The 45,878-nt window shown below is 42.5% G+C and carries 43 protein-coding genes, 1 pseudogene and 1 riboswitch (1 of these 45 only partly in view); of the genes and pseudogenes, 32 read left to right on the top strand and 12 right to left on the bottom strand.

The genetic code is table 11. The annotated features are described in order from the left end of the window. Positions 1–451 precede the first annotated feature (451 nt). Positions 452–2,029 carry a glutamate--cysteine ligase gene (gshA, locus tag HX743_RS07850; RefSeq protein WP_178318908.1) on the top strand — a complete coding sequence of 526 codons (1,578 nt, stop codon included), beginning with the start codon at positions 452–454 and terminating at the stop codon, positions 2,027–2,029. A gap of 18 nt (positions 2,030–2,047) precedes the next feature. After that, on the top strand, positions 2,048–2,581 hold the full coding sequence (locus HX743_RS07845; protein ID WP_004974176.1) for a disulfide bond formation protein B: 534 nt from the start codon (positions 2,048–2,050) through the stop codon (positions 2,579–2,581). A gap of 138 nt (positions 2,582–2,719) precedes the next feature. On the opposite strand, the gene HX743_RS07840 is transcribed toward HX743_RS07845, so the two are convergent. Further along, entirely contained in the window at positions 2,720–4,051 is a 1,332-nt protein-coding gene (locus HX743_RS07840) for an alpha/beta fold hydrolase (protein ID WP_178318907.1), read from the bottom strand. A gap of 308 nt (positions 4,052–4,359) precedes the next feature. Between HX743_RS07840 and HX743_RS07835 the strand changes: the two genes are divergently transcribed. Both HX743_RS07835 and parE read left to right on the top strand, forming a co-directional pair. Further along, entirely contained in the window at positions 4,360–4,944 is a 585-nt protein-coding gene (locus HX743_RS07835) for a YqiA/YcfP family alpha/beta fold hydrolase (RefSeq protein ID WP_178318912.1), read from the top strand. Between the two features lie 14 nt (positions 4,945–4,958). Further along, positions 4,959–6,839 (top strand): DNA topoisomerase IV subunit B, encoded by a 1,881-nt coding sequence (parE, locus tag HX743_RS07830; RefSeq protein ID WP_004974183.1) that lies wholly within the window; start codon positions 4,959–4,961, stop codon positions 6,837–6,839. Between the two features lie 76 nt (positions 6,840–6,915). Here the strand turns inward: parE and HX743_RS07825 are convergent, their stop codons facing one another. The 5 genes from HX743_RS07825 to HX743_RS07805 form a co-directional block, all read right to left on the bottom strand. Continuing rightward, on the bottom strand, positions 6,916–7,617 hold the full coding sequence (locus HX743_RS07825) for a phospholipase D family protein (protein WP_004974184.1): 702 nt from the start codon (positions 7,615–7,617) through the stop codon (positions 6,916–6,918). Positions 7,618–7,754: 137 nt separating this feature from the next. Then, complete coding sequence (locus tag HX743_RS07820) at positions 7,755–9,170, bottom strand: DASS family sodium-coupled anion symporter (RefSeq protein WP_104852733.1); 1,416 nt, start codon at positions 9,168–9,170, stop codon at positions 7,755–7,757. Positions 9,171–9,346: 176 nt separating this feature from the next. After that, the gene (locus tag HX743_RS07815) at positions 9,347–10,129 is read right to left on the bottom strand and encodes a sulfite exporter TauE/SafE family protein (protein WP_178318906.1); all 783 of its coding nucleotides are present in this window, start codon (positions 10,127–10,129) and stop codon (positions 9,347–9,349) included. 172 nt (positions 10,130–10,301) lie between these two features. Then, entirely contained in the window at positions 10,302–11,033 is a 732-nt protein-coding gene (locus HX743_RS07810) for an outer membrane protein OmpK (protein ID WP_136144365.1), read from the bottom strand. A gap of 67 nt (positions 11,034–11,100) precedes the next feature. Beyond that, positions 11,101–11,274 (bottom strand): hypothetical protein, encoded by a 174-nt coding sequence (locus tag HX743_RS07805; RefSeq protein ID WP_168417680.1) that lies wholly within the window; start codon positions 11,272–11,274, stop codon positions 11,101–11,103. Between the two features lie 296 nt (positions 11,275–11,570). Between HX743_RS07805 and HX743_RS07800 the strand changes: the two genes are divergently transcribed. From HX743_RS07800 to HX743_RS07775, 6 genes and pseudogenes are all read left to right on the top strand, one after another. Continuing rightward, positions 11,571–11,936: an HPF/RaiA family ribosome-associated protein gene (locus HX743_RS07800; RefSeq protein WP_004974190.1), complete on the top strand. Its 366-nt coding sequence runs from the start codon at positions 11,571–11,573 to the stop codon at positions 11,934–11,936. A 164-nt stretch (positions 11,937–12,100) separates the two neighbouring features. Continuing rightward, on the top strand, positions 12,101–12,643 hold the full coding sequence (locus tag HX743_RS07795; protein ID WP_004974192.1) for an ankyrin repeat domain-containing protein: 543 nt from the start codon (positions 12,101–12,103) through the stop codon (positions 12,641–12,643). Positions 12,644–12,659: 16 nt separating this feature from the next. Then, complete coding sequence (locus HX743_RS07790) at positions 12,660–13,430, top strand: transporter (protein WP_178318905.1); 771 nt, start codon at positions 12,660–12,662, stop codon at positions 13,428–13,430. Between the two features lie 172 nt (positions 13,431–13,602). Continuing rightward, complete coding sequence (dsbD, locus tag HX743_RS07785; protein WP_178318911.1) at positions 13,603–15,435, top strand: protein-disulfide reductase DsbD; 1,833 nt, start codon at positions 13,603–13,605, stop codon at positions 15,433–15,435. Continuing rightward, positions 15,432–16,112, top strand: a complete 681-nt coding sequence (locus HX743_RS07780; protein WP_178318904.1) for a glutathione S-transferase family protein — start codon at positions 15,432–15,434, stop codon at positions 16,110–16,112. The genes dsbD and HX743_RS07780 overlap by 4 nt, the downstream gene beginning before the upstream one ends. Before the next feature lie 166 nt (positions 16,113–16,278). Next, positions 16,279–16,760: pseudogene (locus HX743_RS07775) on the top strand (FMN-dependent NADH-azoreductase). Positions 16,761–16,866: 106 nt separating this feature from the next. Here the strand turns inward: HX743_RS07775 and HX743_RS07770 are convergent. Next, on the bottom strand, positions 16,867–17,778 hold the full coding sequence (locus HX743_RS07770; protein ID WP_178318903.1) for an alpha/beta hydrolase: 912 nt from the start codon (positions 17,776–17,778) through the stop codon (positions 16,867–16,869). A gap of 154 nt (positions 17,779–17,932) precedes the next feature. On the opposite strand from HX743_RS07770, the gene HX743_RS07765 reads away from it, so the two are divergent. After that, positions 17,933–18,370, top strand: a complete 438-nt coding sequence (locus HX743_RS07765) for a DUF2147 domain-containing protein (RefSeq protein WP_004974208.1) — start codon at positions 17,933–17,935, stop codon at positions 18,368–18,370. Between the two features lie 95 nt (positions 18,371–18,465). Here HX743_RS07765 and HX743_RS07760 read toward each other — a convergent pair whose 3' ends face one another. Continuing rightward, positions 18,466–18,813: a Spx/MgsR family RNA polymerase-binding regulatory protein gene (locus HX743_RS07760; protein ID WP_026438350.1), complete on the bottom strand. Its 348-nt coding sequence runs from the start codon at positions 18,811–18,813 to the stop codon at positions 18,466–18,468. A gap of 853 nt (positions 18,814–19,666) precedes the next feature. Continuing rightward, positions 19,667–20,485 carry an exodeoxyribonuclease III gene (locus HX743_RS07755; RefSeq protein WP_096901635.1) on the bottom strand — a complete coding sequence of 273 codons (819 nt, stop codon included), beginning with the start codon at positions 20,483–20,485 and terminating at the stop codon, positions 19,667–19,669. 39 nt (positions 20,486–20,524) lie between these two features. Between HX743_RS07755 and pyrE the strand changes: the two genes are divergently transcribed. From pyrE to HX743_RS07740, 3 genes are read left to right on the top strand one after another with little or no spacing between them, the layout of a single operon-like run. Next, a complete protein-coding gene (gene pyrE / locus HX743_RS07750) occupies positions 20,525–21,175 on the top strand; it encodes an orotate phosphoribosyltransferase (RefSeq protein WP_096901637.1) in 651 nt (216 codons plus the stop codon). 55 nt (positions 21,176–21,230) lie between these two features. After that, a complete protein-coding gene (locus tag HX743_RS07745; protein WP_178318902.1) occupies positions 21,231–21,683 on the top strand; it encodes a hypothetical protein in 453 nt (150 codons plus the stop codon). Further along, entirely contained in the window at positions 21,652–21,972 is a 321-nt protein-coding gene (locus tag HX743_RS07740) for a hypothetical protein (RefSeq protein ID WP_236094185.1), read from the top strand. The genes HX743_RS07745 and HX743_RS07740 overlap by 32 nt, the downstream gene beginning before the upstream one ends. On the opposite strand, the gene HX743_RS07735 is transcribed toward HX743_RS07740, so the two are convergent. Together HX743_RS07735 and HX743_RS07730 are read right to left on the bottom strand one after the other, a co-directional pair. Further along, positions 21,947–22,825, bottom strand: coding sequence for a viperin family antiviral radical SAM protein (locus HX743_RS07735; protein WP_178318901.1), 879 nt, complete (start codon positions 22,823–22,825; stop codon positions 21,947–21,949). The genes HX743_RS07740 and HX743_RS07735 overlap by 26 nt on opposite strands. Positions 22,826–22,910: 85 nt before the next feature. Further along, complete coding sequence (locus HX743_RS07730; protein ID WP_178318900.1) at positions 22,911–23,108, bottom strand: DUF3565 domain-containing protein; 198 nt, start codon at positions 23,106–23,108, stop codon at positions 22,911–22,913. Positions 23,109–23,224: 116 nt separating this feature from the next. Between HX743_RS07730 and gshB the strand changes: the two genes are divergently transcribed. The 8 genes from gshB to lpxC all read left to right on the top strand — a co-directional run bounded on the left by gshB (position 23,225) and on the right by lpxC (position 32,584). After that, positions 23,225–24,169 (top strand): glutathione synthase, encoded by a 945-nt coding sequence (gene gshB, locus HX743_RS07725; protein WP_004974228.1) that lies wholly within the window; start codon positions 23,225–23,227, stop codon positions 24,167–24,169. Between the two features lie 319 nt (positions 24,170–24,488). Then, the gene (murG, locus tag HX743_RS07720) at positions 24,489–25,592 is read left to right on the top strand and encodes an undecaprenyldiphospho-muramoylpentapeptide beta-N-acetylglucosaminyltransferase (RefSeq protein WP_004974229.1); all 1,104 of its coding nucleotides are present in this window, start codon (positions 24,489–24,491) and stop codon (positions 25,590–25,592) included. Positions 25,593–25,595: 3 nt separating this feature from the next. Continuing rightward, on the top strand, positions 25,596–27,044 hold the full coding sequence (gene murC, locus HX743_RS07715) for a UDP-N-acetylmuramate--L-alanine ligase (RefSeq protein WP_096901645.1): 1,449 nt from the start codon (positions 25,596–25,598) through the stop codon (positions 27,042–27,044). 56 nt (positions 27,045–27,100) lie between these two features. Then, the gene (locus HX743_RS07710; protein WP_004974232.1) at positions 27,101–28,030 is read left to right on the top strand and encodes a D-alanine--D-alanine ligase; all 930 of its coding nucleotides are present in this window, start codon (positions 27,101–27,103) and stop codon (positions 28,028–28,030) included. 2 nt (positions 28,031–28,032) lie between these two features. Continuing rightward, positions 28,033–28,887 carry a cell division protein FtsQ/DivIB gene (locus tag HX743_RS07705; protein ID WP_004974235.1) on the top strand — a complete coding sequence of 285 codons (855 nt, stop codon included), beginning with the start codon at positions 28,033–28,035 and terminating at the stop codon, positions 28,885–28,887. Between the two features lie 67 nt (positions 28,888–28,954). Next, positions 28,955–30,217 carry a cell division protein FtsA gene (gene ftsA, locus HX743_RS07700; RefSeq protein ID WP_178318899.1) on the top strand — a complete coding sequence of 421 codons (1,263 nt, stop codon included), beginning with the start codon at positions 28,955–28,957 and terminating at the stop codon, positions 30,215–30,217. Positions 30,218–30,376: 159 nt separating this feature from the next. Further along, positions 30,377–31,558: a cell division protein FtsZ gene (ftsZ, locus tag HX743_RS07695; RefSeq protein WP_004974238.1), complete on the top strand. Its 1,182-nt coding sequence runs from the start codon at positions 30,377–30,379 to the stop codon at positions 31,556–31,558. 123 nt (positions 31,559–31,681) lie between these two features. Next, entirely contained in the window at positions 31,682–32,584 is a 903-nt protein-coding gene (gene lpxC, locus HX743_RS07690; RefSeq protein ID WP_004974240.1) for a UDP-3-O-acyl-N-acetylglucosamine deacetylase, read from the top strand. A 97-nt stretch (positions 32,585–32,681) separates the two neighbouring features. Here the strand turns inward: lpxC and HX743_RS07685 are convergent, their stop codons facing one another. Next, positions 32,682–33,122 (bottom strand): DciA family protein, encoded by a 441-nt coding sequence (locus HX743_RS07685; RefSeq protein ID WP_004974242.1) that lies wholly within the window; start codon positions 33,120–33,122, stop codon positions 32,682–32,684. A 106-nt stretch (positions 33,123–33,228) separates the two neighbouring features. Here HX743_RS07685 and HX743_RS07680 point away from each other — a divergent pair, with 106 nt between their 5' ends. The 10 genes from HX743_RS07680 to recJ all read left to right on the top strand — a co-directional run. Further along, entirely contained in the window at positions 33,229–33,912 is a 684-nt protein-coding gene (locus HX743_RS07680) for a M23 family metallopeptidase (protein ID WP_096901653.1), read from the top strand. A gap of 368 nt (positions 33,913–34,280) precedes the next feature. Then, a complete protein-coding gene (gene aceE / locus HX743_RS07675) occupies positions 34,281–36,983 on the top strand; it encodes a pyruvate dehydrogenase (acetyl-transferring), homodimeric type (protein WP_178318898.1) in 2,703 nt (900 codons plus the stop codon). Between the two features lie 2 nt (positions 36,984–36,985). Further along, a complete protein-coding gene (locus HX743_RS07670) occupies positions 36,986–38,965 on the top strand; it encodes a 2-oxo acid dehydrogenase subunit E2 (protein WP_178318897.1) in 1,980 nt (659 codons plus the stop codon). Positions 38,966–39,081: 116 nt separating this feature from the next. Further along, a riboswitch (yybP-ykoY riboswitch) is annotated at positions 39,082–39,240 on the top strand. A gap of 72 nt (positions 39,241–39,312) precedes the next feature. Continuing rightward, positions 39,313–39,888 carry a TMEM165/GDT1 family protein gene (locus HX743_RS07665; RefSeq protein ID WP_136144497.1) on the top strand — a complete coding sequence of 192 codons (576 nt, stop codon included), beginning with the start codon at positions 39,313–39,315 and terminating at the stop codon, positions 39,886–39,888. A 185-nt stretch (positions 39,889–40,073) separates the two neighbouring features. Next, positions 40,074–40,871 carry an MBL fold metallo-hydrolase gene (locus HX743_RS07660; protein WP_178318896.1) on the top strand — a complete coding sequence of 266 codons (798 nt, stop codon included), beginning with the start codon at positions 40,074–40,076 and terminating at the stop codon, positions 40,869–40,871. A gap of 107 nt (positions 40,872–40,978) precedes the next feature. Further along, complete coding sequence (locus HX743_RS07655) at positions 40,979–41,344, top strand: YkgJ family cysteine cluster protein (RefSeq protein WP_004974255.1); 366 nt, start codon at positions 40,979–40,981, stop codon at positions 41,342–41,344. A gap of 329 nt (positions 41,345–41,673) precedes the next feature. After that, on the top strand, positions 41,674–43,140 hold the full coding sequence (gene guaB / locus HX743_RS07650; RefSeq protein ID WP_004974257.1) for an IMP dehydrogenase: 1,467 nt from the start codon (positions 41,674–41,676) through the stop codon (positions 43,138–43,140). Positions 43,141–43,260: 120 nt separating this feature from the next. Next, positions 43,261–44,592, top strand: a complete 1,332-nt coding sequence (gene glmM, locus HX743_RS07645; RefSeq protein ID WP_131261207.1) for a phosphoglucosamine mutase — start codon at positions 43,261–43,263, stop codon at positions 44,590–44,592. A 12-nt stretch (positions 44,593–44,604) separates the two neighbouring features. Beyond that, the gene (gene pdxH / locus HX743_RS07640; RefSeq protein ID WP_096901662.1) at positions 44,605–45,261 is read left to right on the top strand and encodes a pyridoxamine 5'-phosphate oxidase; all 657 of its coding nucleotides are present in this window, start codon (positions 44,605–44,607) and stop codon (positions 45,259–45,261) included. Positions 45,262–45,274: 13 nt separating this feature from the next. After that, positions 45,275–45,878, top strand: the start of a protein-coding gene (gene recJ, locus HX743_RS07635; RefSeq protein ID WP_178318895.1) for a single-stranded-DNA-specific exonuclease RecJ. The gene runs 1,100 nt beyond the window's last position; the window shows 604 of its 1,704 coding nt (coding positions 1–604); it begins with the start codon at positions 45,275–45,277; its stop codon lies off the right edge, out of view.

The raw sequence follows: 45,878 nt of genomic DNA, 5'->3' as shown, positions 1-45,878 counted from the left end.
ATTTACTTCGGATGCTAACTGATTTAGCACCTTGCAATGTTTGTCTTTTATGCGTAATTTGAGTGTCTTCATCCAATTATTTTAACAGTATTTTTCTTAATAGTGACTATAGTACAAGTATTTAAAACGACATTTCGTGTCGTTCATATGGTTTACTCCAGTCGCTTATATCCTCGTGCTGAACCACGAGGTTTTACGCTCCAGTGGATAAAAAATTGCCAAATTAAAATTTATTGACGTTGACCACTTTATAAAATGTCAGCATGCCCCAAAATCATCATTTTGTTAGAAAAAACAGCCCAAGCGCATGTGCTGATGCCAAATCAAGTTATACTTGAACGGTAGCAATTTCATCTCAGATCATCTGCATGATAGAGAAAATTGCCACCGACCCAAAATCAGCCTGTGGTTTATGTCGTATTTGTAGTGTATTGGATTAAGCGAGAGTGTAATGAGTCAACCCGAACCAAATGCGCAAGATGTTCTACCAACATGGGTAGACGCTGCGTTGCTTCAAGGGATGTTGCGCGGGATTGAACGCGAAAGTCTGCGTATGCAAAGCGATGGCTTCTTGTCGCAGCAAGCACATCCTCAAGCCTTGGGTTCGGCACTCACACATCCGCATATTACTACGGACTATTCCGAAGCGTTGATGGAGTTCATTACTCCACCGCAAAGCAGCATTCAACACGCGCTTGATTATTTGCGAGATATTCATAGCGTGGTGCATCAGCACTTGGGCAAAGGTGAAAAACTTTGGCCGCTGTCGATGCCATGTATGCTTGATGAAACCGATGACGGTATTCCACTGGCGCAATATGGCAGCTCCAATATTGGGCGCTTTAAAACCTTGTATCGCCGTGGTTTAGGTGTGCGCTATGGTCGCCGTATGCAGACCATTTCAGGGGTGCATTATAATTTATCCTTCCCTGAACATTTATTTGCCGCCTTGCAACAACATGAAAGTGATGAGCAGCTCAAAGCACTGAGTTTGCAAGATTATCGTAGTCATCGTTATTTAGGTTTAATTCGTAACTTTATTCGTTTAACACCATTGGTGATGTTTTTAGTCGGTGCGAGTCCATCGGTTTGTCAGTGTTTTATGACAGGGCGTGAACATCATTTGTTGCCGTTGTTAAGAGGCACGTTGTATTTACCGTATGCGACTGCGTTGCGTATGGGTAACTTTGGCTATCAAAACTCGGCGCAGAAAAAACTTGGTATTCATTACAATGACTTAACAGGTTATTTAGATGGTTTGCAAAAAGCCGTGAAAACCCCGTACTTGCCATTTAGCCGCTTAGGTTTAGATGATGCCACGGGTGAGCCAATTCAAATTAATGACCATGTGCTGCAAATCGAAAATGAGTACTACAGTTTGGTGCGCCCAAAACAAGTACCACAAGAAGGTGAAACCCCATCTCAAGCACTTGCCAATCGTGGTATTGGTTATGTCGAATTACGCGCGGTAGATGTTAATCCGTATAGCCCAATTGGGATAGATGAACATACCGCAGGCTTTTTGGAAGTCTTAGCATTGTATTGTTTGTTGCAAGACAGCCCAGCCTTGTTAGATGCGGAACAAAGCATCATCGAAAAAAATCAGGCCGAAGTGGTCAATCGTGGGCGTGCGCCAAATGCGCACATTCAAGAGGGCGATGTTAAAACCCCAATTGAAGCGTGGGGACAGCAGTATGTCACCGCCATGCAACCTTTGGCTGCTTTACTCGACCAAAGTTATGCGACGCAGCTGTATTCTCAAGCTTTAGAACGCATGATGGTGCGTTTGCATGAAGTCGATGAAACTCTGTCGGCACACATGATTGCCGATACTATTCGTCATGGTGGTACGTGGGGCTTTGGCAGTTATATGGCACAGCAACATGCACATGCGTATGAACAACATACGATTCGTCCTGAAACACAAACATATTTTGATGAAATTGCAGTGCAATCTATTCAGCAACAACAACAACTTGAACAAGCACAAGGTCTGAGTTTTGCAGACTATGTCGCACAATATAGATAACAGTTCAGGGATTTAAACATGCAATTGAGTTATCGTCTGCTAAGTGGTGTTTTATTTTTAGCCAGTGTCATTGGGATGACATTTGCATTGTATTTGGAGCATGTGCAAGGTTTAGCGCCGTGTCCACTGTGCGTTTTTCAGCGGGTGGGCCTAATTGCATTGGGCTTGGTTTCACTGATTGCCTTTGTGCATAACCCTAAATCTAACGTGGTTAAGCGTATTTATGCGCTGTTCGGCAGTATTGGAATTTTATGGTCGGTGGGTGTGGCAGCACGTCATGTTTGGCTGCAAAACTTACCGCCTGATCAAGTGCCAAGCTGCGGCCCAGGACTGGATTATTTGGTAGATGCTTTACCCATGAAAGCTGTGTTGCAACAAGTGCTGTCGGGTTCAGGTGAATGTGCTGTGATTGATTGGACGTTCTTGGGGCAGTCTTTACCCGTGTGGTCATTGCTGTTCTTTAGCGTGTTGGCACTCATCAGTTTATGGCAATTGCTGCGTAACTATCCGTTTGTGGCATCGACTACATTTGGCAAAGTGAAGAAAAAATAAATTCGGCCTACTTGCTCACTGAATTGATAAAAATGCGTCATCCATAAAATTGCGATGGCGCATTTTTTTTTGTGTATCTGTTGATAATCTATCTACCAATCATCGTGTTGTAGGGTATTTTGAACTGCTTGGACTGTGTTAGGTGAGCGCAATGCCTTCTAAACTTGACCAATCGCCAATAAATTCATGAATTTGCTGCTCTGGTACTTCTTCATGCGCAGGATAAAACCATTTCACCAATTGCTCTGCCACACTCGGATGATATTGCAACTGAAAGTGGTTCAGACCATAGAACACAGCTTTGTGCGATTCAGGCAGTTTTAATTGAAAACGTGGGTTAGGATGTTCCCCCAAAGCACTTTTTATACTGACTAAATAATCGCCAATGACTTTGCGGGTCAGGTTCTGCTTTTTCTCGAACTCAATACTGCCTGCCACGAAATAAGCATTAATATGGGTTGGCAAAGGTGCAGGTTTGCGGTTGTCATCGACCTGTCCAATTCGTGCCTGATTATGTTCCCAGTCATCATCTCGCACACTGCCATAGCGCAAATCTAAAATGCCGTTGCTGCGAATATTGACCAGATGCCCGACAATTTTCACAATGGGAAAGCGACCTAATTTTTCCTGTAAATGGAAACCAAAACGCTCCAAAACAGCCCCATGATGTGGTGAACCCAAGCAGACCAGATTTTCGACCAAGTGAATCCAGTGCTGCAAATTTTGCTTACCGTAAAACAGCGCACTGCGCGACACCAAGCCACCCATGCTGTGCCCAATTAAATCAATACTGGTAATTTTAGGATGACGCTGAATTAAATCATCTAAGGTATTGGCAAGACTGCGGCCATTGGCAGAAATGCGACGCCCTGTATTGTAATTCAGATATAACATGGTGTTATGGTCACGTTGTGCCAGTAATTTTTCACCAAAACCACCAAATTGGTGTGTAGTCCAATCGAGGTGATTGCGGCATAAACCGTGCACAAAAATCACCACACGCCCAGACAAATCGCCTTGTTGGACTTCGCCATAATGATCATAGAGCACCATAGGTAAGGCGAGCGGATTTTGCTGTTCGAGTAGATAATCTCCCAATACGCCATTCAGTACACCGACTAAAAAATGCAGGCTTGGTGTGAGTGCTTTGTCATGTAAGTTGGGAAATTGCGCAATAATTTGACGTAAACCTGGCGCAACAAAGTGATAGCCGTATTGTTGTAAGCTGTGAAAGGCAAACTTATACAGCTTTTGAAAAGTCGCGGTTTTTTGAAACTTTTGCGAGCGTTGTTCGCTCATGCCAAATACGCTGAGCAAAACTTCACGCTGAATGGTTTGAATCACTTCGCTCATCACGGCATTCAGGCGCGTGCTGACCAACTGTGCCAAGCCTTCTAAGATATCGGCCTGACTTGGAGGTGTACGGTCCCATCTACAATAGGTTTCATGCAGCGGTGTTAAACTTGGCATACTGTGTTGCCCCTTGTGTTCCCATATACCGAACGCTTTATTTTTACTTGGGTTCGCGGTATAAACTCAAGGGTCTGTTGGCATTTCATGAATTTACAGAACTGCAAATTTTTAGATGAATTGTCACCAAACCCGATACTTTTATTTTATCGTGTTCATCTTGAACTACTTGTAAAATACCGATGAATGCCAAGATGTTCGCATCTTTTTGTCTAACAATTGCATTTTTCCATGAAAATTAAATTAAAAACGCAAAATAAGTGCTGTATCAGCCAAAAATTGAATGGTGTTACTTAGAAATGTCACGCATGAATTTAATTTATTTACATGGTTTTCAAAGTAGTCCTTTGTCCATGAAAGGGCAGCTATTGTATGCCTATGTGCAGCAGCATCGCCCTGATATTCAGATGCATTTGCCCGATTTAAATGCTCCACCTTTAGCGGTTTTGGCAAACGTATCGGCATTGATTCAACGTTTGCCCAATGTGGCATTGGTGGGCAGCAGTCTAGGCGGCTTTTATGCGACACAACTGGTCGCACAGCATCATGTGCCTGCTGTTGTGATTAACCCTGCTATGCGACCATGGCAATTGTTTCAGGACTTGTTTGGCGAGGTGCTGCCCTATGTGGTACATCCGAACTGGAGCTTAACTGCAGCGCAATTGGATGACTTAGCAGACATTGCGTTGCCAGTTGCGCAAGATGCAGACAAAATATTGGTGTTATTGCAACAAGGCGATGAAGTTTTGGATTATCGTGAGGCGCAGCGTTATTATAGTGCTGCCTCACCTTCGGCCATGATCATGACTGAAGCGCACGGCAATCATGCCATGGATGATTTTGCAGACAAAATTCCGATGTTACTGCAATTTTTATCGGATTCCCTAGCTTAAGGAAACAGTACAACGTGTCTCAATATACCGCTCAATCTCTTGAAGTTTTATCTGGTTTAGATCCAGTACGTCGTCGTCCGGGCATGTATACCGACACCACACGTCCAAACCATTTGGCGCAAGAAGTCATTGATAATGCGGTGGATGAAGCACTTGCAGGGCATGCCAATAAAATTACCGTAAAAGTCTATAAAGATGGCTCTTTGTCGGTAGAAGACAATGGCCGTGGTATGCCTGTCGATATTCACCCAGAATACGGGCAAAGCGGGATTGAAATTATTCTGACCAAGCTGCATGCAGGCGGTAAGTTCAGCACCGACAACTACCAATTTTCGGGTGGTTTGCACGGGGTCGGTATTTCTGTAGTGAATGCCTTGTCCAGTCGGGTTGAAGTGACCGTACAGCGTCAGGGCAACCTGTATAAAATGGCTTTTGATCAGGGCGAAGCCGCTGCACCTTTAGAAGTCTTGGAAGGCAAAGCGCCAAAACGTGCTTCGGGTACGTTGGTACATTTCTGGCCTGAAGCTAAATATTTCGATTCACCTAAATTTGCGCTAAAAGCCTTAAAACACAATTTAAAAGCCAAAGCGGTACTAGCTGCAGGTTTAGAAATTCATTACATTGATGAAATTAACGATGAAAAAATTGTCTGGCAGTTTGAAAATGGTCTAGTCGACTATTTGATGGATGAGCTGGAAGATCGTGAGATTGTACCTGCCCCTGCTTTTGTGGCGACAGGTGAGGCAGAGCGTGCCAGTGCAGAGTTTGCAATTTGCTGGAATGTAGAAGGCGGCGAGCAAATTCAAGAAAGTTATGTCAACTTGATTCCGACTGCGCAAGGCGGTACGCATGTCAATGGACTACGTTCTGGTGTGACCGATGCGTTACGTGAATTCTGTGAATTACGCAATTTATTGCCGCGTAATTTAAAGCTATCTGCCGAAGATGTTTGGGATGGGGTCAACTACATTTTATCGTTAAAGTTCCAAGAACCGCAGTTTTCAGGGCAGACCAAAGAGCGTTTATCGAGCCGTGAAGCGGCAAGCATTATGCAGAATATCGCCAAAGATGCTTTTGCCTTGTGGTTGAACCAAAATTCTGACATTGCCATGCAATTGGCAGAAATGGCAATTTCCAAAGCAGGTCGTCGTTTAAAAGCAGCGAAAAAAGTAGAACGTAAAAAAATCGTTTCAGGCCCAGCTTTGCCGGGTAAATTAGCCGACTGCGTGGGACAAACCCGTGAAGAATCGGAACTGTTTATTGTAGAAGGTGACTCTGCAGGTGGTTCTGCTAAGCAAGCGCGTGATAAAAACTTTCAGGCGATCATGCCAATTCGTGGAAAAATTTTAAATACGTGGGAAGTGTCTTCGGACGAGGTTTTGGGTTCGCAGGAGGTACACGATATTGCAATTGCGATTGGGGTTGACCCAGGTAGTGATGATTTATCTGAATTGCGTTACGGTAAGGTTTGTATTTTGGCCGATGCCGACTCAGATGGTTTACACATTGCCACTTTGCTGTGTGCTTTATTCGTGAAACATTTCCCAAGTTTGGTGGAAGATGGGCATTTATACGTCGCCATGCCGCCGTTATTCCGTATTGATGACGGTAAAGATGTGCATTATGCGCTAGATGAAGATGAGCTAGAAAATACGCTGAAAAAAGCCAAAACCAAAAATCCGCAAATTACCCGATTTAAAGGTTTGGGTGAGATGAATGCCAGTCAGTTACGTGAAACCACGATGGACCCAAATACACGCCGTTTGGTGCAACTCGATTTGGATGATAGTCATTTTACCGCGGGTTTATTGGATAAATTGCTGGCCAAAAAACGCTCTGCAGACCGTAAAGTGTGGTTAGAGCAGAAAGGTAATTTAGCCGATTTGGCGGTTTAAGCTGATTTAATTTAGAAAAAGCATCCATTATTTCAAAAAAGTAATGGATGCTTTTTATTGTAATTTTGATTGGTGTTTATAATTCAATATTTTCAGGCCATAAAAAATATCCACCATATTGACTGGTTTTAAATTCTGCACCTACGTCTTTGCCTTGTTGAGTGAGTATGTGCTTTCCAGCATCATTGATATTTAATAAGCCTTTTTCGGTAAAATGAGCCAACAATTCATTGGTTTTCATTTTATGTTTTGCTGCAAGTTTAGATGATGTTAATTTACCAACATTATTGTCATTGGTTTCTTCAACAGATTCATTGGTTGGTTCGGCTTTCACTTCATCTAAACTAATTCTAACTTCATCACTAATACGAATAATACGTTGTGCTTCTTCATAAGCATCTTTAAAGACATCTTGATCTTCATATTTGCGAATCAAAATGCCCATTTCGTTATTATTAATTTGGCTAAATTCATAAAGATTTAGACTAGAAATAATACATTCAGATTCATTGAGATAGCATTTAGCATGTAAGTTTTTACAAAAACTGAGCCGAACAAAATCAAGTTTTTGCATCCATTTTATTTCATCAGGATGTAAATCACTTTTTCCATAAACGATTCGAATATCAATTTTGAGTCGATCTTTATCTTCAAGTAACTCTTTAATACGGTCATTTAAACGTAAATATGGGCTAATTAAAATTAACCTTTCTTTGGCATTTTTTATCAGTTCTTCTAAGAAAAAATTGGTCGCGCTCGTATTTAAAAACTTAGCCATTTAACCCTCCTCATTGTGTCTAAATTATTATGTCCTGAGTATAGCGAATTTATTTAGGTAATGATTTGATGATTAAAAATATTCTAAAATTGAGGCGAAAAAAATGGAGCATCTTGTGCTCCATTTTTTATTGATCCTTAACTAAAGAACCAATATACAAATAATGAAATAATAAATACGCACATGACGTTCAACACCATGCCCACACTCATCATTTCACTTTGTTTAATTTGACCTGTACCAAATACAATCGCATTTGGTGGCGTTGCCACAGGTAACATAAAGGCACACGATGCACCAATACCAATAATCACCACTAAAATTTCTTTTGGAATACCCATTTGGTCTGCAATTGCAGCAAATACAGGAACCAATAACGCAGCAGACGCTGTATTACTGGTAAATTCAGTTAAGAAAATAATGAAGATGGTCACCGCAAAAATCACTACCAATGGCGAAGTATCACCAAAGGTATTGGCAAGGGTTTGACCCAATACCAAAGATGCGCCTGAATCTTTTAAGATCGCACTTAAGGTTAAACCACCACCGAACAGTAATAACACGCCCCAATCGGTATTGTCAGATACTTGCTTCCACGTTGCAGTACCGAGCATGACCACCAAACATGCAGCAGCTAATGCAGTCCATGTATCGGGTTGGCTAATACCAAAGGTTTCGCTAAGTTTTTTACCAAAAATCCATGCCACTGCAGTACATGCGAATAAAATCATCGTTGCAACACGGGTTTTGGTCCATGGAATGACTTCAGTTTCAAAACGAATTTTCTGGTTTAAATTTGGACGCAATACCAAATATAAGCTGACCAACATGGCTGGCAGTAAAATCAGCACCATTGGTAGACCAATTTTCATCCAGTCAGCAAAGTCATAGTCTAAAGCTTTGGCTGCAATGGCGTTTGGCGGAGAGCCGACCAAAGTACCCAAACCACCTAAACTGGCAGAGTAGGCAATCCCCAATAAAATGAAAATGAAGGTTTTACGTTCTTTAGTGGCATCGAGGTGTGACAACAAGCCCAATGCCAGTGGTAACATCATCGCTGCAGTCGCGGTGTTGGAAATCCACATTGACAGTGCAGCAGTGACCGCAAAAATAGATAAAACCGAAATCCCCAAGTGACCGCCCGACATGGAAATAATCCACATCGCAATTTTACGATCCAGTTTTTGGATATGCAGCGCAGTTGCTAAGGCAAAACCACCAAAGAATAAGAAAATGACAGGGTCTGCAAAAGTTGCTAATGCTTGCTTGGTTGAAATTGGTACAAGTTCTTTGCTGGCATTTTCAAGTGGCATACCTAAAGCCACAGCAAGCACAGGTACTAACAGTGCTGTAATGGTAATGTGTACCGCTTCGGTGAGCCATAAAATACCAATAAAAAGCAACAGACTTAGACCCTTATTGGCGTTTTCATCATAGGGTAAGACGTTATACAAACCGAAAGAGAGCAGGGTCGCAAGAATAACAATGGCCCAAGTCTTGATCAGTTCTTTTCGCTTAATACTGGCTGGCACTTCTATATGGTTATTTTCCATAGAAGTTCACTCCGTCAAAAGGAATTAAAAGAAAAGAGGGAAGATTGGTCGATGCAAACGACCGAAGCAGTCTGAATAGACTGTCTTTTAAGCTAGCTTTAATTATAGGTTTAAAAATTTATTTAAGCCAAAAAAAATCTAAATAATTTTCCATTTGTTATGTACATTTTAATGATTTATACCATCAATGCAGGCTGTTTTAAAATGATGGATAATCCTTGAGCAATTGCGTAAATAGCCATAAGACCCAGTAAAGTAAATACAATCTGCTTAAATACAGCCTGAGAAATATTTTTACGAATCTGACTGCCCACATAAACCATTGCCACAGAAATTAGGCAAATCAGGGCTAAAACTTGTAATTGTATGTGATTAAACTGTTGAATGACTGGAAATAAAACTGCCAATTGAATGAGTTTAGAAATAATAAAATTTAAGTTACTAATCACTACAATATCAGTTTTGCTGTGTTGGGTGCTGAGCAAATACATCATTAGAAATGGTGCCATGGCATTGGTCGCACCACCAATCACACCTGCCAGCAAACCAAAAATCAGCATATTTTTGAGTGAGGCAGAAATTTGCAAAGGACGTTGTCGAAATTGATCGGCCACGTACAATAAAATCAGTACGCCCATTGCCAATTTTAAATAACCTTCGTTCAGAATGAGCAGCAAACTGACGCCCAAATAGCTGCCAATCAGCGCACTGAAGATTAAACCCCAATATTTTTTGCAGTAGCCATATAAACTGCTGAATATAGATTGTGTGGCATCGCCCCGCAGCATGTAGATATTGAGAAGCAAACAGGGAATCAGAACCAAAGCAACCGCAGTACTGAGTGGATATAACATCGCCACCGCAGCCGTACTGAGCATAGGAAAACCAAAACCGCTCATGCCATGCAAAATTGCAGCAATCGCACAAAACAGCAGAATAATGAAATCGGTTTTTTGCATGTGGGCTTCACAGTGCTTTTTATTTGAAATTTAACTCAATGTAGCGGAGTTTTGAGTAAAGTACAAATGAGTCGCATGCTAATTTTATACGCAAATATCAATAGAAAAATTTTAACGACCAATAAAAAAGCAAGACCGAAGTCTTGCTTTTTTGAATAGAGATGAAACTGGCTTAGAAGTGATATTTGACTAATGCGCTAACATTGTGTTCGTCTAAACCTTTAATGGCGTATTTGTTGTTCCAAACAGAATGTTCAATACCCACGTATAGTTTGGTATCAGGTGAAATGTGTTTACCCACATTCCATTTGTACTGAGATGTCCAGTTCAATTCACTTGCATGATTATTTTTTTCAGCCGTAGACCAGTCTAGGAAAGCATCAGCCAAGAACTCTTCTGAACCAAGTTTAAATGGAATAGCATAAGTGATGGTCATTTGATAATCATCTTCTTGGCCATCATTTTCTACTTTATAGAAGTTGATGTTTGCATATTGGGTATATGGGATGTCTAAAGCAAAACCAATACCGTACAGGTAGTTGTTAAAGCCTTCACCACCTTCCCAAGTCGTTGCAATCAAAACGTCTTTAATTGGGCCGACTGCCAGTTTTTGGCCTGAAACAGCACCCAAGCTTAAACGTGGTGCAACTTCAAAATAAGTTTCGTTGCCACTTAGATCATTATTGGTACGGTCAGCAAAGGCAAAAAAATCACCGTATTTCAATCCAGCAGCATATTCAGCAGTAATAGTGGTTTGCTCTAAATCATCAACCATGCCAACAGGATGAGCATAATTCTCACCATATAAACCTGTAATGCTAAAATCTTGCCAAACTGGCGCAGCTTGCGTAAAAGTTGCAGCAGTAGAGAGAGCGCATAGCGCAGCAATATGTGTAAATTTCATAAAATAAGACCCCAAGAAAAGCGTTTCAAGGATACAGATTCTTAAGCAAAAATAAAGCAAAATTCGATTATTGACAGGTCATTTCTTGGTATTTTTTGCCAATTCTAAAAGCGCTGCATTTTTTGCAGGATTTAAAACCAATGGTAAAAATAATGTCTAGCTTTTTGCATGCCATGCTAAGCCCCTTAAAAGCATCAAGTTTCTGTGTTGAAAAACCAATCACATCTGCTTGAACAGTCAAATTGGTTGCTTATTGAACATCTGAGCGAAAACTTGTCCTAAAAGGGTTATTCTTTTGCTGCTTTTCTATAAATATTGCTTGCATATTTTTTAGATAGGCCCGATATTCAAGGTATAGGGACACGGTTCTGCAGAATTAAAAGTGTTCATCATTCACGTAGGAGGAAGTGATTCCAAACTCAGTTGAAGATGTACTTTATGCTGTAAAAACAGCATATTATAAACAAGCCAATACGTATGTATTTAAGATTTTGGCACAACAAGATTCAGAAATAACGAACGCAAGAGGATGAAATCATGAACATTGAAATCCGTACCGATAAAAACATTCAAAACAGTGATCGCTTAATTAGTTACGTTCGTGAAGAACTGAATAATGAATTCCAACGCCACAGTGAGCGTATTACCCATTTTTCAGTGCATTTTAGTGATGAAAATGGTGAAAAAGGCGGTGATGACGATATTCGTTGTATGATTGAAGCACGTCCAGCAGGTTTAAAACCAGTGGTTGTGAATCATCGTGGTCATAATATTGATACAGCCATTCACGGTGCGATTGACCGTTTAAAACGCAGCCTAGAACATGCGTTTGAGAAAAATGAGAATCCTCGTGGTGCTCGCCCAGAATTTGTAGATACAGATGTTGGTGGCGACGACGAATAAGGATCAGACAGATTCCAAGAGCCTCGCAAATTTTGCGGGGCTTTTTTGTGTTTGCATGCAGCCAATGCACTAAATTCACGATTTGCTGACATTTATCTCATACAAATGTCGCTTTATTGGGCATAATAGTTCTAAATTAAACATTGAATAAGAGAGCTCTCTGCATGTTAACTGCGCAACAACAAGTCTTGGTGCAAGCAATAGAAGAATTAGACCTTGCCCAAGTGCAACGCCTATTGGCAGACGGTTTAGACCCTAACTTTATGGATGCCGAAAAAGGCCCTGTAATTTCAGTCTGGTCAGATGGTTTATTTCAATGGTGGGAAAAAGTCTGCGAAGCATATGAAGCAGGTCAGCCACTCACAGAGCAGCAAAAACAGCAAGATTTGCAAGTGCATTTAGATATTTTAGAGGCCTTGATTCAAGCCAAAGTGAATTTGCATTTATGGGATGCCGAAGAAATTTACGGCCCATTGTGGGATGCGGCTTCTGCAGCATGTGTTCCTGCGGTACAGCGTTTATTAGATGAAAAAGTCGATCCGAACAGCAAAGATGAAGATGGTTTAACGATTTTATCTTCAATTAGTGATTTATTGTTTGATTGTGATTTTGATGAAATTCAGTGGTCGGATGCTTTGCTAGAAGAACAGCAGACTTTAGAATTGTTGCGTCGTTATGGCGCAAAAATGAGCAAAGAATTGGCCTAAGAGCAGAGATAAAAATATGTCAGCATTAAAAACAGTTGGGTTAATCGTGGCGGCAGGCATCAGCATGCAGGTGAGCGCGGCAGATTTTGAGTTTGATCGTCCTGGTGCAGGAGTGAGTACGGGTATTACACCTGTAGGGAAACTGGCTTGGGAACAGGCTTTGCCAAGTGCAAGTTATCAAGAAAGTAACGATGCTTCGGGCGAAAAAGTTAAAACTACTCGCCTTAATGCTGACATGCTGTTACGTACAGGTTTGGCGCAAGATTTAGAGTTACAGCTGGGCTGGCAAGGGCCTGCATGGAGCAAAAGCAAAACTGCAGGTCAATCGGTTGAAGATGATGGTTTGGGTGATGTCAGCATTGGTTTAAAACAAGCCATTGACTTAAATGATGACAAACTTTCTATGGCCGTGTTGTTGCAAGCGCTAATTGCCACAGGCAATGATGGCTTTAGCGAAGAAGATGATATTTATAGCTTGGGTACGGCAGTCAGCTATCAATACAGCGAGCTGTTAAAAACAGGCATCAACATGCGTTACGATGTGCAAAATAGCGATTGGGCGGTTACAGCAATTCCCAATATTCAGTACCGTTTAAGCGATCAATGGTCAGGTTTTTCAGAATTGGTCTATCGCAAAGCTGAAAGTCAGGACAATGAATATGGCTTAATTTCGGGAGTGATTTACGCACTGAATGAACGCACTCAACTGGATGCCAGTGTCGGTGTAGATTTAGACGGTGCAGATAAAAGTTACCATGCAGGTTTAGGTATGGCGTTTTTGTTCTAAGCAATCGAAACCATTTAAAGCTTTAAAATACGTTGTATGCTGCAGTAGGCCAAAGTTATTAAGTATTAAGCTTGCTGCAGATTCGTTTTCATCCTAATAAAGTTCATGCCGAGGCGAGCAGAACATGAAGCAGTCCTTATTTCAGACCTTTTGGCAAGCTGCTGTTGATCTAATGGCTGATATTTTTCGCTATATGAATAGGGGCTTATCTTGTCTGCTCGCAAGTCTACTTTTATTGTGTTCGCTAAGCCTACACGCAGAAGCACCTTTACTCCCACCCGAACAAGCCTTTCAGTTTAGCGTTGAATCGGTCAATCCCCAACAAGCCGAACTGCGCTGGAACATGCCTGAACAGTATTATTTGTATCAGCATCAATTTAAGGTTGAGCATGGACAGCAAATACTGGCTTTAGAGTTGCCTCCCGCAGAAGATGTTTATGATGAAAACTATGGACATACTCAGGTTTATTATCAACAAGTCAGTTTTAAAATTCCCACGCAGGCTGCACAGCGCTATCAAGTGAGCTGGCAAGGTTGTGCGCAAGATCGACTTTGTTATCCACCACAGCGCATTGAATTTCAGACAGACAGCACTGGTTTGGTGATTTTAGACAATCAAAGCGCAGCACAAAAAAATCTGTGGGGTGGACACAGTAACCCAACCCAGAATGTGTTTTCGACAACACCTGCCAACTCCACGCTAGCATCCTCAACAAGTGTTGCGACAGCGCAACCCATCACTGCACAAGATCAAATGTGGTCAGAAAAACTGGCACAGAGTTCATTTGCTTATGGCTTGCTACTGTTTTTTGGTTTAGGGGTTTTATTGGCCTTTACTCCATGTTCTTTGCCGATGTTGCCCATTTTGACCTCCTTGTTGGTGCGTGAACATAAAGGTGTCAAAGCGTGGACGATTACTCTGGTTTTTGTCTGTAGCATGGCAATGGTTTATGCCATATTGGGTTTAATTGCGTCATCCGCAGGTTTGAATTTTCAGCGTTGGTTACAACAACCTGCTACTTTAATTGCCTTTAGTTTACTGTTTGTGTTGTTTGCCTTAAATTTGTTTGGACTGTTTGAGATCAAGTTACCACGTGCTTGGGTCAATCGACTAGATCAGGCGCAATCTATGCAAAAAGGCGGCAATTTGGCAGGTGCTGCACTCATGGGCATGTTGTCGGCACTTTTGGTCGGCCCATGCATGACTGCGCCATTGGCAGGGGCGTTATTGTTTATTTCACAAACCCAAAGTCAGATGCAGGGGGCGTTGCTGCTATTTACGCTCGGGTTTGGCATGGGTACGCCGTTATTGTTGGCCAGTGTGCTTGGGGCAAAAGCTTTGCCACGCGCAGGTTTGTGGATGCATCAAGTCAAAGTGCTGTTTGCCTTTATTATGTTGGCATTGGCATTGTATTTTATTCGTCCGTTATTGGGTGAAGCATGGATGCAATGGCTTAGTTTGGCACTTGGAGTGGGTTTTGTCGGCTATGTGCTGCATCGTTTGAGTGGCTATCATGGTACGCTGCGGGCGATTTATCTGAGTGCGTTATTGGTGGTGGTGCCGTATCTGATTTATAACCAATATCAACACAGCCAGCGTTTTTGGCAGCAGGAAAACGATGCGGTTTTAGAATGGCACCGAGCAACGACTGCAACAGAATTAAAACAGTTACTTGCCCAAGCTCCGAAAAATCAGCGCATGATTATAGATGTCTATGCCGATTGGTGTGTGGCGTGCCGTCCGATTGAACAGCAGGTATTGACATCTTCCACTGTAAAACAGGCACTTGCAGAATTTTATTTAATTAAACTCGATTTAAGCCATTACGATGCCAGTCATCAAGCTTTGCTGAATAAATGGGAAATTTTAGGGCCACCTACCTTTTTATTTTTGGATGCACAACAACAAGAAATTCGCAGTCTGCGTTTAACGGGTGCGTTTAACGAAAGCACCTTGTTAAATCAACTGCAGCAACTTCAAACCACACAGGAGTCATCGCCATGATGCAGCTGTATATTGCCAATAAAAATTATTCGAGCTGGTCGATGCGCCCGTGGTTGGTACTAAAGGCATTTGAGTTAGCCTTTGAAGAAATACAACTGAACTTTCCATGTGAACGTGGCGAGGGTGATTTTAAAAAACGTGTCCTAGAAATTAACCCCAATGGTAAAGTGCCTGCCTTATTAGATCGGGGTAGATTGGTTTGGGATTCTCTCGCCATTTGCGAATACTTGGCAGAGCAATATCCTGAACAGGCACTTTGGCCACGTGACGCACAGCAACGAGCTTGGGCGCGTAGCATTAGCGCAGAAATGCACAGCGGTTTTACCGATTTACGCAGTTTATGTGGCATGAATATTCGCGCCAATTTAGCAGAAGTGGGTGCAAAATTTTGGCGAGAAAATTCGGCTTTAAGACTGGATGTGGCACGCATTGAACACATTTGGTCGGCACGTCCTGCAGCAGATAGTTTCTTGTGTGGTGAATTTAGTATTGCCGATGCGTTTTATGCTCCTGTAGTGACACGTTTTATGAGCTATGCTTTGCCTGTGAGTGCAGAAAGCCAACACTATATGCAGCGGGTCATGCAACATCCAGCCATGCAGGCTTGGGTGCAGGCAGCTTTACAAGAACCGATGTGGGTTAATTATTTAGAGCCTTATCAAAACCAAGCAAAATGACTTGGAAAAAGCAGGATTAGGAAAAATACTGCGGAAGTTTTTGTGCGGTAAAGTGGTCTTTTTTGTTCCAAAAATAAAACATAGTGTCTTAGTTTTTCTAATTATTTTATTTACGCTGCACGATTAAAATAGCGTTATTAAATGAATACAAGAGTGGAACATCCCCATGAAAATTTTACACATCGACTCGGGTATTTTGGGTAAAAACTCAGTTTCACGTCAGTGAAGCCAAGCGATTGTGCAACAATTGACTGCAAAAAATAGCAATGCGCAGATCGGTTATTTAGATTTAGTACAACAGTCAATTCCGCATTTAACTACCGAAATTTTAATGGGGCAGGATGCAGAACAAGCGACTTTAAGTTAAAAAATCATCCAGCAATATATTGATGCCGATGTCGTGGTGGTGGGTGCAGCCATGTATAACTTTGGTTTGACTTTAACCTTAAAAGCATGGATTGACCGCATTAGCGTGGCGGTGGGTATTGTTGATAACAACCTTGCCGACCTTCAGGAAGATTTCCTGAAAACCATTTTCAACTTTACCGGGTGAATGATGTAGAAATTATTCGCGCTGAAGGGGTGAGCATGTCGGAATTTAAAGACCAAGCCCTTGCCAATGCAATGCAAAAAAATCAGGCGATTTAACCCACTATTTCAATAAAAAAAGCTCAGTGCTTTAAGGGTACTGAGCTTTTTTAAAATAGATGGATCGGCTAAAAGGGTAGGTGAGCAAAGACTTATATGGTTGAACTTAACTTTGATCTTGTCGATGTGCAAACTCTGCCAAATCTGCGAATGCACGTTTGGCTTCTTCAAACCACGGTGAAAACATTTGAAAATTGTGCCACATACCCGTGTAGAGTTTGTAATGCACTTCTACGCCTGCCTGTTCGGCTTTTTCTTTAAAGCGTGTTGCATCGTCCAGCAAAATTTCTTTAGAACCAATTTGTACTAAAACGGGTGGCAATTCATGTAAGTCGTCAAATAATGGCGAAATTTGCGGGTCTGCCCGATCAAGTTCAGGTGGTACATAATAATCAATGCCTGTTTCCAGCGTTTCAATTGACAGCAGGGCATCATGCTTGCTGTTATAACGCAAGGATTCACTGGTGAGGGTTAAATCTAAAAATGGTGACAGCAGCATTAAGCCACTCACTTGCGGCAATTGCTCATCACGTATTTTTAAAGCTAGCGCCAACGCTAAATTTGCACCGCAAGAATCTCCTGACAAAATAATATCTTTGGCGTGTATACCTTGCGCCAACAGACTTTGATAGACATCAAACACGGCTTCCAAAGCATGTGGAAAAGGATGCTCAGGTGCAAGCGGATAATCGACATGAATCACTTGCATTTGGGTGCGTGCCGCAACTTGACTCAAAAATGCTCGATGGGTATTTAACGAACCCAGAAAAAAAGCCCCGCCATGAATATGAAAAATGAGCTGTGTTGCAGCATTCTGTGGTTTTAATTCTTCGGCATGCAGACCTGCTAAACGCAGCGCGCGTACCTGCACCGACTTTTGCATGGGAAATAAACGGCACATTTGTTCTAGTGCAAAACGTACAGAATTGGGGGGTAAATTAAATTGGCTTGGTTTGCGAATGGTGGTTTTTAAAAACTGCTCTGTAATAATTTGTTTCCACATGGGGTTAATCTTCATGATTTTTCCATCTTGTTCTTTATTTGATCGGATATTTGTGTATTTACCAACATACTTTACAAGGGTACACTAAACGGTCACATTCAAAAATTGCAAATTTGTTGTGACTTTTTAATAATAAAGTTGTCTGATAGTAGACTAGGGAAACAAAACAATGAAAAAAATTGCACTTGCATTCGGGCTGTTAGGTTTAAGCGCTTTGGCCAATGCTGCAGATCCGCTTAACGGCACAGTTTGGAAAACAATTGACGACAAAACCAAACAACCCAAAGCCACGGTAAGATTTACTGAGCAAAAAAATGGAACTTTAACCGCAAGCATTCAGTCAATTTTAACGCCTGGTGAAGAAAATGCCTGTACAAAATGTGAAGGTCCGTATCACAACAAATCACTCAAAGGTTTGACCATTGTTCGCGGTCTGAAAAACACAGGTGGCACGAGCTACGATGGTGGTTCAATTCTTGACCCGCAAACAGGTAAAACCTACAAGCTAAAAGGTAAACTTGCCGATGGTGGTAAGAAACTTGAATTGCGTGGTTTCATTGGTGTAGCGGCATTGGGTCGTAACCAAACATGGATTCGTGCAAACTAAGCATGTATTCCATCCTCTGCAATTGAAATGATATTGCACAGGATATAAAAAAACCTGCTCCTTGTGAGCAGGTTTTTTATTGGCATTTTTTGAACTTAACCCAAAGCACGATAAGCCGCTTCATCAAAACCCGCAATAAAGCCTGATTCAGTTTTTAAGACAGGACGTTTAATTAAACTGGTGTGAGTGCAAAGTGCTTCAATTAAGTTGGCTTCACTGGCCAAAGCAGCTTGCTGTTCTGCTTCGCTGAGTTTGCGCCAAGTGGTGCCTTTTTTATTCAGTACTACATCTTGCCCAAGCGCATCTAACCAACTTTTGACAGTGTCGGCATCGATCCCTTGTTTTTTATAATCGTGAAACTCATAACTTAGCCCCAATTCATTGAGTAAATCGAAGGCTTTTTTCATTGAATTGCAGTTCTTAATCCCATAAATTTTTAACATATTTTTTTCACGTTAATATCATCAAACTGGCTATAGCCTAGCCCAAAACAGCGCTAAGTGCTAGAAACTTGCAGTGAACAATGATTGGCTGTTTAAATGGTATGTGTCATCAATACGTCATACCGATGTCACCAAATTGACACTTGATCGCTCTAAAATGGGACGCATAAACAGAAAAAAATGAAAAACTTGATAAGAACAGACTCTAGTGAAAATAAAAAATACAGTGAAGAACAACAGTAACAGCGCAAAACAGAAAATAAGATGATAAAAAGAGAAAACCCGCATTTAATCATCCTGATTATGCGGGTCTCATTTTAACGTCCATTGTTACATCCTTGAAACTAACCAAAACCAGTTAGTTTATTTTCCATCCTTCGGCTTCCAATCCTTTTGTGTCATCCTGACTGTCCCTTTGCCGTGATGCAATAATGCGCTGAATCGACTTGAAGATAAATACACAAAGTCGACAGATTATGTGCGAATTGAACCTCAGTTGAGTGAACAACTGTTCACTCGTGTAGGCTGTGAAATTTGTGTGAATAAGGGACTATTGACAATTCGTCTATGTTTGCGACGACGCATATTTTTAGCTGATATAAGGCATGGGACAGGAAATTTAGCCATTCTAAATGACTGGCACATAACGCAATAGCAGCAAAAAAATATGCTCGTCCTTCGCTGCGCCTTGCGCTGCAAACAAAGCAGTGCTTGTTTTTGCTCAGGCTGTGGCTAAAACTTTCTCAGATTGCGTTATGAAACTTGGCAATAGACCCACTATTCCCTGCGTTTCATGCCTGATCTGCTCAGTTTTAGCCTACAGCGCAAACCATTTATGAAATGTCAATAGACCCTAAATCTTATAATCAATAATCACGGGAGCATGGTCACTAAACCATTCTTCTTTATACACCCAAGCATTGACAGTGCGTGCTTTCCAGTCGGGTGAACAGGCATGATAATCAATCCGCCAACCAACGTTCTTGGCACGGGCTTGCCCGCGATTTGACCACCAAGAATACAACTCTGCTTCATGGCGTACTTCACGGAAGGTATCGACATAGCCCAAGTCATTATAAATATGATCTAACCATGCACGTTCATGCGGTAAGCAACCTGAAGACTTTTGGTTACCTGACCAGTTTTTAATATCAATGCGCTTATGCACAATGTTGTAATCGCCACAGACAATGATCGATTTATTGTCTTCACGCCACTGTTTTAGAATTTTTTGATACTCTTCTAAAAAGTGATCTTTCCGCATTTGGGCTTCTTCACCTGAAGAGCCAGAAGGCAAATACAGTGAACAGATGTAAATTGGGTGATCCAGTCCTACATCAAATTCAGCACTGATAAAGCGACCCTGAGAATCGGCCAATTCAAAGCCTAAACCATTTTGCACAGAAACAAACGGCAAACGGCTATAAATAGCTGTCCCTGCGTAGCCTGCGCGTTCTGCAGGGAAAAGATGCGTGTGCCAGCCTTCTGGCTTAAATTTATCGGTCCATTGGGCGTGTGTGATGCGGCTTTCCTGCATGCAAATCACGTCTGCTTCAGACTTTTCCAACCATTCGAGTAAGCCTTTGCTTACCGATGAACGCAACCCATTGACGTTAATTGAAACCACTCGAAGAATTTTTTGATCACTCGGATAGCTACTCTTTGGTATCATGCTCAGGTCTTACCTCAATGTATTAATTTGGAGCACCTCATGACATCGCCAGCTCAATTTAACCCGCAAGCTTTTATCGAACTCGCCTTATCACGTGGTGTGCTTAAATTTGGTGAGTTTACTTTAAAATCGGGTCGTGTGAGTCCTTATTTTTTTAACGCAGGTTTGTTGAATGATGGCGAAGCTTTATCGCTATTGGCTTCGGGCTATGCAGATCAACTCATGCAATGCAAAAATGTAGATGTTATATTCGGGCCTGCCTATAAAGGTATTCCATTTGTGGCAGCTACAGCAGTGGCTTTATCGCAAAATCATGGCGTAAGTGTGCCGTGGGGGTTTAACCGTAAAGAAGCCAAAGATCATGGCGAAGGCGGTGTGTTGGTGGGTGCTGCGGTTGAGGGCAAAAAAGTTTGGATTATTGATGATGTGATTACTGCGGGTACGGCTATTCGTGAAGTGGTGACTATTTTGAAAAATGCAGGCGCACAAATTGCGGGCGTATTGGTGGCTTTAGACCGTCAAGAAAAAGGTCAGGGCGATTTGTCTGCTATTCAGGAAGTGCAAAAAGAGTTGGAAATTCCTGTGCATGCTTTAATTACCATGAAAGATTTAATGAATTATTTGGATGCTAAAGGTGAAAAAGATGCCTTGGCGAAAATGGAAGCGTACCGTGTGAAGTATGGTATCTAAATCATTATTTCTTATATAAAATAGGGTGTTTTATCACCCTTTTTTTATTTTTATTATGTCTGAATTAGAAAAGTATGCGTATATACGTTGCCCGAAATGTGGACGTGATAACAGGTTAATCATCGACTCTCGAAAAACAGGTCTTTACCAATGTGGCGGTTGTCAATCTCATTTAATGTTTTATGGTACAGAAAAACAGCATAAGTATAAAAATTGGATTTGGGCTACATTAATAGGGTTGCCAGTAGCTTTTATGGGATATAAAAGTTTGGTAGATAACAATTCATGGACGGATAAAAATATTCAAAAATTTGAAAAAGCATGTGAGGCTAGAGTATTCCAAACATCCAATTTAAGCTTGTTAGAAACAGAACAGTATTGTGAATGTGTGATAAATAAGCTTATTCAAATTGATTATGACAAAGTGGTGAAATCTACACAATATTATATGAATCGATCACAGGGGGAATGCCGAAGTGGTAGGCAGCAGTACAGAGGTTACCGATAAATTTAATACTCTTCTAGAGCAATGTTATAAAGGTAATTTAAGAGAATTTTGTTCTGAATTTGATGTGAAAAATCGAGGGGAAAGTTTTTACAAAAGAGTACAAAAAGCTAGACATCGCATGAGGAATCAGAGTATCAGTCAGGAAACAATTGATGAGTTTAAAAAATATATTGTATTTATGGAATTTAAGTTATTAGAACAAGAGAGTTCTTGGGATGAAAAAAAACTCTTATGGAGTTTAAGAGCTTCTTCTAATTTTTTAATTAAAAGATTTTTTTATAACGATTGACAAATTTTTGAGAATCAAATTTTATTTGCTTTAATGCAGTTTCTGCTGAAACTTGCCATAATGGAGAACTATATTTATACCCACTCGTGTAACCATTTTGAAAAAAACGTCCTAGTGGATCAATCATTAAATATGATTCAGTCATGTCATTATTATTCTCTGAACTGATAATAGACTTGAAGCTTGAGTGTTTTTCAATAAATTGATCAAACTCTTGCTCTGTGATATCTAATTTATTTGAATAAACAGGTAAAAGTTTAAAAATTTTCCATTTATTAGGTTGGATTTGAGAAATAAAGTAGCTTAAATCCTCAGATGCGTTGAGCTTATTGACGACAGTATTAATTTTTATTTCTATCATAGGGTTATACTTTTTAATTTTATTGATAGCTGTTAAAACTTGAGACGGATTAAAGGTATTTTGCTTAGATGTACGTCCAATAGCTAAATTGGTGTATTCATTTATAGAATCTACACTAATACCTAATGACGAAAAATTCTGAGCAATAAACTTCATATCAATTTCATTGAATAGACTGCCATTAGTAATCGCGGAAAGCCTGAAATTATACTTTTTTGATAAATTGATAATATTTTTCAATTGTTTCATATAAAGAAAAGTCTCGCCTCCGACTAAATTGAGACGTAATTGATCAAAATAAACGGTTTGACTTGATTTGTTTAATATATGTCTAATGTTTTCAATTTGCTCAATTAGAGTTTCAATTTTTATTTGAGAGTGCAAAACCTCTTTACTATCGCTATCCCATTTTGCGAAGCAATAATCACACTTGTAGTTGCATGCTTCTGTAATATGCCAGTTTACTACGAGTTCTTTAGTTAATTTTGGCATTTCAGTTTCCCCTTTAAATTGTTTTGGATGTAACAAATTTAATTGAGAAATATTATTGTATCGGAGACACTAAGGAGACAGTGATTTAGATTGGTGTCTCCTCCTCACACTTCTTACACTCCAGCATCACCCCCAACTTTTCCTTGCGCCCTTGCTCTGTGATTACCCACGGGCGGTTTTGCCACGGTGGATTATGCCGCACATGCTGCCCATGACCGCAGGCCAAATCTGCGACCCAATCATTTTCTTCATCTAAATGAAAATCAATAATCGCTTGTTGCATCGCATACTCCTAAGTGCATGATGATCGTGGATAAAGCGTTACGAAAATTGCAGCAAAACCAAAGCCAAACTCCGCTATACTTTTGCTTATTCAATTCTTCAAAAGAGCACCGAAATATGCGCGTACTTGTTGTGATGGATCCCATCGAAAGTGTCAATTTGAAAAAAGACTCAACCATGGCGATGTTATGGGCGGCAAGCCGTCGTGGGCATACCTTGGGCTATGCATTACAGCAAGACTTATATATTGATCAGGGCAAGGCATTTGGTCTGATTGCATCGCTCAAAGTCTTTGAAGATTATAACCATTATTACGAATTGGGCGAAAAACGCAAAGAATCCTTAGCTGATTATGATGTCATTCTCATGCGTAAAGACCCGCCTTTTGACATGAATTTCGTTTATACCACATATATTTTAGAGCAAGCTGAACGCGAAGGCGCATGGATCATCAACAAGCCGCAAAGCCTGCGTGACTGTAATGAAAAGCTGTTTGCGACTCAATTCCCAGAACTACAAGTTCCGACATTGGTCACGTCACAACAAAGCCTGATTCGTGAATTTATTCAGCAACATGGTGATGTGATCGTTAAACCGCTCGATGGCATGGGCGGCATGGGAATTTTCCGTTTGTACCAAGATGGGGTCAATATTGGCTCAACCATTGAAATTCTGACCAACAACGGCACTCAGCCAATCATGGCGCAGCGCTATATTCCAGAAATTGTAGATGGTGATAAACGCATCCTCATGGTTAATGGTGAGCCTGTGCCTTATTGTTTGGCACGAATTCCACAAAATGGCGAAGTGCGTGGCAACTTAGCTGCAGGTGGTTTAGGCGAAGCACGTCCATTGACTGAAAATGACAAAGCCATTGCCGCCAAAGTCGGGCCATTTTTACGTGAAAAAGGCTTGGTTTTTGTCGGATTAGATGTGATTGGCAACTATGTCACTGAAATCAACGTGACCAGTCCAACGTGTATTCGTGAAATTGATGCACAGTTTGGTACATCCATTGCCGATGATTTATTTACCGTACTTGAAGCAGGTCGTCCCAACTAAGTTTGGGCTTTATGCTCACTGTATCAATACAAAAGCCGTTTTCTATTTGAAAGCGGCCTTGTTTTTAGAGACGTGGATACAAAAAACAACTTAAACACTTTGCAAAATAGATCAATCAAAGCAGGTAAAATTGAATAAAACTTAACATTTTCCGTAGATTAATAATAAAACTAGTTTAAACTTGAAAATCTGTAGAAAAAAACAATCAAGCACTTGGTGAAAAAAAGTAAATAACCTTTAAAGCCCATGCGTTTGTGATTACAATTGATAGCTTATACAAGATTTTTATTTGCCTTATTTTGAGTTGAAGAATTAAACCGTGACTGACGCACAGCAACAACAGCCTAAACATGTCATGATGATGGCCGCAGGTACAGGTGGACATGTTTTTCCCGCTTTGGCCGTCGCAAAACAATTACAGCAACAAGGGATTCAAGTGTCATGGTTGGCGACCCCAACGGGCATGGAAAATCGTCTGCTTAAAAATCATAATATCCCAATTTACCAAATTAATATTCAAGGTGTACGTGGCAACGGTTTGATCCGTAAACTGGCTGCACCATTTAAAATTTTAGGCGCAACGCTCAGTGCTGTGCGTTACATGAAGCAATTAAAAGTTGATGCTGTTGCAGGTTTTGGTGGTTATGTGGCAGGGCCAGGTGGCTTGGCAGCACGTGCTTTGGGTATTCCTGTGCTGATTCACGAACAAAATGCAGTTGCGGGTTTTACCAACACTCAATTGTCACGTGTGGCAAAAACCGTGTGTCAGGCTTTCCCAAATACCTTTCCAAACAGTAACAAAATTGTCACCACAGGCAACCCTGTTCGTGAAGAAATCACTGCGACCTTAAGCCCTGCATGGCGCTATCAGGAACGTGAAAAAGCAGGCTTGCCAATTCGTATTTTAATTGTGGGTGGTTCACTAGGTGCACAAGCCTTAAATGAATGTGTACCTGAAGCGTTAAAGCAACTAAATGTCGCTTTAGATGTTTATCATCAATGTGGGCAAAACCATGCCGAAGCGACGCAGGCACGTTATGCACACAAGCCTGACCATTTACAGGTTGAGGTACAGCCTTTTATTGAAGATATGGCCAAAGCCTATAGTGATGCCGATTTAATTATTTGTCGTGCGGGCGCACTCACGGTAACCGAGGTCGCGACTGCAGGTGTTGCAGCAGTATTTGTACCATTGCCTAGTGCGGTGGATGATCACCAAACTGCCAATGCCAAGTTTTTAGCCGATCTTGGTGCAGCAAAAATCTGTCCGCAAGCCAGCATGACACCTGAAAGTTTAACAACATTATTAACCCCGTTAATGAATCGTCAATTGTTGTCTGAAATGGCGGTCAAAGCCCGTCAGCAGGCGCAGCCTGATGCAACTCAACACGTGGTTCGTCTTATTCAAGCATTGTTCGAGTAAAATATGTCTCCATCTACACCCGCTGATCAAGCGAAAAAATTAATCAAAGTGCCTGAAATGCGCCGTATCAAACACATTCATTTTGTGGGTATTGGTGGCGCGGGGATGTGTGGTATTGCCGAAGTCTTGAAAAACCAAGGCTATAAAGTGTCGGGTTCAGACATCAAAGCTTCAAAAACCACAGCGCAATTAGAAGAAAACGGCATCAAGGTTTATATTGGGCATGCGGCAGAGAATATTAAAGGCGCCAATGTGTTGGTGGTGTCTACTGCAATTGACCCAGAAAACCCAGAAATTAAAACAGCAATTGACACCCGTATTCCTGTGGTGCGTCGTGCTGAAATGCTGGGCGAGTTGATGCGTTACCGTCATGGTATTGCAGTCGCGGGTACACATGGTAAAACCACCACTACCAGTTTAATCACCTGTATGTTGGCCGAAGAAAACATGGATCCAACTTACGTGATTGGTGGTTTGCTAAACCGTACTGGGGTCAATGCAGCATTGGGTGCTAGCCGTTATATCGTGGCAGAAGCCGATGAATCTGATGCATCGTTCTTATTCCTAGAGCCAATGGCGGCTGTGGTGACCAATATTGATGCCGACCACATGGACACCTATGGTGGTAGTTTCGATACCTTAAAAGATACCTTTATTCAATTTTTGCACAAACTGCCATTCTACGGTTTGGCTGTGGTGTGTGGTGATGATGCCAATATTCGTGAAATCATGCCGCGTATCGGGCGCCCTGTATTGACCTATGGTTTTAATGAAGACAACGATATTCGTGCCGTTGATGTTGATCAAGACGGTATGCGCACACACTTTACTGTACTGCGTAAAGACCGCGAACCGTTACGCGTGACGGTGAATCAACCGGGGCTGCATAACGTATTGAATGCCTTGGCTGCAATTGGAATTGCCACCGATGAAGGCGTTTCTGATGGTGCAATTTGCCGTGCTTTAGAAGGCTTTAGCGGTGTCGGTCGTCGTTTCCAAGTACAAGGTGAGTTTGCGGTAGCAGACGGCAATGTGAAATTGGTAGATGACTACGGACATCACCCGAAAGAAGTGGAAGCCACCATTAAAGCTGCGCGTCAAAGTCATCCTGATCGCCGTTTGGTGATGTTGTTCCAGCCACACCGTTTTAGTCGCACCCGTGACTGTTTTGATGACTTTGTGGAAGTGTTGTCACAAGTCGATCAATTGTTATTGCTCGATGTTTATCCTGCGGGTGAAAAACCAATTGTTGGCGCAGATAGCCGTACTTTGGCACGCAGTATTCGTTTGCGTGGTCAGGTTGAGCCAATTTTGGTCGATCCAAATGACGGCAACCTACCGAATATTGTGAAACAAGTGTTACAGGCCAATGACTTGTTATTGACCCAAGGTGCAGGTAATGTGGGGGCGATTTCAATCGAGCTTGCACAAAACCATTTATATTTAAAATAATCACAACCTGTGATGTTTGAATTTGATCGACCAGTTTAAAGTTTAAGGATATAAACGTGTCAAATGCTTCAAAGTTCGGCAAAGTTGCCGTGTTATTGGGTGGAAAATCTGCTGAGCGTGAGGTTTCTCTAGACAGCGGTCAAGCAGTACTCGAAGCACTGCTACGTTCTGGGGTCAATGCAGAAGCATTTGATCCACAAACACGTAGCGTGACCGAATTGGTCAATTATGATCGTGCCTTTATTGTGTTACACGGGCGCGGTGGTGAAGATGGTCAAATTCAAGGTGTTTTGGAATGGTTGAATATTCCATACACGGGTACGGGCGTGCAAGGTTCAGCCATTGGCATGGACAAAGTGAAGACCAAGCAAATTTGGCAAGGTTCTGACTTGCCAACTGCGCCATATCGTATTGTTAGCAAAGATTCCAATATTGAAGACGTGGTTGCCGAATTGGGTTTACCACTCATCATCAAGCCTGTACATGAAGGTTCAAGTATTGGCATGAGCAAAGTCGAAAAAGTAGAAGACTTTGCCGATGCTGTAGCGAAAGCAACTGCACATGACGCTATTGTTATGGCTGAAAAATGGATTACAGGACGTGAATTTACCATCGTGCTGTTAAATGGTCAGGCTTTACCGATTATTCGTTTAGAACCACCGAAAGATGTGGCGTTCTATGATTATGAAGCCAAATATCAACGTAATGATGTGCAATACGGTATTCCGTGTGGTTTAAGCACTGCCGAAGAGCAACAGTTACAAGCTTTGGCATTACGTGCCTTCCAAGCCGTGGGTGCAAGTGGCTGGGGTCGTATTGATGCCATGCAAGATGAGAACGGCAATTTCTGGCTATTGGAAGTGAATACCGTGCCGGGAATGACCAGCCACTCTTTAGTTCCAAAAGCGGCAAATGCAGTCGGCTATAGTTTTGATGAGCTGTGTGTGGCAATTTTGGCACAAACCCTTACAGGTGAAGCACACTAAATATGGCTCAACTTCCTGCATCCTTGCGCCGTAAACGGGCAGCGATTACCTCGATTCATGACAAACCGCCAACAGCCAAAGAAAAGCTGATTCATTTTGGCGGTTGGGTAATGCTGTGCGTTGCGGTGCTCGTGTTGGCAGTGGGTGCGTACGGGCTATACAAAGTCATGACCGATGCACAAATTGCCAAGCTAGATGTAGTGGGTACACGTTCAGATGCGGAACACCGCCAAGTGATGACGCATGTGAACCCTGTAATGACCAAGAACTATTTCACCTCTGACCTAGAGCAAATCCGCGATACCGCTTTGGAGTTGTCTTGGGTAGATCGAGTGGTGGTTTCACGTGCGTGGCCGAATGCTATTCGTGTGCGGGTTATGCCGCGTCATCCAATTGCACGTTGGGGGACAGGTCGTTTGCTCAGTGACAGCGGTGAAGTCTTTACCGAGGTCACGCCACAAAATAATCAACATTTACCGTTATTACACGGGCCAACGCATCAATCTAAAATGATGATGCGTCGTTATAATGAAATTAACCAATTATTCTTACCCGTCAACGATCGTTTAAAAGAACTATATTTAACAGAACGTATGACGTGGTTTATGCAGTTTGATTCAGGTCTACGTGTTATTGTAGATAAAGATCAAACCATGAGTAAGCTGCAGCGCTTGGGGCATCTTGCACAAAGTGATTTGAAACCTGTATGGTCTAAAATATCCGCCATCGATTTGCGTTATCGCAATGGTTTAGCCATTCAATGGAAAAACTCAATTCCGCCAAAAATTGCAAATGGTCACTTTGTTGTAACGATTGATGACACAAGCATTGCAGAGGGAATAAGAGCAAAGCCATAATATTGGGCTTTAAAAAAATAGAGGCATTAAGCCATAAATTAAACATACTGGTAATGGTAGTGAATAAATGAGTGAAGCTGTTCCCTCGGTTGTTGCGATTGACATTGGGACGCACAAAGTTTCAGTTTTGATTGCTAAGGTCCATGCGCCAGACAATATCCAAGTCATTGGTATGGCCACCGCACGTAATCGAGGCATGAGTAAAGGAAAAATTGTCAGTCTCGATAAAGTGATTACTGCAATTAAAAATGCCGTGCAAGAAGCAGAAGATATGGCGGAATGCCGTGTGCATTCGGCATGGATTTCTATTCCTAGTGCAGAACTAAAAAGCTTTTATGCTTCAGGTCGCACACCTATTGAAAGTAGTGATCACACGATTACCACCAGTGAAGTGGTGCGCGCACTGGACTTGGCTAAAGCCAGTCACCTTACTTCAGACCATTATTTGGTGAGCGCAGTACCACTCGGTTTCGATTTAGATGATTCGGGTGAATGGGTACAAAACCCAATTCGTATGTCAGCACATAGCATGACGGGGCATTATCAATTGATGATGTTGCCTATTAGCACCATGCAGAATTTAGACCGTGCTTTAAAAGGTGCCAATATTGGTGTCGAAAAAATGGTGGTGTCAAATTTAGCCACTGCAGAAGCCAGTCTGCTTAAAGATGAAAAAGAATACGGTGTGTGTCTGGTAGATATTGGCGCAGGTACGACCAGTATTGCAGTTTATTTAGATGGACGTTTGGCCTTGGTACACACTTTGCAGCGTGGTGGTGAGCATGTCACCCGCGATATTGCAGCGGTGTTACAAACCACAACTGAAGAAGCTGAACGGATTAAGCTATTGTATGGCTGTGTAGATATGAAAGTGGTCAAACCTGATCACATGATTCAGATTCAGGGCATTGATGGGCCGCAAACCATTAGCCGTATTGAACTGGCGGAAATTATTATTGCGCGTTATGAAGAAATTTTTGCACAAATTCGTCAGGAACTCGAAAAGAGCGGTGCCATTCATGGTTTATATCATGGTGTGGTTTTGGCGGGTGATGCCTCACAAATTGAAGGCATGATCAGCTTGGTACGTCGTATGTTGGGTGTTTCGGCACACTTGGGGAATCATCCTTCACAAGTTTATGCCGATGAACCGCATCAGGCCGCCTTACGCCGTTCACAATATGCAACAGCTTCAGGCTTATTGCTTTATAGTCAAAACTATACTCAAGACACGATTGTAGAACATGAAGACCCTGAAACCTTATCGGTTTGGGGGCGTGTCGGACGGGCATGGTCTGGCTTGAACGAAAAGTTAAAATCTATTTTTTAGTTGAGTTTTTTGGGAATATTGTTAGGAAGTTGTACGGATCATCACTGGTACTTGACAAGCCAGAAGTTGAACAGCATTCTTAAAAATAATTTTTATGAAGATCAAGGCAGTATACGGGCTTAAGTGACTGCCAATAACGTATTAGGAAATCTAAAGGTCATGGCCTCATTTGAATTTATAGATGATCAAACCGATAGCAACGGTCAAGCCCGTTTCACTGTGTTTGGTGTGGGTGGTGCAGGTGGTAACGCTGTGCAGCACATGCTTGAGTCGGATATTCAGGGTGTAAAATTTGTTTGTGCCAATACGGACAAACAAGCATTGGATCGCATGAATTCGCAATTCAAAATCCAGCTAGGTGAGCAAAGCACACGTGGTTTAGGCGCGGGCGGTGATCCTCAAGTGGGTCAAACTGCAGCGGAAGAAAGCCGCGAGCTGATCTGTCAGCAACTTGAAGGCACAGACATGGTGTTTGTGACTGCAGGGATGGGCGGTGGTACAGGTACAGGTGCTGCGCCAGTTGTGGCTGAAATTGCCAAAGAAATGGGCATTTTGACTGTTGGTGTGGTGACTACGCCATTTAACTTTGAGGGTAAGCGTCGCTTACTTTCTGCGGAAAAAGGGATTGCGGCATTAGAACAGCATGTAGACTCTTTAATCATTATTCCAAACCAGCGTTTAATGAAAGTTTACCGCGACATTTCAATGAAAGATGCGTATAAAAAAGCCGATGACGTTTTGTTGAACGGTGTACGCAGTATTTTTGATTTGGTGGTACGTCCAGGTCACATCAACCTAGACTTTGCTGACTTGAAAACTGCGATGAGTACGCGCGGTTATGCGATGATGGGTGTTGGTTCAGGTCGTGGTGAAAACCGTGCGCGTCAAGCGGCTGAACAAGCGATTCGTAGCCCATTGCTCGATAGCGTAACCATTGCCAATGCCAAAGGCTTGTTGATTAACGTAACGGGTGGTGATGATGTGACCTTCGGTGAAATCGAAGAGATCATGGACGTGATTCATCAACTTTCAGATACCGAACAAACCCAAGTATTCTACGGTACGGTATTTGATCCTGAAGCGCGTGACGAAATTAGCGTGACTGTTATTGCTACTGGTTTAGCGCGTAACACAGGCGATACACCAGAGCCTGCAAAACGCACCGTGACACAAACCACTTCTGCAGCACCAACAGCGGCAGTAGAAGAAGATGATGTGCCTGCAATTCAGCGTCAGCAGGCAGAAACTGCGCCTGCAATTAGTGCGACAACAACATCAGGCTCTGCGCGTCCAACGCCAATGAGTATTCAAGACTATTTGAAAAATCAGCAGCGTAAATAAGCCAAGATCCTCAATTTCATTGTGTGATCGGGAAAAGGCAGTTTTAAACTGCCTTTTTTGTTTTTTATCAATGGCTAAATATGCTAACGTATAGCGGTTTTAAAATTTAGATGAATTGAGAACATGCTGAAACAACGTACCCTACAACGTGTCGTCAAGGCGAGCGGTATTGGTCTGCACAGTGGTCAAAAAGTATTGATCAACTTTGTGCCGCATCATGCCGATGGGGGAATTGTGTTTCGTCGTATCGATTTAAATCCGCCTGTCGATATTCCAGCCGATGCCATGCTGATTCAAGAAGCATTTATGTGCTCGAATTTGGTTCAGGATAATGCCAAAGTTGGCACTATTGAGCATGTTATGAGTGCAATTGCAGGGTTGGGCATTGATAACTTGATTATTGAAGTGTCTGCCTCTGAAGTGCCCATTATGGACGGCAGTGCAGGGCCTTTTATTTATTTGTTGATGCAGGGTGGTTTAAAAGAACAGGATGCTGCGAAAAAGTTCATCAAAATTTTAAAACCTGTAGAAGCATTAATTGACGATAAACGTGCGGTGTTCAGTCCACACGAAGGTTTTCAGCTCAATTTCACCATCGACTTTGATCATCCTGCCTTTAAAAAAGAATATCAGTCTGCCACCATCGATTTTTCTACAGAAACCTTTGTCTATGAAGTCAGTGGCGCACGTACTTTTGGCTTTATGAAAGATTTGGACTATTTAAAAGCCAATAATTTGGCTTTGGGTGCGAGTTTAGATAATGCCATTGGGGTAGATGATACAGGCGTGGTTAATGAAGAAGGTTTGCGCTTCTCGGACGAGTTTGTACGGCATAAAATTTTAGATGCTGTGGGGGATTTGTACTTGCTTGGACATCAAATTATTGCCAAGTTTGATGGTTATAAATCAGGACATGCCTTAAATAATCAGTTATTACGCAATGTTCAGAGCGATCCAAGCAGTTATGAAATTGTAACATTTGATGACATAAATTCTTGCCCGATCACTTTTGTGCATGTGACATAAGTCATTGTCTTTTCTTACTACGTTATAATGTAACAACAATAATATGTGAATTTCATCACAAATTTGAGCACGAGTTTTTGGTGTTTTCTGCAAACAATTATTTTTTATTGCTTGCCAAACGTAACAAAGCTTGGCTAAGCTTAGGGTCGCTCACAAAGTCAGCAGCACCTCGTAACATATCTTGAGTTTCTGGACTAAGTGTTCTTAAAGGCTTTTCGCTTTTTGGGGGCGTTTGAGATTCAACTCTTAAACGAACTTGAATTTTTTGTATGTCTTTCAGTTCATGCAGTTGTGACAGTTGAGTAATGTATTGCTTTTGCAAATAAGCAAGTTGACTGACCATCGCTTGATTCGTTCCAGTAATGGTTAAGACACCTTGTTGATAACAAACCACCTGCCATTGCTCTGGTTGCGGCAGTAAAGGTTGAATAAGTTTGCCAAGTTTCTGCCATGCAGCAACTTGGGTTGAGAGAAACGTTAGGTTTCCTGTTTTTATGTGTTTTCTTGTTTGTTGAAAGAGATTCACAGGTTCGGACATACATCATTCCTTCATGTTTATGCCCTAATCTTATGCGCTCCTTTCAGTAGATATCAAGGAAGAGATCACAAGGAACTTCAAGTAAGAACAGTTAAGAGGTTTTTTTATGCATTCGCGCCGTATTTTATTAGCGTTTTCACTGGCAGCTTCGGCAGCATCTGTCGCATTTGCTGATTTAGTTGAGTTAGATTCTCAAAATTCATCGACTGATCGTATTGAGCAATTAACCCGCACCTTGTCACAAGGTTCTTATACAGAAACACAAGACATTGATGTTCCTGCACAAACGCAGATGACCGTTAAGCTTCGTGAAAAGACTACAGAATTAAACAATGCGTCTTTAGCAAAAAAATACGGTACCAATACCAGCACCCGTTTTGCTTCTTCAAATCCTTATGCTTGGTTAGTGTCACATCCATTACCAAATGCACGTATTAGCTCGAACTATGGCGGTCGTGTCATGAGTGGTCGTGCTGAAAACCATTCAGGCTTAGACCTTGCTGCACCAAGCGGTACTCCAATTTATGCGACTGGCCCAGGTATTGTGACCAAGTCAGGCTGGGGCACAGGTTATGGTCAATATGTAGAAATTAACCATGGCAATGGTTATATCACGCGCTATGCACACGCTTCACGCTTAATCGCACGTGTAGGTGACCGCGTTGAAGCAGGTGAACATATTGCCAACGTAGGTTGTACAGGTCGTTGTACAGGTCCTCACTTACATTATGAAGTAGTGAAAGATGGTCAACGTAAGAACCCTTCTACCTATTTAGCAATGTTGCCGTAATGTTTTGGCTAGAAATTCATGCTCTAGCCACACTCACTGTAAACTACACGCGAACTACAAATTAAAACATGAAATTAAAGCGGCAAAGGTCGCTTTTCTTTATACTCACGTTTTAGCTTTTAGCGAAATCTAGTGAGACATTTCAGACATCAACTTATCACCTAAAAAAATAATAACACGCAGTATCTGCTTTATTGTATAAAAAACCGCCTAAATTGGCGGTTTTTTGTTATTTGCTGTAAGAAAGTGTCAATCACTATTTATTTTCTAAATAGTATGCAGGATACGCATTTAAGATTAGCCATATCTACTAAAGTCTAAATTATGATACATATAAAGCATACGATTAGGCTTAGGAATAGTGAATTATGGCGTTTTACGGTGATACGGACTCACAAGAAACCCAAGAATGGCAAGACGCCTTTGATGCTGTGTTACAACATATGGGTACTGAACGGGCAGCATTTTTACTCGAAAAACTGTACCAACGTGCAATTGCAAAGCATGTACCCATTCAGCGATTAAATACTCCTTACCTCAATACCATTTCAGTGGAAGAACAACCTGCCATGCCGGGCGATCAGGATATGGAGCGTCGTATTCGCGCCCTGATTCGCTGGAATGCGTTGGCAATGGTATTGCGTGCCAATAAAACAGGTGATGATTTAGGTGGTCACCTTGCAAGTTTCGCATCTTCAGCAACATTGTATGATGTTGGTTTTAACCATTTCTTCCGTGCCAATAGTGATCATTTTGGCGGTGATATGATCTACTACCAAGGTCACTGTGCACCCGGTATTTATGCCCGTTCATTTTTAGAAGGGCGTTTAACCGAAGATCAATTGAATAATTTCCGCCGTGAAGTGGGCGGTAACGGTTTACCTAGCTATCCACATCCTTATTTAATGCCTGACTATTGGCAGTTCCCAACGGTGTCGATGGGTCTGGGTCCAATCATGTCAATTTATCAGGCACATATTCAAAAATATTTAATGAACCGCGGTTTGATTAAAGAAGAAGACCGTAAAGTCTGGGCATATCTAGGCGATGGTGAAATGGATGAGCCAGAAAGTTTGGGTGCAATTTCACTGGCAGGTCGTGAAAAGCTAGATAACCTGATTTGGGTGGTGAACTGTAACTTACAGCGTTTAGATGGCCCTGTACGCGGTAACGGTAAAATCATTCAAGAACTTGAGTCGTTATTCCGTGGCGCAGGTTGGCGCGTGATTAAAGTGGTCTGGGGGCGTCATTGGGATGCTTTATTAGACAAAGACGACACAGGTGCATTAAGAGCCATTATGGAAGAAGCGGTGGATGGTGATTATCAGCGCTTGCAAGTGAAAGGTGGTGCATACGCTCGTGAGAAATTCTTTGGTAAATATCCTGAAGCCAAAGAATTGGTCAAAGATTTAAGCGATGAAGATATTGATAACCTGAACCGTGGTGGTCACGATCCGTACAAAGTATTTGCGGCGTATGCTGAAGCATGTAAGGCCAAAGGTCAGCCAACGGTCATTTTAGCCAAAACTGTCAAAGGTTATGGTTTGTCTGATGAAATTGAAGCGGTGAACAAAACCCACCAAATCAAAAAAATGCAGTTGGATTCTTTAAAATATGTACGTGACCGCTTCAACTTGCCATTTAGCGATGAGCAACTTGAAGAAGTGCCGTTCTATCGTCCAAGTGAAAATTCGCCTGAATTGAAATATATGAAAGCGCGTCGCGAAGCGTTGGGTGGTTATTTGCCTGCGCGTCGTAAAGACAGCGAAGCTTTACAAATTCCTGAATTATCAGTTTTCGATTCAGTCTTGGCAGGTTCAGGTGGCAAAGAACAATCGACCACTATGGTGATGGTGCGTTTGATTTCTGCCCTGCTCAAAGAAAAAGCCATTAAAGACCGTGTGGTACCCATTGTACCCGATGAAGCACGTACTTTCGGTTTAGAAGGCATGTTCCGTCAACTGGGTATTTATGCCGCACATGGGCAAAAATACACCCCTGAAGACCAAGAACAATTGATGCATTATCGTGAAGCCAAAGACGGTCACATGCTGCAAGAAGGCATTAACGAAGCAGGTGCAATGAGTGCTTGGGCAGCTTTGGGTACCAGTTATTCGACCAATAACTTACCAATGATCCCAATGTATATGTATTACTCCATGTTTGGTTTCCAACGTATTGGGGATATTGCATGGGCGGCAGGTGATGCACAGGCGCAAGGTTTCTTGTTGGGTGCCACTGCAGGACGTACCACACTCAATGGTGAAGGCTTGCAACACCAAGATGGTCACTCGCATATTTTAGCCAATACCATTCCAAACTGTGTGTCTTATGACCCATGTTTTGGTTATGAGCTTGCCGTGATTGTGCATGATGGTTTGCAGCGCATGTATGTCAATCAGGAGCGCGTGTTCTATTACCTCACTGTAATGAATGAAAACTACGAGCATCCTGAAATGCCACAAGGTGTGGAAGAAGGCATTAAGCGCGGTATGTATTTGCTGCAGGAAGATGAAAAAGCCACGGTTCAATTGCTGGGTTCAGGCGTGATTTTGCGTGAAGTTATCAAAGCGGCGAAAATCTTGCGTGAAGAGTATCAAATCCACTCGAATGTCTACAGTGTGACCAGTTTTAATGAATTGGCGCGTGATGGTATGGCGTGTGAAGAATACAACCGTTTGCATCCATTGGCTGAAGAAAGCAAAGAGCCGTGGATCTCACAACAGTTACGTGGCAAGGATGGCATTGTCGTGTCTGCTACCGATCACATGCGCGCCTATAGCGAGCAAATTCGCGGTTACTTGCCAGACAATCGACCATTTGTTGCCTTAGGTACCGATGGTTATGGTCGTTCCGATACCCGCGGTAACTTGCGTAGCTACTTTGGGGTCGATGCAGCACATATTGTGGTAGCCACCTTGAAAAAACTGGCTGATGAAGGCGAAGTCGATGCGCGTTTGGTCAAAGATGCAATCTCGACATTTGAGTTAGATACAGATCGTCCTGTCGCGTGGGTACCGCAAGCGGTTCCTGAAGTACAAGCGGTTGCTGACTACAAAGAGGAGCACTGATCATGCAAATTCAAACGCCTGATATTGGTGTCGATAAAGCCACTGTTGCAGATATTCTTGTCAAAGTTGGCGACACGATTGCAGTTGATGACAGCATTGTCCTATTGGAATCAGACAAAGCCTCTGTTGAAGTACCCAGCACCGTTGCAGGGGTAGTGAAAAGTATTTTGGTACAACAAGGCGATGAAGTGACTGAAGGTGCGGTGCTGATTGAGTTGGAAACTGAAGCTCAAACGGCAGCTGCTACAGAAGTTGCTGCACCGCAAGCCGAAGTGGACGCGGCACCGAAGCAAGATGCTGAACCAGTGGTCGCTGCAGCACCAAGCTTAGCGACATCAAACACTGCGCAAGAAGTAGATGTACAAGTACCTGATATTGGCGTGGAAAAAGCCGTTGTTGGGGAAATTTTAGTACAAGTCGGCGATGCGATTGATGTTGATCAAAGCATTATTGTGGTGGAGTCGGACAAAGCCACAGTAGAAGTGCCGAGTACGGTGTCGGGTACAGTTACCGCTATCCAAATCAATACGGGTGATACCGTAAAAGAAGGTGTGGTGATTCTGAAAGTGAAAACCGCCGCTGCTGCAGTCACACAGGTGGAAACACCTCAAGTGGCATCAGCAGAAGCGGCTGCTGCAACAGCGAGCGCAGCAACTGCATCGGCACCACAAACAACAGCATCAGCACAGGTTGAAGTCGCAGTGCCTGATTTAGGGGTCGATAAAGCCACAGTGGCAGAAATTTTGGTACAAGTAGGTGATACAGTTGCCGCTGACCAAAGTTTGATTGTGGTGGAATCAGACAAGGCTACGGTAGAAGTGCCAAGTACTACTGCAGGCGTGATTCAAGCGATTCATGTAGAATTAGGACAAAGTGTTGCGCAGGGCAATGCCTTAGTGACGATAGTAACTGCAGGCGCAGCTGCACCAGCAGCAGTTGCGGCAGCGCAAGTTGCCTCTGCACCAAGTGCATCGCCAGCAGTCAGTGCTGCATCTACAGCACAAACCACAACGGTTGCAGCAAGTGCACATACGAATGTAGACAAATTGAGCAAGGCGCAAAATGAAGCCAATGCAAAAGTGTATGCAGGCCCTGCTGTGCGTAAACTGGCACGTGAGTTGGGTGTCGTTTTAGCCGATGTAAACGCCACTGGCCCGCATGCGCGTGTACTCAAAGAAGACTTGAAGGCTTATGTTAAAGCGCGTCTTACTGCGCCGCAGACTGCTCCTGTCGCTGCTACAACACAGCAAGTTACAGGTTTGCCAAAGTTGCCTGATTTTAGTGCATTTGGTGGCGTGGAAGAAAAAGGTTTGACGCGCTTACAACAAGTGTCAATTCCGCAATTGTCCCTGAACAATTACATTCCACAAGTCACGCAATTTGATTTGGCCGATATTACTGAGCTAGAAGCGTGGCGCAGTGAATTGAAAGCTAACTTCAAAAAAGAAGGTGTTAGCTTGACCATTTTGGCGTTCATTGCCAAAGCTGTAGCGCATTTGCTGAAAGATGAACCGTATTTCGCTGCGCATTTGGCAGATGATCAAAAGTCTGTGCTGCTGCGTAAAGAAATCCACATGGGCATTGCCGTGGCAACCCCTGATGGTTTAACCGTGCCTGTGCTACGCAATCCAGATCAGAAATCGATTAAACAAATTGCGATTGAACTGGGTGAGTTGAGTCAAAAAGCGCGTGATAAAAAGTTGTCGCCTAAAGATTTACAAGGTGCAAACTTTACCATCACCAGTTTAGGTTCGATTGGCGGTACGGCATTTACGCCGTTGGTGAACTGGCCGCAGGTTGCGATTTTGGGTATTTCACCAGCGACCATGCAGCCTGTCTGGAATGGTGAAGGCTTTGATCCGCGCTTGATGTTGCCGTTGTCATTGTCGTATGACCATCGGGTGATTAATGGTGCAGATGCAGCACGTTTTACCCATAAACTGACTCAGTTGTTGGCTGATATTCGGAGTTTACTGCTCTAAATCAAGTCAAAAAATTTACTTAAAACCCTGCTATGGCAGGGTTTTTTGTGACTTATTTTTATTCGCTTTGATGTCAGCACAGCATTTGCTTAAGCACACTATTCCGTTTAGAATAGGCTTACTTCATTGGGGAGTAGCCGCTTTTTACTTACGGGGTTTAAACCGCATCAAGTAAAAAGGTGATGGTCAACATATTTGTTCCACAGAACATGGTCATCATAGCAAAGAACCAAGTCTGCTTTTTCAAGCTTTCTTTTGTTGGCAAGACCTTTGATTTATCACTCTGCAGATTTTGGCTAGCAGGAGGGATAGGTCATTGGTATGTGTGCTAGCCAGAGAAAAACATCATGTATGAATTCCTCATCTCGACTGCCATTGTCGCTTTAGCTGAAATGGGTGATAAAACCCAGTTACTGGCGTTATTACTCGCAGCCCGCTTTCGTAAACCTGCCCCTATTTTAGTTGCCATTTTATTGGCAACACTGATTAACCATGGTCTTTCTGCAGTGTTAGGGCAGTGGATTACCACCGTACTCAGCCCAGAAGTCTTGTTGTGGATTTTATCTTTAGGCTTTATTGCAATGGCCATCTGGATGCTGATTCCAGACCAGTTGGACGATGAAACCGAAAGCATCAACAAATGGCAAAAATATGGTGTGTTTGGTGCAACCTTTGTGCTGTTCTTTTTGGCAGAAATTGGCGACAAAACCCAAATTGCTACGGTGGCTTTGGCGGCACGTTATGACAGCATTTTCTGGGTCATGCTGGGTACGACATTAGGCATGATGCTCGCCAATGCGCCTGCGGTATTTATTGGTAATAAACTGGCGACCCGCTTACCAATTGCATTAATTCATAAAATTGGCGCGCTGATTTTCTTAATTATTGGTGTATCGACTTTGGCACAGCATTATTTCTTCTAGAGAATCAGTGGATGTGTATAAATCCTGAGCAAAATGCTTGGGATTTATTTTTGTAAGTTGTGATGCAATTCACTGATATTTCAGATAATCCAAGCTATTTTATTTATTGTAACTTTCCATAAATAGCTATATGTTATTCAGTCATAGAAAATGTATTTTTAAAATGAAAAAATTGGGGTTTGGTTATGGCATTTGACCGTACAACATCGCAGGTCTTGTTTGACAATGGGACACACAAATGTATTAGTTTTACCAGTTTGGTCAAAGGTGAAGGTGTTCAGGCTAACCAATTTCTGATCCTTGATAATAACCGTGCGGCAGTGCTAGACCCAGGTGGTGACCTGACCTATGTACCACTGACCATGGAATTAAATAAATATACCCGCCTGACCAATCTTGATTATGTCATGGCATCGCACCAAGACCCAGACATCATCACCTCAATGCCACGTTGGTTGGTCTATACCGAAGCAAAAATCGTAGCATCAAAATTGTGGGCGCGTTTCTTGCCGCACTTAAGCTCATCTTTTATGAGCGACCGTATGAAAGGCAACTGGTTAGATCGTTTGGTGGAACTGCCAGATGAAGGTCAGGCAATTCCTTTGGGCGAGTCTAAAATTATTGCTGTGCCTGCGCATTTCTTACACTCTGTTGGTAATTTCCAGTTTTATGATCCTATCGCCAAAATTTTATTTTCTGGTGATATGGGCGCGTCAATGGTGGAAGATGCTTCAATTCCATTGACTGATTTTGCTGCGCATATTCCTGCGATGAAAGGTTTCCATCAGCGCTATATGTGTTCCAATAAAGTGATTCGCCTATGGGTGAATATGGTACGCACCATGGACGTTGAAATGATTGTGCCGCAACACGGTACGCCATTTGTGGGCAAAGAACAGGTGAACCAATTCCTAGACTGGATTGAAACACTGGAATGTGGCGTCGATTTGATGGACGAACACGTTTTTAGCTGCCCTGAATAAGCGACAAAAAAAGCTGAAAAAAACTGTAAAAAAAACTTGAGTGCAAAAACAACTTTTTTTAAGATTTTCGCCCAAAAACGATTTTTTTGATGACGAGAACTTAACGAATGTTGTCTCAAGTACCTACAGCCGATGCCTGCTTAAGCTGCGGCGCGTGTTGCGCTTATTTCCGTGTTTCATTTTATTGGGCTGAAGGCATGAATATGCCTGAGCACTACACGGAACCAGTAACAGCAGTCTATTCATGCATGTGTGGTACCAATCAGAGTCAGCCGCGTTGTGTCGCTTTAGAAGGTGAAGTTGGACAGCAAGTGAGCTGCGGGATTTATGAATTACGCAGCAGCTCTTGTAAAGAAGTGCAAATTGCCGATGATCAATGCAATAAAGCACGTCGTGCGCATAACATGATTCCATTTGTGCAAGTCGATCCAGCCATTTCTGTGAATGATGATGACTTCGATCAAGTGGTTTAATGGTGCTTTAAGTTGTTGATCGCAATCCAGATTGGAAAAGCAAAGCTGCGGCTTTGCTTTTTTTGTGGCTCAATTTTGGGTAGATAGCCAAATCATGATTCAGATTGAAGCGGCTTTATCTGCCTGAAAAATGAAACCTCGCAAGTTTTAAACCTGCACGGCTAAAAAGCAAACTAAGGATGAAAACTTCAATTTTTAGATGAAAATTACCGATTTTTTCATGCTGCATCCCCCAGAAGGGCAGAATAAAAAATATTTCTTAGAGAACAAATGAAATTTGTCCCCAGATTTGTTTATAATGGCCCACGGAAATTACCAGTGAGACTGTTATGCTGACCATCGTTCAAGAAGCGTTAACCTTCGATGATGTCTTATTACTCCCTGCCTATTCTACTGTTCTCCCAAAAGATGTCTCCTTAAAGACACGTTTTACGCGCGGCATTGACCTGAATATTCCTTTGGTTTCAGCAGCAATGGATACGGTGACTGAATCTCGTATGGCAATTGCGATGGCGCAAAACGGTGGTATTGGTATTTTGCATAAAAACATGGACATCGTTGCGCAAGCAGCCGAAGTGCGCCGTGTGAAAAAATTTGAAGCGGGTATGGTGAAAGACCCAATTACCGTAACGCCTGAAACTACAGTACGTGAATTGATTGCGCTGACTCAAGCCAACAATATTAGCGGTGTACCTGTGGTAAAAGATGGCAAAGTTGTCGGTATTGTGACAGGACGTGATACACGTTTTGAAACCAACCTTGAACAACCTGTCAGCAACATCATGACAGGTCAAGATCGTTTAGTGACAGTACGCGAAGACGAATCTAAAGAAAATATTCAAGCTTTATTGCAACAGCATCGTATTGAAAAAGTCTTGGTGGTAAATGACCAGCAGGAATTAAAAGGCTTAATTACGGTCACTGATTTCCGTAAAGCAGAATTGTATCCAAACAGCTGTAAAGATGACTTAGGTCGTTTACGCGTGGGTGCTGCAGTGGGTACAGGCGCAGAAACACCAAGCCGTGTAGAAGCATTGGTTGAAGCAGGTGTCGATGCGATTGTGGTTGATACTGCACACGGTCACTCTGCAGGCGTAATTGAGCGTGTACGTTGGGTAAAAGCTAACTATCCACAAGTTCAAGTAATTGGCGGTAACATTGCAACTGGCGATGCTGCTTTGGCATTGTTAGATGCAGGCGCAGACGCAGTGAAAGTGGGGATTGGCCCAGGTTCAATCTGTACCACACGTATTGTGGCAGGTATTGGTATGCCGCAAATCTCTGCAATTGACGCTGTTGCCAATGCATTGAAAGAACAGATTCCATTAATTGCCGATGGTGGTATTCGCTTCTCTGGTGATATGGCCAAAGCGATTGGTGCAGGTGCAAGTACCATTATGGTGGGTTCATTGCTTGCTGGTACTGAAGAAGCACCGGGCGAAGTTGAATTCTTCCAAGGTCGTTACTACAAAGCATACCGTGGTATGGGTTCATTGGGTGCAATGGCGGGTGCAACAGGTTCTGCAGACCGTTATTTCCAAGACTCGAAAGCAGGTGCAGAAAAACTTGTACCAGAAGGTATTGAAGGTCGTGTACCGTACAAAGGCCCAATGGGCAACATCGTGCATCAGATGATGGGTGGTTTACGTTCATCTATGGGTTATACAGGTTCTTCAACCATTGAAGATCTACGCCAAAATGCTAAATTCGTGAAAATTACTGCAGCAGGTATGCAGGAATCTCACGTGCATGATGTGACGATTACCAAAGAAGCGCCGAACTATCGCGTTGGTTAATATTTAGTATCGTTTTCAAATAAAAGCCGTCATCAATGTGACGGCTTTTTCATTTTTGGTGTAAAGTAACTCGCAGTAAAAAAGTGATGATAAAGATCACCCCTAAGAAGTGAGAACAATATGAGTTATTTTGGTACAGACGGCATTCGAGGGAAGTTTGGAGAGTTACCAATTACACCTGATTTTGCATTAAAACTAGGTTTTGCAGCAGGTAAAGTTTTAAAAAAACACACCAAAAAAAATAAACCTATTGTGGTATTAGGTAAAGATACACGTCTTTCAGGCTATATTTTAGAAGCAGCATTACAAGCGGGTTTAAATGCCGCAGGTGTCTATGTGCATTTGCTCGGCCCATTGCCGACGCCCGCTATTGCGCACTTAACCCGCGCTTTGCATGCCAGTTTAGGCATTGTGATTTCAGCATCGCATAATCCGTATTTTGATAACGGGATTAAATTTTTCTCGGGCGAAGGGAAAAAGCTGCCAGATGCCTTGCAAGAAGAAATTAACCAAGAATTGCAGCAAGAATTAAAAATTGATGATACGGCCAACTTGGGTAAAAGCGTTCGTGTTAAAGATGCCAATGGGCGTTACATCGAGTTTTGTAAATCGACCTTTCCATATCATTTAGATTTAAATGACCTCACCATTGTGGTCGATTGCGCCAATGGTGCTGCCTACAATGTTGGCCCTGCGGTATTCCGTGAATTAGGTGCGAAAGTGATTGCCATTCACAATGAGCCGAATGGTTTAAACATCAACGAAAATTGCGGCTCAACCCATCCTGAAAGTTTGCAAAAAGCGGTGCTTGAGCATCAGGCGGACTTGGGTGTTGCATTTGATGGTGATGCAGACCGTGTGATTTTGGTGGACAGTCAAGGCAAGCAAATTGATGGCGACCATATTTTATATATTCTTGCCACACAAGGCTCGAAAAAACCTGCAGGTATTGTTGGGACGTTAATGAGCAATATGGCGCTGGAATTGGCGTTAGAAAAAGCCCAAGTACCATTACTCCGTGCCAATGTCGGTGACCGTTACGTGCTACAAGGTCTGGAAGAAAATGGCTGGGTTATTGGTGGTGAGCCATCGGGGCATATTTTGACTTTGGATAAGAGCACTACAGGTGATGCAATTATTGCGGCTTTGCAAGTGTTAACGGTGATGGTCGAACAAAATAAAGCCCTGCATGAATTGGTGGCAGATTTTAAACTGTTGCCAAACGTGCTGGAAAATGTGCGCTTAGCAAATATGTTTGACCCGTATACTGTTCCTGCCTTGGTGGAAGAGTTTGACCGTGCTACGGAACAGCTGAAAGGTCGTGGACGCTTATTGATTCGTAAATCGGGCACTGAACCTGTGATTCGTGTCATGGTGGAAGGTGATGATTTGGCTGAAGTGAAGGCAATGGCGAAAGATTTAGCAGATGCTGTACGTCGTCATGCCGTCTAAAGGGGGTAAATCGTGAGTGATTTAATTAAAGATTTAAGTGAGCTGCGTTTAAGTTACCAAAAAGGTGAATTGCTAGAAGCACAGGTCAGTGCCAATCCGCATATTCAGTTTTTGAATTGGTTTAACCATGCCTTAGAAGCCAAGCTGCATGAACCGTATGCGATGTCATTGGCGACTGCCAATGCGCAAGGTCGTCCGCATGTGCGTACTGTGTTGCTGCGTGGAGCCACCGAAGCAGGCTATGACTTTTATACCAATTATGACAGTCAAAAAGGGTTGGATTTAGCGGCCAATCCTTATGCTGAATTGTTATTTTACTGGCCTGAACTGGAACGTCAGATTCGTGTCAGCGGTTATGTCGAAAAAATTGATGAGCAAGAATCGACAGCGTATTATCACAAACGCCCACGTGACAACCAAATCGCTGCGCATATTAGCACTCCGCAAAGTGGTGTGATTGCCAGCCGTGAAGAACTACAGGCGCGTTTCCAAGACTTGCATGCCCAAGTGGGCGATCAATCTGAATTGCAAAAACCTATATTTTGGGGCGGTTACCGCTTGCAGCCTGATTATTACGAATTTTGGCAAGGCCGTCCGAACCGTTTGCATGACCGCTTAGCTTATGAAAAAATTGAAGGTGAGTGGAAACTACAACGCTTGATGCCTTAAATCACTGGAAACTATGTCAAAAATTCTAATAAAACAAAGACCTTTACTTACACGCCCTGAAAACTTTCAGGGCGTCTCTACATTTGTTGCTCAAATTTTAGCGCGCCGTGGCGTTGCGTCTGAGCAGGAACTAGAACTTAAACTGAAGCACTTACTTGCTCCAAATATGAAAGGTCTACCTGACGCCATTCAGCTGATGGATCAAGCGATTGATCAGCAGAAAAAAATTGTAATTGTGGGCGATTACGATGCCGATGGCGCGACCAGTACCACACTCATGATTTTGGCATTGCGCGAAATGGGCGCACACGTGCAGTATTTAGTACCTGACCGTTTTAAATATGGTTATGGCTTAACCCCCGCCATTGCCGATTTGGCTTTTGAGCGTTATGCACCTGATTTATTAATTACGGTAGATAACGGAATTTCCAGTCATGAAGGTGTGGAGCGTGCGCAAGCTTTGGGGATGCAGGTCATCATTACCGATCACCACCTCACCACAAAAGCCACTCCAAATGCAGAGGCTGTGGTGAATCCGAATCAATTGGGTTGTGATTTCCCAAGTAAAGCCTTGGCAGGTGTGGGCGTGGCATTTTATGTGTTGGCCAACTTATCCA

This window comes from Acinetobacter sp. Swhac1 (assembly GCF_013390985.1).
GTDB classification, from domain to species: domain Bacteria; phylum Pseudomonadota; class Gammaproteobacteria; order Pseudomonadales; family Moraxellaceae; genus Acinetobacter; species Acinetobacter towneri.
Note: the sequence above shows the minus strand (reverse complement) of the source record. Positions and strands in the feature narration are given on the sequence as shown.

Excerpts from the sequence above, each read along its gene's own strand:
- HX743_RS07810 (WP_136144365.1), bottom strand. The coding sequence starts at position 11,033 with ATGAAATTTACACATATTGCTGCGCTATGCGCTCTCTCTACTGCTGCA.
- HX743_RS07825 (WP_004974184.1), bottom strand. The coding sequence starts at position 7,617 with ATGGCTAAGTTTTTAAATACGAGCGCGACCAATTTTTTCTTAGAAGAA.
- HX743_RS07670 (WP_178318897.1), top strand. The coding sequence starts at position 36,986 with ATGCAAATTCAAACGCCTGATATTGGTGTCGATAAAGCCACTGTTGCA.
- guaB (WP_004974257.1), top strand. The coding sequence starts at position 41,674 with ATGCTGACCATCGTTCAAGAAGCGTTAACCTTCGATGATGTCTTATTA.
- HX743_RS07705 (WP_004974235.1), top strand. The coding sequence starts at position 28,033 with ATGGCTCAACTTCCTGCATCCTTGCGCCGTAAACGGGCAGCGATTACC.
- aceE (WP_178318898.1), top strand. The coding sequence starts at position 34,281 with ATGGCGTTTTACGGTGATACGGACTCACAAGAAACCCAAGAATGGCAA.
- HX743_RS07665 (WP_136144497.1), top strand. The coding sequence starts at position 39,313 with ATGTATGAATTCCTCATCTCGACTGCCATTGTCGCTTTAGCTGAAATG.
- HX743_RS07760 (WP_026438350.1), bottom strand. The coding sequence starts at position 18,813 with ATGTTAAAAATTTATGGGATTAAGAACTGCAATTCAATGAAAAAAGCC.
- HX743_RS07820 (WP_104852733.1), bottom strand. The coding sequence starts at position 9,170 with ATGGAAAATAACCATATAGAAGTGCCAGCCAGTATTAAGCGAAAAGAA.
- ftsA (WP_178318899.1), top strand. The coding sequence starts at position 28,955 with ATGAGTGAAGCTGTTCCCTCGGTTGTTGCGATTGACATTGGGACGCAC.
- HX743_RS07655 (WP_004974255.1), top strand. The coding sequence starts at position 40,979 with ATGTTGTCTCAAGTACCTACAGCCGATGCCTGCTTAAGCTGCGGCGCG.
- HX743_RS07680 (WP_096901653.1), top strand. The coding sequence starts at position 33,229 with ATGCATTCGCGCCGTATTTTATTAGCGTTTTCACTGGCAGCTTCGGCA.
- ftsZ (WP_004974238.1), top strand. The coding sequence starts at position 30,377 with ATGGCCTCATTTGAATTTATAGATGATCAAACCGATAGCAACGGTCAA.
- HX743_RS07730 (WP_178318900.1), bottom strand. The coding sequence starts at position 23,108 with ATGCAACAAGCGATTATTGATTTTCATTTAGATGAAGAAAATGATTGG.
- glmM (WP_131261207.1), top strand. The coding sequence starts at position 43,261 with ATGAGTTATTTTGGTACAGACGGCATTCGAGGGAAGTTTGGAGAGTTA.
- murC (WP_096901645.1), top strand. The coding sequence starts at position 25,596 with ATGTCTCCATCTACACCCGCTGATCAAGCGAAAAAATTAATCAAAGTG.
- HX743_RS07790 (WP_178318905.1), top strand. The coding sequence starts at position 12,660 with ATGTCAGCATTAAAAACAGTTGGGTTAATCGTGGCGGCAGGCATCAGC.
- gshA (WP_178318908.1), top strand. The coding sequence starts at position 452 with ATGAGTCAACCCGAACCAAATGCGCAAGATGTTCTACCAACATGGGTA.
- HX743_RS07795 (WP_004974192.1), top strand. The coding sequence starts at position 12,101 with ATGTTAACTGCGCAACAACAAGTCTTGGTGCAAGCAATAGAAGAATTA.
- HX743_RS07755 (WP_096901635.1), bottom strand. The coding sequence starts at position 20,485 with ATGATACCAAAGAGTAGCTATCCGAGTGATCAAAAAATTCTTCGAGTG.
- HX743_RS07770 (WP_178318903.1), bottom strand. The coding sequence starts at position 17,778 with ATGAAGATTAACCCCATGTGGAAACAAATTATTACAGAGCAGTTTTTA.
- HX743_RS07745 (WP_178318902.1), top strand. The coding sequence starts at position 21,231 with ATGTCTGAATTAGAAAAGTATGCGTATATACGTTGCCCGAAATGTGGA.
- lpxC (WP_004974240.1), top strand. The coding sequence starts at position 31,682 with ATGCTGAAACAACGTACCCTACAACGTGTCGTCAAGGCGAGCGGTATT.
- dsbD (WP_178318911.1), top strand. The coding sequence starts at position 13,603 with ATGGCTGATATTTTTCGCTATATGAATAGGGGCTTATCTTGTCTGCTC.
- HX743_RS07780 (WP_178318904.1), top strand. The coding sequence starts at position 15,432 with ATGATGCAGCTGTATATTGCCAATAAAAATTATTCGAGCTGGTCGATG.
- HX743_RS07845 (WP_004974176.1), top strand. The coding sequence starts at position 2,048 with ATGCAATTGAGTTATCGTCTGCTAAGTGGTGTTTTATTTTTAGCCAGT.
- HX743_RS07800 (WP_004974190.1), top strand. The coding sequence starts at position 11,571 with ATGAACATTGAAATCCGTACCGATAAAAACATTCAAAACAGTGATCGC.
- gshB (WP_004974228.1), top strand. The coding sequence starts at position 23,225 with ATGCGCGTACTTGTTGTGATGGATCCCATCGAAAGTGTCAATTTGAAA.
- HX743_RS07835 (WP_178318912.1), top strand. The coding sequence starts at position 4,360 with ATGAATTTAATTTATTTACATGGTTTTCAAAGTAGTCCTTTGTCCATG.
- HX743_RS07660 (WP_178318896.1), top strand. The coding sequence starts at position 40,074 with ATGGCATTTGACCGTACAACATCGCAGGTCTTGTTTGACAATGGGACA.
- HX743_RS07735 (WP_178318901.1), bottom strand. The coding sequence starts at position 22,825 with ATGCCAAAATTAACTAAAGAACTCGTAGTAAACTGGCATATTACAGAA.
- HX743_RS07685 (WP_004974242.1), bottom strand. The coding sequence starts at position 33,122 with ATGTCCGAACCTGTGAATCTCTTTCAACAAACAAGAAAACACATAAAA.
- HX743_RS07840 (WP_178318907.1), bottom strand. The coding sequence starts at position 4,051 with ATGCCAAGTTTAACACCGCTGCATGAAACCTATTGTAGATGGGACCGT.
- HX743_RS07765 (WP_004974208.1), top strand. The coding sequence starts at position 17,933 with ATGAAAAAAATTGCACTTGCATTCGGGCTGTTAGGTTTAAGCGCTTTG.
- pyrE (WP_096901637.1), top strand. The coding sequence starts at position 20,525 with ATGACATCGCCAGCTCAATTTAACCCGCAAGCTTTTATCGAACTCGCC.
- HX743_RS07815 (WP_178318906.1), bottom strand. The coding sequence starts at position 10,129 with ATGCAAAAAACCGATTTCATTATTCTGCTGTTTTGTGCGATTGCTGCA.